This is a genomic window from Barnesiella sp. An22 (assembly GCF_963931395.1).
Lineage (GTDB): Bacteria > Bacteroidota > Bacteroidia > Bacteroidales > Barnesiellaceae > Barnesiella > Barnesiella merdigallinarum.
Genome location: NZ_OZ007014.1, coordinates 1,614,295 through 1,671,965, shown reverse-complemented (window position 1 = coordinate 1,671,965; position 57,671 = coordinate 1,614,295). Strand labels below are relative to the sequence as shown.

The 57,671-nt window shown below is 53.6% G+C and carries 46 protein-coding genes, 1 pseudogene and 1 riboswitch (2 of these 48 only partly in view); of the genes and pseudogenes, 23 read left to right on the top strand and 24 right to left on the bottom strand.

Annotated features, from left to right (window positions below):
* The 13 genes from ABGT88_RS06665 to fabG all read right to left on the bottom strand — a co-directional run.
* Positions 1–620 carry the 5' portion of an outer membrane lipoprotein carrier protein LolA gene (locus ABGT88_RS06665; protein ID WP_298663247.1) on the bottom strand. 28 nt of this gene lie to the left of the window's left edge, so only the first 620 of its 648 coding nucleotides appear in the window; the start codon lies at positions 618–620; its stop codon lies beyond the left edge, outside the window.
* Positions 620–973, bottom strand: a complete 354-nt coding sequence (locus tag ABGT88_RS06660) for an EamA family transporter (RefSeq protein WP_298663246.1) — start codon at positions 971–973, stop codon at positions 620–622. Before ABGT88_RS06660 ends, ABGT88_RS06665 begins: the two co-directional genes overlap by 1 nt.
* Positions 974–978: 5 nt before the next feature.
* Positions 979–2,745 carry a beta-ketoacyl synthase N-terminal-like domain-containing protein gene (locus tag ABGT88_RS06655; RefSeq protein WP_346701137.1) on the bottom strand — a complete coding sequence of 589 codons (1,767 nt, stop codon included), beginning with the start codon at positions 2,743–2,745 and terminating at the stop codon, positions 979–981.
* A 21-nt stretch (positions 2,746–2,766) separates the two neighbouring features.
* Positions 2,767–3,024 (bottom strand): phosphopantetheine-binding protein, encoded by a 258-nt coding sequence (locus ABGT88_RS06650; protein WP_298663244.1) that lies wholly within the window; start codon positions 3,022–3,024, stop codon positions 2,767–2,769.
* 2 nt (positions 3,025–3,026) lie between these two features.
* Positions 3,027–4,784 carry a beta-ketoacyl synthase N-terminal-like domain-containing protein gene (locus tag ABGT88_RS06645; protein WP_346701135.1) on the bottom strand — a complete coding sequence of 586 codons (1,758 nt, stop codon included), beginning with the start codon at positions 4,782–4,784 and terminating at the stop codon, positions 3,027–3,029.
* The gene (locus ABGT88_RS06640; protein WP_298663242.1) at positions 4,769–5,188 is read right to left on the bottom strand and encodes a thioesterase family protein; all 420 of its coding nucleotides are present in this window, start codon (positions 5,186–5,188) and stop codon (positions 4,769–4,771) included. The genes ABGT88_RS06645 and ABGT88_RS06640 overlap by 16 nt, the downstream gene beginning before the upstream one ends.
* Positions 5,185–5,613 (bottom strand): pseudouridylate synthase, encoded by a 429-nt coding sequence (locus tag ABGT88_RS06635; protein ID WP_346701132.1) that lies wholly within the window; start codon positions 5,611–5,613, stop codon positions 5,185–5,187. The genes ABGT88_RS06640 and ABGT88_RS06635 overlap by 4 nt, the downstream gene beginning before the upstream one ends.
* A complete protein-coding gene (locus ABGT88_RS06630; protein ID WP_346701130.1) occupies positions 5,583–6,335 on the bottom strand; it encodes an acyltransferase in 753 nt (250 codons plus the stop codon). Before ABGT88_RS06630 ends, ABGT88_RS06635 begins: the two co-directional genes overlap by 31 nt.
* A gap of 133 nt (positions 6,336–6,468) precedes the next feature.
* A complete protein-coding gene (locus tag ABGT88_RS06625) occupies positions 6,469–6,714 on the bottom strand; it encodes an acyl carrier protein (protein ID WP_298663286.1) in 246 nt (81 codons plus the stop codon).
* A 9-nt stretch (positions 6,715–6,723) separates the two neighbouring features.
* Positions 6,724–7,824 (bottom strand): methyltransferase, encoded by a 1,101-nt coding sequence (locus ABGT88_RS06620; RefSeq protein WP_346701128.1) that lies wholly within the window; start codon positions 7,822–7,824, stop codon positions 6,724–6,726.
* Entirely contained in the window at positions 7,824–8,393 is a 570-nt protein-coding gene (locus ABGT88_RS06615; protein WP_346701126.1) for a hypothetical protein, read from the bottom strand. Before ABGT88_RS06615 ends, ABGT88_RS06620 begins: the two co-directional genes overlap by 1 nt.
* Before the next feature lie 34 nt (positions 8,394–8,427).
* Positions 8,428–9,657 carry a beta-ketoacyl-[acyl-carrier-protein] synthase family protein gene (locus ABGT88_RS06610; RefSeq protein ID WP_346701124.1) on the bottom strand — a complete coding sequence of 410 codons (1,230 nt, stop codon included), beginning with the start codon at positions 9,655–9,657 and terminating at the stop codon, positions 8,428–8,430.
* 3 nt (positions 9,658–9,660) lie between these two features.
* Positions 9,661–10,392 carry a 3-oxoacyl-ACP reductase FabG gene (gene fabG, locus ABGT88_RS06605; RefSeq protein ID WP_346701122.1) on the bottom strand — a complete coding sequence of 244 codons (732 nt, stop codon included), beginning with the start codon at positions 10,390–10,392 and terminating at the stop codon, positions 9,661–9,663.
* Positions 10,393–10,895: 503 nt separating this feature from the next.
* Between fabG and ABGT88_RS06600 the strand changes: the two genes are divergently transcribed.
* On the top strand, positions 10,896–12,143 hold the full coding sequence (locus ABGT88_RS06600; RefSeq protein WP_346701120.1) for an anaerobic sulfatase-maturation protein: 1,248 nt from the start codon (positions 10,896–10,898) through the stop codon (positions 12,141–12,143).
* A gap of 89 nt (positions 12,144–12,232) precedes the next feature.
* Here ABGT88_RS06600 and rlmD read toward each other — a convergent pair whose 3' ends face one another.
* Together rlmD and ABGT88_RS06590 are read right to left on the bottom strand one after the other, a co-directional pair.
* Positions 12,233–13,648 (bottom strand): 23S rRNA (uracil(1939)-C(5))-methyltransferase RlmD, encoded by a 1,416-nt coding sequence (rlmD, locus tag ABGT88_RS06595; RefSeq protein ID WP_258327276.1) that lies wholly within the window; start codon positions 13,646–13,648, stop codon positions 12,233–12,235.
* Between the two features lie 259 nt (positions 13,649–13,907).
* Entirely contained in the window at positions 13,908–14,804 is an 897-nt protein-coding gene (locus ABGT88_RS06590) for an AraC family transcriptional regulator (RefSeq protein ID WP_087407577.1), read from the bottom strand.
* A 291-nt stretch (positions 14,805–15,095) separates the two neighbouring features.
* On the opposite strand from ABGT88_RS06590, the gene ABGT88_RS06585 reads away from it, so the two are divergent.
* The 16 genes and pseudogenes from ABGT88_RS06585 (at position 15,096) to ftsH (ending at position 38,043) form a co-directional block, all read left to right on the top strand.
* Positions 15,096–15,926 carry a carboxymuconolactone decarboxylase family protein gene (locus ABGT88_RS06585; protein WP_087407578.1) on the top strand — a complete coding sequence of 277 codons (831 nt, stop codon included), beginning with the start codon at positions 15,096–15,098 and terminating at the stop codon, positions 15,924–15,926.
* Between the two features lie 27 nt (positions 15,927–15,953).
* Positions 15,954–17,135: an iron-containing alcohol dehydrogenase gene (locus ABGT88_RS06580; protein ID WP_346701115.1), complete on the top strand. Its 1,182-nt coding sequence runs from the start codon at positions 15,954–15,956 to the stop codon at positions 17,133–17,135.
* A 182-nt stretch (positions 17,136–17,317) separates the two neighbouring features.
* Entirely contained in the window at positions 17,318–18,229 is a 912-nt protein-coding gene (locus ABGT88_RS06575) for an AraC family transcriptional regulator (RefSeq protein WP_087407580.1), read from the top strand.
* A 167-nt stretch (positions 18,230–18,396) separates the two neighbouring features.
* Positions 18,397–19,320: a helix-turn-helix transcriptional regulator gene (locus tag ABGT88_RS06570; protein WP_346701113.1), complete on the top strand. Its 924-nt coding sequence runs from the start codon at positions 18,397–18,399 to the stop codon at positions 19,318–19,320.
* Between the two features lie 114 nt (positions 19,321–19,434).
* On the top strand, positions 19,435–20,301 hold the full coding sequence (locus tag ABGT88_RS06565) for a DUF3737 family protein (protein ID WP_346701111.1): 867 nt from the start codon (positions 19,435–19,437) through the stop codon (positions 20,299–20,301).
* 4 nt (positions 20,302–20,305) lie between these two features.
* Positions 20,306–21,481, top strand: a complete 1,176-nt coding sequence (locus ABGT88_RS06560) for a MalY/PatB family protein (protein WP_346701109.1) — start codon at positions 20,306–20,308, stop codon at positions 21,479–21,481.
* Positions 21,482–21,494: 13 nt separating this feature from the next.
* A pseudogene (locus ABGT88_RS06555) lies at positions 21,495–22,433 on the top strand (EamA family transporter).
* A complete protein-coding gene (locus tag ABGT88_RS06550; RefSeq protein ID WP_346701107.1) occupies positions 22,420–23,664 on the top strand; it encodes a DUF418 domain-containing protein in 1,245 nt (414 codons plus the stop codon). Before ABGT88_RS06555 ends, ABGT88_RS06550 begins: the two are co-directional and overlap by 14 nt.
* A 249-nt stretch (positions 23,665–23,913) precedes the next feature.
* Positions 23,914–26,628: a pyruvate, phosphate dikinase gene (gene ppdK, locus ABGT88_RS06545; protein ID WP_087407586.1), complete on the top strand. Its 2,715-nt coding sequence runs from the start codon at positions 23,914–23,916 to the stop codon at positions 26,626–26,628.
* Between the two features lie 382 nt (positions 26,629–27,010).
* Positions 27,011–28,387 carry an alkaline phosphatase gene (locus tag ABGT88_RS06540; protein WP_346701101.1) on the top strand — a complete coding sequence of 459 codons (1,377 nt, stop codon included), beginning with the start codon at positions 27,011–27,013 and terminating at the stop codon, positions 28,385–28,387.
* Between the two features lie 91 nt (positions 28,388–28,478).
* A riboswitch (cobalamin riboswitch) is annotated at positions 28,479–28,684 on the top strand.
* A 140-nt stretch (positions 28,685–28,824) separates the two neighbouring features.
* Complete coding sequence (locus ABGT88_RS06535; protein ID WP_298663661.1) at positions 28,825–29,916, top strand: hypothetical protein; 1,092 nt, start codon at positions 28,825–28,827, stop codon at positions 29,914–29,916.
* 556 nt (positions 29,917–30,472) lie between these two features.
* The gene (locus ABGT88_RS06530; protein ID WP_258326936.1) at positions 30,473–31,240 is read left to right on the top strand and encodes a threonine/serine exporter ThrE family protein; all 768 of its coding nucleotides are present in this window, start codon (positions 30,473–30,475) and stop codon (positions 31,238–31,240) included.
* Positions 31,237–31,758 carry a threonine/serine exporter family protein gene (locus tag ABGT88_RS06525; RefSeq protein ID WP_298663659.1) on the top strand — a complete coding sequence of 174 codons (522 nt, stop codon included), beginning with the start codon at positions 31,237–31,239 and terminating at the stop codon, positions 31,756–31,758. Before ABGT88_RS06530 ends, ABGT88_RS06525 begins: the two co-directional genes overlap by 4 nt.
* Positions 31,759–31,927: 169 nt before the next feature.
* Complete coding sequence (locus ABGT88_RS06520) at positions 31,928–33,493, top strand: sulfatase (protein WP_346701098.1); 1,566 nt, start codon at positions 31,928–31,930, stop codon at positions 33,491–33,493.
* A 43-nt stretch (positions 33,494–33,536) separates the two neighbouring features.
* Complete coding sequence (locus ABGT88_RS06515) at positions 33,537–35,813, top strand: outer membrane beta-barrel family protein (RefSeq protein WP_346701096.1); 2,277 nt, start codon at positions 33,537–33,539, stop codon at positions 35,811–35,813.
* A 373-nt stretch (positions 35,814–36,186) separates the two neighbouring features.
* Complete coding sequence (ftsH, locus tag ABGT88_RS06510) at positions 36,187–38,043, top strand: ATP-dependent zinc metalloprotease FtsH (protein WP_258326940.1); 1,857 nt, start codon at positions 36,187–36,189, stop codon at positions 38,041–38,043.
* Between the two features lie 81 nt (positions 38,044–38,124).
* On the opposite strand, the gene ABGT88_RS06505 is transcribed toward ftsH, so the two are convergent.
* On the bottom strand, positions 38,125–38,961 hold the full coding sequence (locus ABGT88_RS06505) for an AraC family transcriptional regulator (protein WP_346701094.1): 837 nt from the start codon (positions 38,959–38,961) through the stop codon (positions 38,125–38,127).
* Between the two features lie 132 nt (positions 38,962–39,093).
* Here ABGT88_RS06505 and ABGT88_RS06500 point away from each other — a divergent pair, with 132 nt between their 5' ends.
* The 4 genes from ABGT88_RS06500 to cysK all read left to right on the top strand — a co-directional run bounded on the left by ABGT88_RS06500 (position 39,094) and on the right by cysK (position 43,588).
* Positions 39,094–39,669: an HdeD family acid-resistance protein gene (locus ABGT88_RS06500; protein WP_158096821.1), complete on the top strand. Its 576-nt coding sequence runs from the start codon at positions 39,094–39,096 to the stop codon at positions 39,667–39,669.
* 185 nt (positions 39,670–39,854) lie between these two features.
* Complete coding sequence (locus tag ABGT88_RS06495) at positions 39,855–41,432, top strand: arylsulfatase (RefSeq protein WP_258326942.1); 1,578 nt, start codon at positions 39,855–39,857, stop codon at positions 41,430–41,432.
* Positions 41,433–41,744: 312 nt separating this feature from the next.
* Positions 41,745–42,593: a deoxyribonuclease IV gene (gene nfo, locus ABGT88_RS06490; protein ID WP_087407598.1), complete on the top strand. Its 849-nt coding sequence runs from the start codon at positions 41,745–41,747 to the stop codon at positions 42,591–42,593.
* A 47-nt stretch (positions 42,594–42,640) separates the two neighbouring features.
* Entirely contained in the window at positions 42,641–43,588 is a 948-nt protein-coding gene (gene cysK, locus ABGT88_RS06485) for a cysteine synthase A (protein ID WP_087407599.1), read from the top strand.
* A 141-nt stretch (positions 43,589–43,729) separates the two neighbouring features.
* Here cysK and ABGT88_RS06480 read toward each other — a convergent pair whose 3' ends face one another.
* The 5 genes from ABGT88_RS06480 to ABGT88_RS06460 all read right to left on the bottom strand — a co-directional run bounded on the left by ABGT88_RS06480 (position 43,730) and on the right by ABGT88_RS06460 (position 51,645).
* Positions 43,730–46,411 carry a 4-alpha-glucanotransferase gene (locus tag ABGT88_RS06480; protein ID WP_346701091.1) on the bottom strand — a complete coding sequence of 894 codons (2,682 nt, stop codon included), beginning with the start codon at positions 46,409–46,411 and terminating at the stop codon, positions 43,730–43,732.
* A 97-nt stretch (positions 46,412–46,508) separates the two neighbouring features.
* Positions 46,509–47,357, bottom strand: a complete 849-nt coding sequence (locus ABGT88_RS06475; protein ID WP_346701089.1) for an AraC family transcriptional regulator — start codon at positions 47,355–47,357, stop codon at positions 46,509–46,511.
* Positions 47,358–47,377: 20 nt separating this feature from the next.
* Positions 47,378–48,262 carry an antibiotic biosynthesis monooxygenase gene (locus ABGT88_RS06470; RefSeq protein ID WP_346701087.1) on the bottom strand — a complete coding sequence of 295 codons (885 nt, stop codon included), beginning with the start codon at positions 48,260–48,262 and terminating at the stop codon, positions 47,378–47,380.
* 4 nt (positions 48,263–48,266) lie between these two features.
* Positions 48,267–48,830 (bottom strand): flavin reductase family protein, encoded by a 564-nt coding sequence (locus tag ABGT88_RS06465; protein ID WP_087407603.1) that lies wholly within the window; start codon positions 48,828–48,830, stop codon positions 48,267–48,269.
* 283 nt (positions 48,831–49,113) lie between these two features.
* Positions 49,114–51,645, bottom strand: a complete 2,532-nt coding sequence (locus ABGT88_RS06460) for an adenosylcobalamin-dependent ribonucleoside-diphosphate reductase (protein WP_087407604.1) — start codon at positions 51,643–51,645, stop codon at positions 49,114–49,116.
* A gap of 407 nt (positions 51,646–52,052) precedes the next feature.
* On the opposite strand from ABGT88_RS06460, the gene ABGT88_RS06455 reads away from it, so the two are divergent.
* Positions 52,053–52,802, top strand: a complete 750-nt coding sequence (locus tag ABGT88_RS06455) for a nitroreductase family protein (RefSeq protein WP_346701084.1) — start codon at positions 52,053–52,055, stop codon at positions 52,800–52,802.
* A 100-nt stretch (positions 52,803–52,902) separates the two neighbouring features.
* Here ABGT88_RS06455 and dnaA read toward each other — a convergent pair whose 3' ends face one another.
* The 3 genes from dnaA to ABGT88_RS06440 form a co-directional block, all read right to left on the bottom strand.
* Complete coding sequence (gene dnaA / locus ABGT88_RS06450; protein WP_087407606.1) at positions 52,903–54,303, bottom strand: chromosomal replication initiator protein DnaA; 1,401 nt, start codon at positions 54,301–54,303, stop codon at positions 52,903–52,905.
* A 348-nt stretch (positions 54,304–54,651) separates the two neighbouring features.
* Positions 54,652–55,536, bottom strand: coding sequence for an MlaD family protein (locus ABGT88_RS06445; protein WP_087407607.1), 885 nt, complete (start codon positions 55,534–55,536; stop codon positions 54,652–54,654).
* A 34-nt stretch (positions 55,537–55,570) separates the two neighbouring features.
* Positions 55,571–56,731: an N-acetylmuramoyl-L-alanine amidase gene (locus tag ABGT88_RS06440; RefSeq protein ID WP_087407608.1), complete on the bottom strand. Its 1,161-nt coding sequence runs from the start codon at positions 56,729–56,731 to the stop codon at positions 55,571–55,573.
* A gap of 248 nt (positions 56,732–56,979) precedes the next feature.
* On the opposite strand from ABGT88_RS06440, the gene ABGT88_RS06435 reads away from it, so the two are divergent.
* On the top strand, positions 56,980–57,671 hold the 5' portion of the coding sequence (locus ABGT88_RS06435; protein WP_346701081.1) for a DUF2268 domain-containing putative Zn-dependent protease. Its footprint extends 322 nt past the window's final position; the window shows 692 of its 1,014 coding nt (coding positions 1–692); the start codon lies at positions 56,980–56,982; its stop codon lies beyond the right edge, outside the window.

The following is a 57,671-nucleotide window of genomic DNA, read 5'->3' as shown; positions in this document are numbered from 1 at the left end:
ATCGCTACATTTTTCTCTATCTTCGTTAATGTAATCCGGGTGGTATCTCCGCTCTTCTCGATGAGTTCGACCCTACTTACCATTTTTATCTTCGGATCGATATATAATTGAATGCAACTAAAGAACTGAGACAAGGCTTTCTGCCTGGGCGTAAGACGTGCCATCCATACCCCGTCAACCAGATACATGACCACGCTGAAATCTTCGGTATTGGACAAACTCTTGCCCGTCACGCTATTCATCATAATACGGGCAATCTGCTGAAACAATTTGCTCGACCTCACCGAGATAACATCCGTTTGCGTACTCGATTTCAATATCACAGAATCTCTATTCAAGATAAACGTATAGGTATAAGGCGATATATATTCCCAACGCAGGAATTTACCATTCTTGTAATACATCTTACCCTGAGAAACCATTTCGGTTTTCAACAGAGACAGATTCTTAACCTGCTTGAAATCGCAACGCAACGAAGTCATCTTACTCGCCGTTGCACATACCTCGTCAATCATTTTCTTGCTTTCGGCCGCACCTACAGCCCGCTGTGCCGACAAGCAGGCCGGGAAGCCGACAAACAATGCCAATAAAAAGATTTGTCTTATCGCTAATTTCATCATTACCTAAGTATTAACAGACATCCGCCAACAATCAATGCACACCCGATCCACCGATGTACCGGAATAGTCTCATGAAAGAACAGTATGGCGAAAAACATGGCTATCACATAACTGAGACTGACCATCGGGTATGCCATACTTAATGGGAAATTCTTCAAAATATACATCCATAGCAGAGATGCAGCCCCGAAACATAATCCGCAGGCGGCAAACTGCCAGTTACCAAACACCGACCACCAGAACTCCCGGTTCCAGCCGAATGGCAACATTTTCTGCAACGAAAACTTCAGCAGCACCTGCCCCGAAGTCAGCAAAACAGATTGCAGAAGAGAGTAAACTAAAAGTCTCCACATGGCATTTATCGTTTTCGTATCACTATGGCAACAGAGCTTACACCCACAGGTACATCCTCTCCTCGCAACCGCAGAATCATGTCGTGCAAGGCCGGAGTAACCTCATTGTGATACCCGATGAGAGCATAATCGATCTGACCTTCCTGCATCAACATTTCAACATCTTGCATGCAACGATCCAATACCTGTTGTTCGCCCAATTGTGTATAGGTTATATTATATCCATGGCAATGGGTATGAATGGCCAAGGTACCTGCAATCGTATTGTGCGTGCTTTGCATAAACTGTGTAGGGCTTAGCTCTTGCTCTCCATCGCGACAGAGTTGCATCAGGAATTTCTCGCTGTTCTCCAGCATGCCATACGAGGTACCCACGACAATGGCATCGGGGCACTCAAGGTTTGCCTCACGCAATGCAGAGAGCGATGTAATCAAAGCCGCTTTTTGCAATTTGCCCAAACGGCGGGCCTCCATGGGTTTAACGAACTCTTTGATTCTATCCGACATATCGGGGGTAAAGCGTACCGTCGCCAATACCTCCATCGACACTGGCCCGGGAGTACATCCCGATTTCGCTTCATCTCCACAGCCGATTTTCGAAAGAATCAATGACGAATCATTTCCTCCAAAGCCAAAGCTGTTACACATCACGTGGTTCAACACAACATCGGTTTCGCCCAGACTGGGTGTAATACCTTCGGGCATTTGATTCTTCCAACCCAAGTTGGCCGGGACAAAGCCATCGAGCAGAGCCAGTAAACAGATGACCATCTCAATACCGCCCGAGGCCGAAGTCGTATGACCGGTAAAAGACTTCGTACTCGAAATCCGAGGCATGGTCTGAGAAAAGAGACGCTTCAAAGCCCGGCTTTCGCTTAAATCGTTATTGGGCGTACCCGTCCCGTGAGCATTGATATAATCGATCTTATCGGAAGCAAGTCCGGCCATTGTCAAAGCGTCGGTCATGGCCAGATAAGCACCCTCACCATCGGCCGAAGATGCCGTTTGATGAAAAGCATCGCATCGATTGCCATACCCCGACAAGACTGCCAAGGCTTTAGCTCCCCGACGTTGAACCGAATCCGCACTCTCGAGAACCATAAATGCGGCTCCTTCGCCCAAATTCAACCCTTTACGTGTATCATCAAACGGGCGGCAACGATCGATATCTAAAATCATCAGCGAGTTAAACCCGTTCAGATGGAACAGGCTGAGGGCCTCGCAACCTCCCACGATTACAATCTCGGCTCTACTGGTCTTTATCAGATTTGCTCCCACAATAAAGGCATTGGCGGCCGACGAACAGGCTGTCGAAATAGTAGCCGTACGCTGTTGCGGAATGCCGAAATAGTCTGCCATAAACTGTGTGGTAGATCCTGCATCGTGCGAAGATAACAGATTGAGGTTGTCGTCATGTTCCAACATGTCCAGGAAATGGAGTTCCGTACGATCCATTCCGCCCACGGTTGTACCCGATAGCAAAAACGCCTCATCCAAAGGTACCCCGGCCTGCTTTACCGCCTCTTGAATAGCGACGATTCCCAACAGTGCGGTCCGATTATACGGGGAATCCGAAGAGATGCCAAGCATCGCGAGCAACTCCTCGTCAGAGAGGTTCACTTCTCCACAAGGCAACTCCCGATGCACCGATTGCAATATCCGGATCTCTCCAATGCCCGACCGTCCATCCAGCAAAGCTTGCTTTACCTCGGCTTTATTGTTTCCTATCGCCGAGATAATGCCAGCACCCGTTATGTACACTGCATTTTCCATTCAACCCTTCTCTAATAAGAATCATTTCGTACGATGAGCCGCTATATACTCGGCCATCGTATTGATCGATTTAAAAATAGCTTTTCCCTGTGTAGGGTCGCTAAGTTTTATGCCATACTTCTTTTCCATCAACACAATCAGTTCAAGCGCATCAATCGAGTCAAGACCGAGCCCATCCCCAAAAAGAGGGGCATCGTTGTCTATGTCATCGACCGTAATATCTTCCAAATTTAATGCCTCTATGATTTGTTGTTTCAGACTTTGAATAAGTTCTTCCATAATTATTTTCTTATAATTGATATATTAGCTTCAAATTCATCTGTATTTGCAATTTCAATCCAACCGCCTATCACACTTGCCGTACCCGGTGATGAGAGCACCTGCTCCATCAAGCGGTTTACCGCCTGAGGTGAATCCTGCGACAAATATAAGGTTTCGCCATGGTATTGATTGCGGATGGCAATCTCGCCCGTCAATATATTGGGTAACGTATAAATGAAAGCCGAGGGACTCGGGAAATAATCGTCGGCATGCTGAATAGTCTGCTGATAAAGCCGATCGGCACACAATGAAGCGCTTCGTCCGACAAAGACTACCGCCCGATCGTCGCATCCCGAAAATCGCGCAACACCTTCGGTTTTGGCCTCAGCCTCCAACAATAGCTCCGATGCGATAAATCCCAATTTACACAACGGATCCATTTTATAAAATTTCGGATAATCACCGACGCAGGTATGGTACAAATCTTTCAACATCGACATGCCAGCACTTGTCACAGCCAATTGAACCCCATCGACAACGACTTCCCGCGGTGTGATTTTTACCGTATGGGTTATATCGAAACTGGTCCGATGTGCAGCCTGATGTTTCGGAGAGACCTCCTCCCCTTTCTCAAAAATCAGGGCCGCATTACAACCGCCAAAACCGGCCATCATTTTCAGAAATGCCCTGCCATCAGTCTGTCTATGCCGGTTCGAGACATTGATCTTTCGACTTACGCCCAACGCGTCGAACCCCTTCGTGGCAAGAATGGTATGGTCGTCGACAGCCTCCATCGAAATCAAGGTCTCAAGTACCCCCGAAGCTCCCAACGTGTGACCGAAATATCCCTTCAATCCATTCGCCGGAAGAGAGCTCAATCCCATGCGATCAAGAGCCACGGCCTCCATCTCATCATTAAACAAGGTTGCCGTACCATGTAGATTTACGAATGCAAGTTCCGACAACTTTTGCCCGGACAACACCTGCTTTAATGCGGCACAAGCCCCTTCGGCTGTTTTGGACGGGGTCGAGGTATGAAACGCATCGTTCCGAACCGCGCTACACGTTATATGCCAGTTCTCTCGAGCCTCTTCCGAACCCTCTGCAACACATCCATATACGATACAGGCAGCTGCCTCGCCCAAATTCAAACCGGTACGGTCTTCATCAAAAGGTCTGCAACAGCTGTCCGAAAGGGCCTTCAACGACTGGAATCCGCTCACAATAAAGGGAGACAACACATCGGCACCTATTACTACCACATAACGATACAGTCCCGACTCCAACGCCCGAACAGCTTCAATCTGAGCACTCAGTCCAGAGATGCAGGCATTGCATACCACCAACGGTGTATTGGGATTATGAAACCACCGGGTTATCTGTTTTGCGGTTTCTGTCAACAGCACACGAGAAGGAGAGTATGCCCCTCTCCATTGCTCGTCCAATATGCCGATATTCCCTTTCGTTGTGGAAAGAATAAACAATACCTCCTTATCGGCAGATCGAATCGGGACTCTCTGCAACGCACGAGAAGCCGCAAGAATCGCCATCCGCTCAAATTTCGTATACTCCCCTGTAATATTCGACTCGGCACATGCCGCATCAATGACATCATCGTCTATCATAGATGCCACAAAAGGCTCGGGTAGATTCCATTTCCCCGCATAGGTGCAAAGCCTGGTCTGCCCTTCCTTTACGCACTTGTAATTGGCCTGCGTACCCATTGCAAGTGGAGACACTATATAGTCTGACAATTTGACAATCATTCCTCGATCCATTGTTTTTTCCACTCTTCAAAAAACGGAGGGGCAAACCACATCAACCGGTAATTCATATCGGTAAAAACCTGTACCGAATACCCCGTAGCAATAAGCGTTCCATCTGCCGAATCGTGAATTTCATAATCAAATACGATTTTTGCAGCATCCGTCGGACAATATGTAATGGTGATAATCGGACGCATCCCATAGATAAGTGGTTTCTTGTATTGAAAATTCAATTCAACAAGAGGAGCGAAATAGCCATTCTTAAATATATCCATATACCCCAAACCGTATTTTTTGCCAAATGCCTCGCGAGCATCCTCGAAATAGAGGGGATACGAACCGTGCCAAACCACATCCATCGAATCGACTTCGCTAAAACGAATGTTTATATCTATGGTTTCTGTAAGTTTTTTCATTGTATGGCTATTTTCATTTCAGCATTTACGATAATCTCTTCTCCAACCCGGGTCTCAGCCGAGACCAATGTCATGCCGAAAACCTCTTCCTGAACATGAATAGTCGTATCGAGCGTCTCGCCCACGGCAGGGCAGCGCAATATATGCAGGTTACTTATGGCTCCTATAAAACCTATTTTTACAGGTAACCCGCTGATCAGATTGAAATATCCGAGCCTTGCCGCACACGTCTGTGCTATGTTCTCGATCAATCCGGTCGCCAACATCCTGCCCTTCTCCACAAAAATATTATGAGAAGAGACCAAGAGTCTGGTACTTGTTACCGCCTCGTCGTAATGAGTCAACCGATCTATCATGATAAAGGGATGACGCTGAGGCAGAATATCCTGAGGGTCTACGTCCAGAAATCGTAAAAGTTGAACCATTGTGTCGGGTATTGTTTAACTATATTCTCCAATTCCGTAGCGAAACTTTGGCAGAGCGACTGTTTATCAGTTCCAGACAATCTGCGTACATAGATTTTATAAGACTTGACACCTGTCTTCATAACAAAGATGGACAATACCGGAATACGGCGCTGTTCAGCCATAGCAAAAGGCCCCATGGGAAATTGGGCGACAGCTCCCAAAAACGTGCAGGATATGCTCCGTGGCGACCCAAAGATTCGATCGCCGGGCATACTTACTATATTTCCCTCTCGCAAGGCTTCATTCAAAGCAAATACATGCGACATATCCCGACGCACAGGCACCATCTTCACTCCATGCTGCGCAAACATTTGAGCCCGCGACGCCATGACGGTTTCGGTCTCTCCTCCAAATACAAGAGCATGCAACACCTTGTGCCGAGGCTTTAACGAATATCCCGCCAACTCGTAGTTTCCAATATGCGAACTCAACTGCAAAAAACTCTCTTCTGCACTTTCCAGCTTGTCGAACAGGTTTTGTCCCTCTACCTCAAAATGAAACTGATGCCCGGCATAGGCAGCAAAACGATCGACAATAACTTGTCCAAAGCGAAAATGGTTAGCATATACATAACCAAATGCCTTCAGCGGATTTTTATGAAATCTATGACGATATAACCGATAACTCGCTATGTATCCTTTATGACGGAACAACATATAGAAAGGGACTATCCAACCCATACACCAATACGGAATCAGTAAGGTTGTATGACGGAACCAACGTATCAATGTTTTCTGCATCCACGGGGTCCCGTCGGTTGTTCCACTCCAATTTTTATGCTCTAATTCCGACATATCCGATACCACGAGTCAATCAACCATTGACTCTACGCTCTATATAATCACAGAATTTACTAAATGTATCGACTCCTTGCATCTCTTCCGGCTTAATCTTGAAACCGAATCGCTTGTCTACGATTACTACAATATCTACAAAATCGAGAGAATCGATGCCCATATCCTCTTTCAATTTGGCATCGGGCAAAATTTTATCCTCGTCAATCTCCAATTCTTCAATAAGGAAATTACGCACTTCCTCTTCAATCTCTGTTCTTGTCATATAAATCAATTATTTAAGTTTACACACTAAAATGCTATGGCCATGGCCGAGACCATCATAAATATGCTCGACCCGGAGCCCGGCCTTCTCGATACACGACTGCAAATCTTCGGTATTATACATCTTGCTATTGCCATTAGCCATAGCTGCAAAATACAACGAGGTCATGGTCAAAGCCAATGCCGCCGGTACATATTTCTGCCGATCCCACAGAGTCTCCATAATATATACTCTTGTCTCGGCTGTCATCACTTCTCGGGCCCGGTTCAGAATGCTTACAATCTCGTCCATACTGAAGCAATCCAGAAACTGGCTCATCCAAATAGCATCGACCTCTCTGTCCGACGGGAAATGCTGGCTTTCATCCAGAAGATTTATACCATAACCGTCAATACGATCGGCTCCCGGGTTGCCCAGAACTTGAACCTGCATCATCTCGATTTGTTGAGGAAGGTCCAAAATGGTAACCCTTACCTCTTTGTCATAATCGACACAACGCAATGCCCACCGGCCTGTATTACCTCCCACATCGAACAACCGACGAGGCTTATAGGTACCGAAGACAATACTCAGGGCCTCGTCGAACGAGTGGTCGCTATAAAAATGGTCAAAGGCAAACCAACACTTCTGCACCTTCTCGGGCAAAGAGGACAGGCCTTCATAGATAGTAGGCCATTGTCCAAAATGAGACAGGCCTTCGGGCTTTCCCTGAAGAAAAGAATCTTCCAACCGGAACCACCCTTCGTAATTGACATCTTGGTTAAAATCTATATCGACACGAGTGGCCGGGTCTATCAACAAAAACCATCCTGTCTTGGCCAACTTGTAACGATCCGTATCCATATCGGCCAAAACAAGCCCTATACCGAGCGATGCTTCCAACAAGCATTTCACAGCATAGTCGCTTAAACCGGTACGCTCACATATCTCTTCACGGGTCAACCCGACCTCACTATCACGCAACATCTCCAAGACACCATATTTCAACATAATACGTGACACCTGAAATACAGCCGGGCCCCAAGCTATAAGCTGTGCCTTGAATTGGGCTTCGTGAGCCGAAAGCCGCTCGCTTGTATATGCTTTAGATAAAGTCGGTGAAAGTTTCATTATTGTATTGCATCAAGAAGTCCATCGGCAAGGTACCGATATACACTGATTACCCGAGCTCTAAATATAGGGCCCATCAATCCCTTTACACGTTCAAATTCAAACGTACAAACCTCTTCGCCGGTTGCATTGTCAATCAGGTGCATGGTCCCGTTTATCAAGGCGCCTCCCGATTTACGGTTGAATCCCCATACCACACCACCGCCATTTCCGACATTCATCAAAGATACATCGACCTTCAGTGTATATTGGGCATACTCCGATTGGCTGGCCATGGTAAGTTTAGTCTTACTGATCTTTTTCTCGTTAAAATAGGTAATAAAACTGGCATGTCCCCGGTCTACATCGTCTACAAACTTGTCATACTCGGCCTGGCTTTTATTACCATAGTATACGTCGGCTGTCTGATTTGTCCGATCGATCTTTGTCGTATGGTCATCAATGATGACGTTGGCAACGACTTCTTGTTGGAAAACAGAAACATCACCTTTGACCAATCTCACCGGATTTGCCGCATTCAGGGAAACAACACCCAGAACCAATACCAGCGCAAAAACAATTCTCTTCATAGTCAATTCGTTTTTTTTAGTTACACTTTATTCTCTATTCTCTTATAGCCCGAATAACAAGAGCACTGTTCGTCCCTCCAAAGCCGAAGCTATTGCTTAAAATAACATCCAACGGAGTATTGACCGTCTTTACGGCCAAATTCAATTTCTCGGCATATTCATCAGGGTGCTCCAAATTGATATTGGGTGCCACAAAATTATTTCGCATCATGATTATCGAATAGACGATTTCGCTTGCTCCTGCCATCCAACATTCATGCCCGGTCATCGACTTGGTGGAACTGATCAACGCATGAGTACCTTCAAACAATCGGGTCAATGCCTTGGCTTCGTACATGTCGCCCTGCGGGGTCGACGTGGCATGTGCATTGATATAATCGATGTCGTCGGGGGTAACTCCGGCATCCTTCATAGCTCGCGACATGGCTATTTCGCAACCTTCGTCACTCGGCTGTGAAATACCCACTCCATTACTGGAAAATCCATAGCCCACAACCTCGCACAAGATATTTGCCCCTCGGGCTTTTGCATGCTCATACTCCTCGAGTACAAGTGCGGCCGCGCCTCCACTCGGTATCAATCCATCTCGATCCTTATCGAACGGACGACTGGCCTTGGCAGGCTCATCCATACGGACAGAAAAGGCACGGAGAGCATCAAACGAAGCCATCGAATAATAATTTGTCTCTTGCGCACCACCACACAACACGACATCCTGCAAGCCTTGTTTTATCAGCATATAACCCATGCCTATCGAATGGCTACCACTGGCACATGCCGCACTGATGGTGAAATTGATTCCTCGCAAATGAAAAATAGTACAGAGGTTCATATTCACCGTAGAATTCATCGACTGAAAAACCAAGCCATAACCCAGCATCTCGGTATCGTGCTTTTCGTCCATAATTCTAGCCGACTCTACCACAGGCTTGGCCGACGAATCATTTCCGAAAATACAGCCCACCTCGTTTTGCTGCAGATACTCGCTATCTATCTGTGCCATATCAAACGCCTGGCGACTGGCCATGAAAGCATACTCCGCTTCTTCCGACATTCCTGCGCGAATATGTCGGTCGAGATCTTTCTTGGTAATTACGGGCTTCGCTACGATTCCCATCAGCCCCGAGCGATAGCCATAGCTCAAACGGTCCTGATCCAGTCCGATTCCCGATTTTCCTTGATAAAGCGATTCTTTGACAGTCTCTATATCTGTACCCAGGCATGACCAAATACCCATGCCGGTTATTACAACTCTTCTTTCCATCTTTTACGTATATAATCCTCCATTGATTGAAATGACATCACCCGTAATGTAGCTTGCTTCATCTGACAAGAGGAAACAGACCAACGAAGCAACCTCTTCAGGCTTTCCAAATCGACGCATCGGCACCAGATTTTTCAGCTGATCTTCCGGAAGATCTTTGGTCATATCGGTCTCAATAAAGCCGGGAGCAACGGCATTAACCGTCACATTACGTACAGCCACTTCCTGAGCCAATGCTTTTGTCGCTCCAATAAGAGCTGCTTTGGCTGCACTGTAATTGGTCTGCCCCGCCATACCTTTCAGGCCCGATAAAGAAGCGATATTTACGATTCTTCCACCACGCTTGCGCATCATCATTTGAGGTAAAAGCCGTTGTGTAACATAAAAAAAACCATTCAGACTGACATCAATTACCCGACGCCAATCCTGCTCGGGCATCATAAACATCATGTTATCTTTCCGGATGCCCGCGTTGTTTACCAAATAGGCTATGTAATCGTCGGGATGCTGCGCCTCCCATTGGTCTATAGCCTTATCTACGTCGGCCTTGTTGCTGACATCAAAAGAGACAAGTTCGGCCGACACACCTTCGGCCTCAACCAACGATTTTACATGCTCGGCAGACTCCTTGCTCGTCTGGTAATTGATAATTACAGGTATTCCCTTTTTGGCCAATCCCAAACAAATAGCACGGCCTATGCCTCGGGACCCGCCTGTCACTAGTGCATATTTCATTTACTTCTCTTTCTTGTTAAAAACTCCCCTGCCGAGGGGAGACAATTATCCAAATACAAAGATATGCAAAATATATCAAACTTCGTAAAAATATTCTGCTGATAATTGATTGGACCGGACAGAATACACAACGGCTCCCAAGGTCATAGTCCGATAGTATTTTGATTTACAACAGATACAACTCAACCCATCTTATGATAGATTTGTCTTAAATTTTCCTCATTCAACATACGGCTATCGGAGTTCTCTCGTCAAGTATATTTTAACACGATTTACACCTCATAATACCTAATACGGAATAAGACAGGAGACGACTCGATAGAAAAAAATATTCGAAACCAGTTTCTATATTTTATTCTCCTCTCACCTTTCACTATCTTTGGATAAGACAGGATGCGGTTCGGCAAAGTCAAAATTGAAAACTACGTTTTCTTTTGCCTCTGCGCTCACCTTTCACTATCTTTGCTACACGAAGATAAGAAAAACGTCACAGAGACTCGATTATGGAAAAGACACTCTATACCCCATTCGACCGAATCATGTATATCATGGCCAAGCCGGTGGGATCGATTTGCAACCTGGCTTGTACCTATTGCTACTACACCGAAAAGGCTAAGCTCTACCACGATACGCCTCGCCATATCATGAGCGAGAGTTTGCTCGAGAAGTTTATCAAGGAGTATATCGAGAGCCAGGCGAGCGACCATATCCTCTTCACCTGGCATGGCGGCGAGACGCTGATGCGCCCGCTCGACTTCTACCAAAAGGTGGTGAAGCTGCAGGCGCAGTATGGTCGGGGCCGTGTCATCGAGAACAGCATACAGACCAACGGCACGCTGCTGACCGACAGTTGGTGCCGCTTCTTCAAAGAGAACAACTGGCTGGTGGGGGTGAGTATCGACGGCCCGCAGGAGTTTCACGACGAATACCGCCTTACGAAACAGGGACGGCCTACTTTCGTGAAGGTGATGCAGGGTATCAACCTGCTCAACAAGCACGGGGTGGAGTGGAACGCCCTGGCCGTGGTCAACGACTTCAACGCCGATTATCCGCTCGACTTCTATCACTTTTTCAAGGATATTCACTGCAAGTATATCCAGTTTACCCCTATCGTCGAGCGCATCAATCCGCACGCCGACGGTCGCCATCTGGCGGCTCCCGACGAGGAGACGCGCGACGGGGTGACCGACTTCTCGGTCTCGCCCGAACAGTGGGGCGAATTTCTCTGCACCCTCTTCGACGAATGGGTGCGCAACGACGTGGGCGAGTACTTCGTGCAGCTGTTCGATGCCACGCTGGCCAATTGGGCGGGGGTGATGCCGGGCATCTGCTCCATGGCCGAAACTTGCGGCCATGCCGGCGTGATGGAGTTTAATGGCGACGTGTACAGTTGCGACCACTTCGTCTTCCCCGAATACAAGCTGGGGAATATCTACTCCAAGTCGCTCATCGAGATGATGAACAGCCCGCAACAGATTGCCTTCGGGCAGAACAAGCGCGACGGCCTGCCGGCCCAGTGCAAAGCGTGCGACTACCTGTTTGCCTGCCACGGCGAGTGTCCCAAAAACCGGTTTGCCCGCACCGCTACCGGTGAGCCGGGGCTGAACTACCTGTGTGCCGGGTATCACCGCTTTTTCGAGCATGTGGCTCCCTACATGGATTTTATGAAACACGAGCTCGACAACAAGCGGCCGCCAGCCAACGTGATGCAGTGGATTCGCGAAAACGAGAAGAACGAAAAGCGATGCTAACGCTCCTGCCATAACGACAAGCCCCGAAGTGCTGAAGACCAGACTCTGGGGCTTGTTCTATTTTCTTGATTCTGTTTCGCGATACTCTCCTACTCTTCCTTGCGCTCCAGCAACACCACATTCTCTACATGGTGAGTGTGGGGGAACATGTCGACCGGCTGCACGCGCGCCACGCGATACTTGGCATCGAGCAGCGACAGGTCGCGCGCCTGCGTGGCGGGGTTGCAACTGACATAGACGATGCGACGCGGCTCGGCAAAGAGGATGGTCTTGATCACGTCGTCGTGCATGCCGGCGCGAGGCGGGTCGGTGATGATGACATCGGGGCGACCGTGTTCACCGATAAACTCTTCGGTAAGAATATCTTTCATATCGCCGGCATAGAACAGCGTGTTGTCGAGGCCGTTGATACGGGCATTCTCCTTGGCATCCTCGATAGCCTCGGGCACATACTCGATGCCGATGACCTTGCGCGACTGCCGGGCCACGAAGTTGGCAATGGTGCCCGTGCCGGTGTAGAGGTCGTAGACCAGTTCGTCGCCGGTGAGGCCGGCAAACTCGCGGGCCACCTTGTAGAGTTCGTAGGCCTGCTCCGAGTTGGTCTGGTAGAACGACTTGGGGCCAATCTTGAAGCGCAGCCCCTCCATGCTCTCCCAGATGTAGTCGCGCCCGCGATAGAGATGCACCTCCTGGTCGGTGATGGTATCGTTGGGTTTCTGGTTGACGATATAGAGGAGCGAGGTAATCTGGGGGAACTCGTCGGCCACGTGCTGCATCATCGCCTCTATACGCTCCCGGTCGGGCTCGAAGAAGACGACGATAAGCATGATTTCGCCCGTCGAGGCGGTGCGCACGATGATATTGCGCATGAGTCCCGTCTGCTCTCGCAGGTCGAAGAAGGGGTAATTGTGGTCGATGGCAAACTGCCGTATCGAGAGGCGTATGCGGTTGGAGATGTCGTCCTGGAGCCAGCACTTCTTGATGTCGAGCACCTTGTCGAACATGCCCGGTATGTGGAACCCCAACGCATTGCGGCTGTCGAACTCCTGAGCCGACTGCAACTGCTCGTAGGTGAGCCACGACCGATTCGAGAACGAGAACTCGAGCTTGTTGCGGTAGAACTGCTGCTTGGCCGACCCCTTCGTGGGCAACACCTCGGGCAAGGGAATCTTGCCGATGCGGGTGAGGTTGTCCTCGACCTGCTGCCGTTTGAACTGCAACTGGAAGTCGTAGGTCACATGCTGCCACTTGCAGCCGCCGCACACCCCGAAGTGTTCGCAAAAAGGCTGCACCCGCAGCGGCGAATAGCTGTGAAATTTCACGATACGCGCCTCGGCGTAGCTGTGCTTCTTGCGCGTCACCTGTAAATCGACTACATCGCCCGGAGCGGCAAAGGGTACAAACACCACCAGGTCGTTCACTCGTGCCAAAGCCTTTCCTTCGGCAGCCACACCGGTTATCTCAATCTGCTCCAGCAAGGGGAGCTCTTTCTTCTTTCGTGCCAAAACAAATAAGTATAAGAATAATAATGGTGCAAAGATAGTGAAAGGTGAGAGTAGAGGCAAAAGAAAACGCAGTTTTCAATTTTGACTCTGCCGAACCGCATCCTGTCTTATCCAAAGATAGTGAAAGGTGAGCGACAAGCAAAGAGGCTTGCATTATTTGCTTGGCCGAACCGCATCCTGTCTTCTGAAAAGATAGCGAAAGGTGAACGCAGAGGCAAAGGAAAACGCACCCTTTTCAGCTGACCATGCACAGGGGTTATTACTCGCGCAGACGGAACTCGTTGGGGGTGCAACCCACCACCCGCTTGAACATGCGGCTCATGTGCTGGGGATACTGGAACCCCAGGCTGTATGCAATCTCGCTCATCGACTTCGAGGTTGAGAGCAGCAGCTCCTTGGCACGGGCAATCAGTTTCTTCTGGATGTGTTCCGATACGGTCATTCCCGTCTGTTTCCGAATCATATCGCCGAAGTAGTTGGGCGACAGATATACCTGTTCGGCAAAATACTTCACGGTAGGCAGCCCTATCTCCTGCGGAGCCTTGCTGTCGAAATACTCGTCGAGCAAGCGCTCGAAGCGCACGATAATATCTTTGTTGGGGAGTTCGCGGGTAGTAAACTGCCGCTCATAGAAACGCATGCAGTAGTCGAGCAACAGCCCTATGTTGGCCGTAATGAGCCGACGGCTGTGTTTGTCGATATTGTGCCGCAACTCGGCATCGATCTTCTGCAGGCAATCCATGATGGTATCGCGCTCGCTCTCGGAGAGGTGCAGCGCCTCGCGCGTCTCGTACGAGAAGAACGAATACTTCTTAATCTCCTGCCCCAGCATGGTGCCCCGAATGAAATCGGGATGGAAGAGCAACCCGTGAGCCTTGGGACGAGCATCCTTCGCCATATCTACCTCGGCCACCTGACCGGGAGCAAAGCAGACAATTGTACCCTCGCCATAATCGTAGGGCTGACGGCCGTAGGTAATATCGCCACATTTCGTCTCTTTCAAGAACAGCGCATATACGCCATAACTGATTTTAAGGTGTTCGGGCCATTGAGTAGCTTGCGACAAGTCGATTACCGCCACCATCGGGTGCAAGGTTTCCAAGCCAAAAATCTTGTTATACTGATCTACACTATCCAATTTGATCCACTCTTCCATAACACAAAATTTAATCGTTACGGCAAATATACTATTATAATTCGATATATCCTCGACTCGGCCGTCGTATCCATGATTCGGGTACAACTATCCGTAATCGGTATACAAGATTTTGTCCGAAAAGCTCCTAACTCTCTTTCTATTACAAATATAGCATTGCACGTCAAGTAAAGCCAACCGCCAAAATCCACATTTCGGGTAGAAACATCCGTAAATCGTATACAGAAATTCAGGTACACCCCTGCTAATTTTGTACCGGAAAAAAATCGAAACCATAAAAACAGATAAGGTATGAAAAAAAGAGTAATCTTTGCGCTTGTCGCACTATGGGTATTTAATAATGGTATAACAATTATGGCACAAGAAAACACAAAACAAACGGCTGGCCGCGACCAGCTCGGGGAGTTTGCCCCCAAATTCGCGGAACTTAACGACGACGTACTCTTCGGCGAGGTCTGGAGCCGCACCGACCGTCTGGGACTGCGCGACCGCAGCCTGGTTACCATCACCTCGCTCATCAGCCAGGGTATTACCGACAGCTCGCTCACGTACCACCTGCAAACGGCCCGGAAGAACGGAATCACCCGCACCGAGATAGCCGAAATCATCACCCACATCAGCTTCTATGCCGGATGGCCGAAGGCTTGGGCCGCTTTCCGTCTGGCCAAAGAGGTATGGGCCGACGACACGACCGGCGAGGATGCCAAAGCCGCATTCCAGAAAGAGATGATTTTCCCCATCGGCGAGCCCAACACGGCCTATGCCCGATATTTCGTCGGGAACAGCTACCTCGCCCCCATCTCGCGCGAACAGGTGATTGTGTCGAACGTCACCTTCGAGCCCGGCTGCCGCAACAACTGGCACATCCACCGGGCCACCAGCGGCGGCGGTCAGATGCTTATCGGCGTAGCCGGCCGCGGTTGGTATCAGGAGGAGGGTAAACCGGCCGTAGAGATTCGGCCCGGCACGGTTATCCACATCCCGGCCAACGTCAAACACTGGCACGGAGCAGCCGCCGACAGCTGGTTTGCCCACCTGGCTTTTGAAATCCCGGGCGAGTCGGCCTCGAACGAATGGCTCGAGCCCGTCACCGACGACGAATATAACAAACTGAACCAATAAACCTAACCCCAAAAACCTAACCCTACAATGGAAACCAGACTGAAATACAACATGTTTGTTCCTACCCGCGTCATGTTCGGGGCAGGAGCACTGAATAAACTGGGCGACCAACCCATGCCCGGTAAAAAGGCACTGATCATCATCTCGAACGGTAAATCGACCCGGGCCAACGGATACCTGGCCCGCACCGAAGAACAGCTGAAACGGGCCGGTATCGAAACCGCCCTCTTCGACGGCGTAGCCCCCAACCCCACAGTGGCCAACGTCGATGCCGGAGCACAGGCTGCCCGCGACAACGGGTGCGACTTTCTGGTAGCTCTGGGCGGCGGCAGCGTGATGGATTGCGCCAAAGCCATCGCCGTGATGGCTACCAACGACGGCGTGCTGTGGGACTACGTAGCCGTAGGCTCGGGCAAAGGACATCCCATCGCCCACACCCCGCTGCCCATCGTCGCCATCACCACGACGGCCGGTACCGGGTCGGAGACCGACAACGCCGGAGTCATCACCAAAGAGGATACGTTCGAAAAGGCCTTCATCGGCGACCCCTCTCTGTATCCCCACCTGGCTATCGTTGACCCGGAACTGATGCTGAGCGTGCCGGCCGGATTCACTGCCTTCCAGGGATTCGATGCCCTCTTCCACAGTATCGAAGGCTACATAGCCAAAGGGGCCAACCTGATGAGCGACATGTATGCCTTGACCGCCATCGAGAATCTGGCCCAATACCTGCCCCGCGCCGTGAAAGACGGCAACGACCTCGAGGCCCGCACCCACGTGGCCTTTGCCAACACACTGTCGGGGGTAGTGATGTGCTTGACCCTCCTCACCAGCGAGCACGGTATGGAGCACGCCCTCTCGGCCTACCACCCCAACCTGCCGCACGGTGCCGGCCTCATCATGATCAGCCGGGCCTACTATGCCTACTTCGTGCGCAACCACGCTTGCGACGAGCGCTTCATCCGCATGGCCCGCGCCCTGGGCATGCCCGAGGCCGACAAGCCCGAAGACTTCCTGACGGCCCTCACCCGCCTGCAAGAGGCTTGCGGCGTGGCCGACCTGAAGATGTCGGACTACGGCATCACACGCGACGAGGCCGAGAAGTTCATGCGCAACGCCCGCGAGGTCATGGGCATCATGTTTACCAGCGACCGCATTGCCATGAGCGATGCCGACATCGTAGCCATCTACGAGGAGTCCTGGCGATAACGACCCATCGTTTCTTTTGAATACAGGGACTGTACCCGAACTCGATACACGAGGGGTGGGTACAGTCCCGCTTTTTTTTACCGGAAGAAGACGTCACGGCCAAGTCAAAGTTGAAAACTGCGTTTTCCTTTGCCTCTGCGCTCACCTTTCGCTACTTTTGTAACCGAATAAACGAATCGGCTATGAATCACAACGAGAAATTCGGCATATATACCGACCAAACGGAGAAACAGATCTCTTTGCTGAAATACTCCAAGAGTTCGTGTGGCGTGGACTTCCTGCTCAACACGGCCGAGAGTAGCGAGAAACGGGGCTGGTTCGATGCCGACAAACGATACAAGACCGATTTCTTCGAGTTCTATTTCTTCCGGCAGGCCGAGGGCTACCTGTTCCTGACGGGCGAAAAGATAGAACTGCACCCCGGCATGGTGCTGATTATCTCGCCTTTTCAGTGGCAAGAGTGGCATGTCGACCTCGACAAGCTGGACTATACCTTCCTGATATTTCAAGAGGAGTTTATCAACAACTTCCTCTCCGACAAATACTTCATGTACCGCTTGCTGTACTGCTACCAGCACGACTACCCTACCCACTTCGACCTGGAGGTGACGGCCATGGCTCCCTACCTCGACCTGCTCTCGAAGATGAAGCACGAGCTGCACGAACCCGTTGCCGACAGCTACCACATGATCGTGGCCTACCTCTATCAGTTTCTGTTGCTCCTCAACCGGCTGTATGCCGGGTTATTCGGCCTGCCGTTCGATGCACCGCTCAACAACTATGCCTACCAGTACAAAGAGCTGCTCGAAAAACACATCGCCGAGATGACTCACGTGAGCGACTACGCCGATGCGATGAACATCAGCCGCATATCGCTCAACAAGGCGGTCAAACGCGAGTTCGGGCTGTCGGCCGTCCACCTGCTGAAACAGCGTCTGCTGCAAGAGGTGAAGAACGAATTGCTCTTCTCGGGCCGCTCGGTGAAAGAGATTGCCTTCAGACTGCACTTCTCGGAACCGAACCACCTGATGCGATTTTTCAAACAGATGACCGGGCAGACCATTGGCGAGTTCTTGGCCTCGCGATTATCATAACAGACCTGTATCGACCTCATCGCAGCAAATCCGTAATCTGGGTACATAATGCGAGGATTTGTATACCGCACACCCTCTTTGCAAGCTCTACTTTTGTATCGTGATTCCTGTCGGCCCCGGAAGTCACCGGGCACTCAGGGAGACCATGAGGCTGCAAGGCTGTTGAGATGATGAAACCACTGACTGTAAAAACGATTGCCCGATGCAACCAGCTGTTGTCGACCCAAACGTCCAACCCGCTGGTGAGTGTCATTCGGTTGTCCGAGACAACCGACCGGCCCGACCTGTTTCAATTCGGGTTCTATACTGTATGGCTGAAAGCGTGGTGCGGCTGTTGTCCGTCGACTCTCGGATGGCTGGCGTGCGATTTCAGCGACGGGATACTCTTTGCCCTGCAGCCGGGACGCCCCATGGCTCGGGAGCTGTGGCAATGCGATGCCGGTAAGGCCGAAGGACGACTGCTCTGCTTTCACGCATCGGTCTTAGACCCGCTGCGGGCGAAAGGTGATGGTCATTATACCTTTTTCAACTACAATACCGATGAGTGCCTGCACCTCTCTCGACGGGAGCGACTCCTCCTGGAGCGGGAGATAGACGAAATCGAGGAAGAATTGAACTGGGGCATCGACGAATACAGCTACACGATTCTGGCCGAAAGAATCAAGTTACTGCTCGACTACATTACCCGCTTCTACCACCGCCAGTTTATCTTGCGGCACGATGCCAACCTGCGGCTGGTCGAATGGACCGACCGGTATGTCGACGACTTTTTCAGGTCGGGCCGGGCCCGCTGCCATCCGTTGCCCACCACGGCCACGCTGGCCAGCCAACTCGGTTGCTCGCCCGACTACCTCAACGACATGTTGTGCCACGAAACCGGCAAATGTACCGCCGACTACATCAGGCTGAAACAGATTGCCCGGGCCGAACAGCTATTGAAACAGGATACCCGAAGTGTAACCGACATAGCTCGAGAACTTGGCTTCCCCACGGGGCAGGCCTTCTGTACCCTGTTCAAGAAACTCAAAGGGCAGACACCCGAAGATTTCAGGCTCTGCCCGGGCTCAGGACCTTTGAACCTCAACAACTGATTCATCGTAAAAACAGGAGAGACAAATTACCGAGATGAATATCGGGATTCAACATCCCCACAGTTGGAGAACCCGTAATCTTAGCGACTAAACAACTCTAAAAACATATAACCTATGAAACGCATCCAAAATACCGAATTCGGTGGCGAGCGCCCGTTGTTCGCTTCGCACGATTTACAACTCGACCATGTCACCATCCACGCCGGTGAATCGGCTCTGAAAGAGTGCAGCCACATCGAGGCCGAAAACTGCCGCTTCGAAGGCAAGTATCCGTTCTGGCATGTCGACGGATTTACCATAAAGAACTGTCTGTTCACCGAGGGGGCCCGCGCCGCCCTGTGGTACTCGCGCAATCTGGAGATGACCGACACCCGGGTCGAAGCCCCCAAGATGTTTCGCGAGATGGAGGGCATCAAGCTCGAGAACGTGGAGATACCCGATGCGCAGGAGACGCTGTGGCACTGCAACAACGTGCACCTGAAAAACGTACGGGTAGACCATGCCGACTACCTGTTCATGCACAGCGGGAATATCGAAATCGAAGACTACGTGCAGAACGGTAACTACTCGTTCCAATACTGCAGGAATGTGGTTATCCGCAACGCGGTCATCAACTCGAAGGATGCCTTCTGGAATACCGAAAACGTGACCGTCTACGACTCGGAGATAAACGGCGAGTATCTGGGCTGGCACTCCCACCACCTGCGTCTGGTCAACTGCAAAATATCGGGTACCCAACCGCTGTGCTATGCCCACGACCTGGTGATGGAAAACTGCACCATGGCCCCCGACTGCGACCTGGCCTTCGAATACAGCAGCGTGCAGGCGACCCTGAACGGAGCCATCCGCAGCGTGAAGAACCCCCGCACGGGCAGCATCACGGCCGACCGCTTCGACGAGATTATCCTGGACGAGAACATCAAGGCTCCCGGCGACTGCAAACTCACGGCCCGGGAGACGACAGCCGATTCCAACCTGTAAGCCTATGTACTACGATTTCGATGAAATAATACCTCGGCGGAATACCCGGTCGTACAAGTGGGACAGCACGGACGACGACCGGGTGCTCCCCCTCTGGGTGGCCGACATGGACTTCCGCACGGCACAGCCCGTTGTCGATGCCCTGGCCCGACGCGTGCAACACGGCATATTCGGGTATGTGCGTGTGCCCGACGAATACTATGCGGCAGTGACCGGGTGGTTCGCCCGTCGCCACGGCTGGCACATCGAGCGCGAGTGGATTGTCTACACCTCGGGGGTAGTCCCGGCCCTCTCGGTCATCATCAAGGCACTGACCCGTCCGGGCGACGGCGTGGTGGTGCAGACCCCGGTATACAACTGCTTCTTCTCTTCGATTCGCAACAACGGTTGCCGCGTGGTGACCAACCCGCTCCTGTACGAGGCGAATACCTACCGCATCGACTTCGACGACCTGGAGCGCAAGACGGCCGACCCGAGCGTCAAGCTCATGCTCCTCTGCAATCCCCATAACCCGGCTGGCCGGGTGTGGAGCCGCGATGAGTTGCGCCGCATCGGCGAGATATGCCGGCGCAACGGCGTAAAGGTAGTCGCCGACGAAATTCACTGCGAACTGGCATACCCGGGTCACACCTATACCCCCTTCGCATCCATCGACGAGAGCCTCCTGCAAAACTCCATCACCTGCCTGTCGCCCAGCAAAGCCTTCAACCTGGCCGGCCTGCAGATTGCCAACATCGTCTCGTGCGACGAAGCGGTGCGCCAGGCCATCGACCGGGCCATCAACATCAACGAGGTGTGCGACGTCAACCCCTTCGGCATCGAGGCTACCATAGCCGCCTACAACGAGGGCGAAGAGTGGCTGACCCAGTTGCTCGACTACCTGAAGGTCAACTACGACTTCATGTGCCGGTTTTTCCGCACCTTCCTGCCCCAGATTCCCGTCACGAAACTCGAGGGCACCTATCTGGTGTGGACCGACTGCCGGGCCCTGCGCCTCGACTCGGACACGCTGCAGGCCCGCCTGCTGGAGCAAGCCGGACTGTGGCTCAACAGCGGCACGATGTATGGCGCCGAGGGCGAAGGGTTCGTGCGCTGGAATATCGCCTGCCCCCGCTCGGTACTGCACGAAGCCCTGATGCGCTTCCGCTCGTTTGTCGAATCGTTGTCTGCAAACCGTTAACCACATGAGACGCATGACACATACACGACACGGAGCGGCCGTTGTGCTGGCCTACTTCCTCATCTATGTAGTATGGGGCTCGACCTACTACTTCATCGGTGTGGCTCTGCACGACATCCCCACCTTTCTGCTGGGGGCCCTGCGCTTCTCGGCAGCGGGGCTCCTGCTGCTGGCGCTCTGTGGCTGGCGGGGCGAGCGGGTGATGCGCCCGCAGCTCATCAGGCGGTCGGCCGTGAGCGGTATCGTGCTGCTGTTTGTCGACATGGCCGTCATCATGCTGGCCCAACGCTACGTGAGCAGCAGCCTCGTGGCGATTGTCGCCTCGTCGACAGCCATCTGGATCATGCTGCTCGACGTGCCCATGTGGAAAAGAAACTTTCGCAGCCTACGCACGATTGCAGGCCTGCTGGCCGGATTTGCCGGCGTGGGGCTGCTCTACCTGGAACAGCTGGCTGCCGACTCCCACACCGCCATGCACCACGAGTACGGCATCCTGATTCTGGTGGCCGGCTGCATATCGTGGGCACTCGGCACACTCTACGCCAAATACCGGTCGGCTGAAGCCGAGGCGGTAAACGCCTTTGCGGGGGCGGCGTGGCAGATGATTTTTGCCAGCATCCTGTTCTGGCTCTGTGCCTGAGCTGCTGGCGACACGACGCGGGTCGACTGGGCAGCGGTCTCGACCGGCTCGTGGCTGTCGTTGCTCTACCTCATACTCTTCGGCTCGCTGCTGGCTTACACCGCCTATGTGTGGCTGCTGAAGGTGCGGCCCGCCACCGAGGTGGCCACCCACGCCTATGTCAACCCGGTGGTGGCGGTGGTCATCGGGGTATATATCGGCCACGAAGAGGTGAGCCTGCTGCAACTGGCCGGACTGGCCATTATCCTCGCCAGCGTGATACTGGTCGAAATGCGAACTCCACAATCTCCGAAACGACATGACAAACAATAACCTCTCCCCCATACGTTCGTCCGAACGGTATGTGATACTCGACGCCCTGCGCGGCTTCGCCATCCTGGGCATCGCACTGGCCAACTTTCCCGAGTTTTCGCTCTACACCTTCCTCCCGGCCGACGATGCGGCCCAGTTGCCCGCCTCGGGTGGCGACCGCGGCCTTCGCTACCTGCTCTATCTCCTGGTCGACGGCAAATTCTACACCCTCTTCTCCCTGCTGTTCGGCATCGGCTTTTCCATCATCCTGAGCAACGTGACCCGCAAGGGCGGGAATGCCCTGCGCGTGTTTTACCGGCGTATGGTCCTGCTGGCTCTCATCGGCGGGCTGCACCTGATATTTCTCTGGAGCGGCGACATCCTACTGCTCTATGCGCTGCTGGGCATGCTGCTCCCGCTGTTTCGCCACCTCTCCGACCGCCGGCTGCTGGCCGCGGCTCTGGCACTGCTCTTCATCCCCGTGTGCATCGATACCGTGTGCGAACTTACCCACACCAACCCCTCGGCCCGGGTGGTGGAACTGCAGCAGATGTATTGTGCCCGGTTCGGCATCACCGATGCCAACTTTGCCTATTGGCTGCACGACGCCACCGGCTACAACGAGGTGTTTCAATTCCTGATTCAGGGAGCCCTGGTGCGGATGCAGGAGTTTATCGACGGCAACCGCTACTTCAAGGTACTGGGGCTCTTTCTCATAGGCTACTACATCGGGCGGCAACGACTCTATGCCCGACTGGAAGAGAATAAGCCGTGGCTGAAACGGCTCTTTGCCGGTGGTCTGATGGTCGGACTCCCCCTCTCGCTGCTCTACGCCTGGAGTTCGATGAACGCCCATCCCTGGGGGCTCTCCATCCACAGCCTGCTCTACTTCGTGAGCGTCTATCCCATGGCATTTGCCTACGCCTCGGGGTTTGGTCTGCTCTATCTCGCACGCCCCCGTCTGAAGGCATTCACCTGGCTGGCCGCACCGGGACGCATGGCCTTGAGCAACTACATAGGGCAGTCGCTGGCGGGCATGTTCATCTTCTACGGCATCGGGCTGGGACTGGGCTCCACCATCAGTCTGGCCACGACCGAGCTGATTGTACTGGTCGTGTTTGTCGTGCAGCAGGCCTTCAGCCGCATGTGGCTGAACACCTTCCGGTTCGGGCCGCTCGAGTGGATCTGGCGCATGCTCACCTATGGCCACTGGATAGCCTGCCGCAAACCCCGGTCGGGCGTGGAACCTTAGAAGCTCCACGCTATCCGAATGAGCCAGACTGTTAAAAAACAGGATATACCGCATCGATTCCACCCCTCGGACCTTCTGCCCGAGACCGTAATACAAATAAAAAATACATAGCGTTAAAATTTGTAGCAAAATATTTTTGTTGTTTGCGCGAATCCTATATTTTTGCATAATGTTTTATGCCGGTTTACCAATCGGGTCATGAAGCCGGACACGAAAACAATTATATAAATATCATATACTTATTTATCTATGAAAAGAGTTTATACTTTTGGCAACGGTAAAGCAGAAGGCCGTGCCGACATGAAAAACCTGCTGGGAGGCAAAGGCGCCAACTTGGCAGAGATGAATCTCATCGGTGTTCCTGTACCCCCGGGATTCACCATCACCACCGAGGTTTGTACAACATATACTCAACAAGGGCGTGAAGCCGTCGTTAAGGAGATCCAAAACGACGTAGAGCAAGCCATCGCCCACATCGAAAGCCTCACCGGCACGAAGTTCGGCGACGCCACCAACCCGCTGTTGGTATCGGTTCGTTCGGGTGCCCGCGTCTCCATGCCGGGTATGATGGATACCGTGCTCAACCTGGGTATGAACGACGAGGCCGTAGAAGCCATCGCCAAGAAATCGGGCAATCCCCGTTTCGCTTGGGACTCGTACCGTCGTTTCGTACAGATGTATGGCGACGTGGTATTGGGCATGAAACCCAAGACCAAAGAAGACATCGACCCCTTCGAAGAGGTGATGGACAAGGTGAAAGAGGCCAAAGGCATCAAGAGCGACACCGAGCTGCAGGTCGAAGACCTCAAAGAGCTGGTTCGCCTCTTCAAAGCCGCTGTCAAGGAAAACACCGGCAAAGACTTCCCCACCTCGCCCTGGGAGCAACTGTGGGGTGCCATCTGCGCCGTATTCGATAGCTGGATGAACGAACGCGCCATCCTCTACCGCCGCATGAACCAGATCCCCGAAGAGTGGGGTACGGCCGTGAACGTACAGGCCATGGTATTCGGCAACATGGGCAACACGTCGGCTACCGGTGTAGCCTTCACCCGCGACGCCGCTACCGGCGAAGACATCTTCAACGGCGAATACCTCATCAACGCACAAGGCGAGGATGTGGTTGCCGGTGTACGCACACCCCAGCAAATCACCCTCGAAGGCTCTCGCCGCTGGGCTGCCCTGCAAGGCATCAGCGAAGAGGAGCGTGCCAGCAAATACCCCTCGCTCGAGGAGTCGATGCCCGAGTGCGCCAAAGACCTCATCGAGACCCAACAGAAACTCGAAGACTACTTCAAGGATATGCAAGACCTCGAGTTTACCATCCAGGATGGCAAACTGTGGTTGCTCCAAACCCGTAACGGCAAACGCACCGGTGCCGCCATGGTAAAAATCGCCATGGACATGCTGCGTGCCGGCATCATCGACGAGAAGACCGCTCTGAAACGCATGGAAGCTCAGAAGCTCGACGAGCTGCTGCACCCTGTATTCGACAAAGACGCCGTAAAACGCGTGAAAGTCGTGGCTAAAGGTCTGCCCGCATCGCCGGGTGCCGCTACCGGCCAAATCGTATTCTTTGCCGACGATGCCGAAGCCTGGGCCGAGAAACGTAAAAAAGTGATTATGGTCCGTATCGAAACCTCGCCCGAAGACCTGCGCGGTATGAACGTGGCTCAAGGTATCCTCACCGCCCGCGGTGGTATGACCTCGCACGCTGCCGTTGTGGCCCGCGGTATGGGTAAATGCTGCGTATCGGGTGCCGGCGAAATCAAGGTCGACTACAAGGCCCGCACCGTAGAGATGGCCGGCAAGGTATACAAAGAGGGCGACTGGATTTCGTTGAACGGTTCGACCGGCGAAGTATACGACGGACAAGTTCCCACCGTCGATGCCGACATGAGCGGCGACTTTGCTGCCATCATGAACCTGGCCGACAAATATACCAAAGTAGACGTTCGCACCAACGCCGATACGCCGCGCGATGCAGCCGTAGCCCGCAAGTTCGGTGCCCGCGGTATCGGTCTGTGCCGTACCGAGCACATGTTCTTCGAAGGCGACCGCATCAAAGCCATGCGCGAAATGATTCTTTCGAAAGATGAAGAAGGCCGTCGCCACGCCCTCGACAAACTGTTGCCCATGCAACGCGGCGACTTCGAAGGCATCTTCGAAGCCATGGACGGTCTGGGCGTAACGATCCGTCTGCTCGATCCCCCCTTGCACGAGTTCGTACCCCATCAACTCGCTACGCAGAAAGAACTGGCCGAAGAGATGGGCATGAGCATCGAAGAGGTAAAACTCGCCTGCGACTCGCTGGCCGAGTTCAACCCCATGCTGGGACACCGTGGCTGCCGTCTGGGTTGCACCTATCCCGAAATCACCGAGATGCAGGCCCGCGCCATCATCGAGGCCGCCCTCAACGTGAAAGCCCGCGGTATCGACGTTCACCCCGAAATCATGGTACCTCTCGTAGGTGTGGTTGAGGAGTTGAGAATGCAGGCCGATGTCATCAACCGCGTAGCCGCTCAGGTATTCGAAGAGCGCGGCGATACGGTAGCCTACAAGGTAGGTACGATGATCGAGGTACCCCGTGCCGCCGTTACGGCCGACCAGATTGCCGAGGTAGCCGACTTCTTCTCGTTCGGTACGAACGACCTCACGCAGATGACCTTCGGTTACTCGCGCGACGATGCCGGCAAGTTCCTCAAGATCTACAAAGAGAAAGGTATCCTCAAAACCGACCCGTTCGAAGTGCTCGACCAGAAAGGCGTGGGCCAACTCGTTCGCATGGGTGTAGAGAAAGGCCGTTCGACCAAACCGACCCTCAAGGTAGGTATCTGCGGTGAGCACGGTGGCGAACCCTCGTCGGTTAAGTTCTGCGCCAAACTGGGCATGAACTACGTATCGTGCAGCCCCTACCGCGTGCCCATCGCCCGCGTAGCTGCCGCCCAAGCTGCCATCGAAGATTAAGCGATTGCAAATTCTATTCCTTAATAAAAGAGCCATGCCGGTATAGGCATGGCTCTTTCTGTATTCGACAGCCCCGCCCCCGATAACTTCTGGATACCGCGTCGCAGCGCGGTATGACAAGGATGTCACCCCGCCCCCCCGATGCGGGGTCCACTGAACAAGGAACAAAGGGTAATTCCCGACGAACTGGACTCCGCGTCGAGTGCGGAATGACACGAGCTACCAACGACACTTGAATGCCACGGCAGGTACAAGAATTTGAAACACCATTGTCACAGAGATTTCACAGAATCGGCCAAGCGGGAGACGGGGGCTTTCGCTACTTTTGCTGGAGTGAAACGGGCGGGGGCATCTGCAACCTCCACCCATAAACGCGACAGGTATGACAAGAAGATGGTTTCCCCTGCTCTTGGGGCTGGCGATGGCCACCGTGTGGGCGGCACAGGCTGCCGGGCCCAAGTATGTGTTTTACATCATCGGCGACGGCATGGGTGTGAACGAGGTGAATGCTACCGAACTCTTTTATGGCGAGCTGGCCGGCCGGCAAGGACCGGAGCGGCTGCTCTTCTCGCAATTCCCCCACTCGGCTTTCGTGAATACCGGCTCGGCCAGCAGCGACATTACCGACTCGGCTGCGGCGGGCACGGCTCTGGCTTGCGGAGTGAAGACCCGGAACAAGATGGTGGGGGTCGATGCCGACAGTGTACCGGTATACAGCATAGCGGTGAAGGCTCAACAGCAGGGGGCAGCTGTGGGTATCGTGACCAGCAGCGAAATCGACGATGCCACGCCGGGGGCCTTCTATGCCCACCAGGTGAACCGCAACAACCGCTACGAGGTGGGGCTCGACCTGCTGGCGACGGGGTTCGACTTCTACGCCGGCAACCGATTCAAGCAACCGTCGCTCCCCGGCAGGGAATCGCTCTACGACCTGCTGCCCAAGCGGGGATATGTGCTGGCTACCAGTGTAGACGATTACCAACGCAAGGCCCAGAAGGCCGGGAAGATGGTGCTGTTTCCCGAGCGAAGCATCACCTATGCCATAGACCGCCAGCCCGGCGACATGCGGCTGGCCGACCTCACCCGCTGCGCCGTGGATTTCCTGTCGCGCAACGAGCGGGGCTTCTTCCTGATGATCGAGGGGGCTCAGATCGATTGGGCGGGACACACGCGCGACGGGGCTACCGACCTGCGCGAGGTGAAAGACCTGGAGGAGTCGGTACAGATTGCCTGTGACTTTTACCGGGCTCACCCCGACGAAACCCTTATCATTGTTACGGCCGACCACGAAACGGGTGGTGTGGTACTGGGCACGGGCGAATATGCCCTCAACCTGCAGGCGCTCCAGTACCAGACGATGAGCGGCTCGACCTTCACCCGGCAGATTGCCGACTGGCGACGGGCTGGAGAACCGGTTTCGTGGGAGAGGGTGAAAACGGCTCTGTCGCAGGCCTTCGGCTTCTGGTCGCACCTCACCCTTACGGCCGAACAGGAGGCCCGCCTCAAACGGGTATACGAGGAGACCTTGCTCAACCCCTCGGACACATTGGTACAGTCGCTCTACGAGGCCAACGAACCGATGACCGAAACGGCCAAACAAATCATCAACGAGATAGCCCGCATCGCCTGGACCTGCGGCTCGCACACGGCCGGCTATGTGCCCCTCTATGCCATAGGAGCGGGTGCCGAAAAGTTTGGCGGAACCATCGACAACACCGATATTCCCCGAATCGTTTCCGAGATTTTCGGATATAAATAAATAGCTAATCTTCAGAGTAATACAAAAGACACAGTCTCTTTTGTGTAAGATTTTTTTAGAAAAACATTGTGAAATTAGGACAAAGGATATAACTTTGCCCCCCGTAATCGGTTTGCCCCGTCCGAATCGGCCGAGGCAATGAAAAGGGAATCGGGTGCAAATCCCGAACAGGCCCGCTGCTGTGAGTTTCGTATGAGTTTTCAGACAAATACTGCAATGCCACTAATCCAGACTCGATTGGGAAGGCGTCTGAGAGGGAGACAAGTCAGAAGACCTGCCGATTGCGTAGAAACAACTGTTGCCGGCTCCGTGGACCGAGCCGCCGGTCGAAAGAAAATTTTTCGGAAAAAAGAGATTTTTTGCTTGAGCAATAGGAGTAGGCGTCGCGTGGGCGACTCTATTCCGCCATTCAGTATTTAACTAAAAAAGAAAAGATTATGGCAAGAAAAATTCCTTTTAGTGTAGATATAACGGGGAGCTTCGTATACTCCGAGCCCCTCGTCGAAGCCCGCAAACTGTATCACGACGGGGTGTGGAGTTCGGCCAAGCTGCACGAAATCGAAGATAAAGAGATTTATCGCATTGTCGAGAAGTGCAAAGAGATAGGGCTGAAGTGTGTAACCGACGGCGACTACAAGTCGACCAACTATCTCGACTTTTTCCACCACCTGGAGAATATCACGAAACAGGAACCGGCTCAACCCGAAGAGGTGAAGGAGTCGGTTATCTCGGGCAAAATCGGATTTGACAACGCCTACCCCTCCACGCCGAAGGTGACCCAGCGCTTCACCTACCTGACGGGTATCATCGGGGGCGACATGTATGCCAAGGTGCTGCTCCCCTCGCCTGCTACGCTGCTGGCCGAGCTGCTCCGCCCCGAGAACCGCTACAATACCGGGCGCTACTACCCCGATATGGATTTGCTCGTGCACGACATCGCCCAAACTTACCAGACGGTCATCAACGAGTTTTACGACATGGGGTGCCGATTCCTGCAACTGAGCGACTACGCCTGGAACCTGGCCGGCAACAGCGACCTCGAGCAGGTGGCCCAGGCCGCACACATCGACCTGCTTTCGCTGGTGGCTACCTCGGCCAAACTCACCGAGGCTTGTCTGGCTCAGAAACCCGACGACATGTGCATCTCGCTGCAGTTCCACGAGAAGTGGTGGCGCGTGGGCGACAAGGAGAAGACGGCCGAGCTGCTGCTCTCGACCCGGGCCGATGCCATTGCACTCGACTTCGGCGACCGCGAAAACGAGAACATCGACCTCTCCATGCTCAACTACTGCCAGGGCAAAGAGGTGATTCTGGGATTGATTTCGACCTCGAGCCTGCAACCCATATCGACCAGCAGCATCACGCTGCACATCGAGAATGCAGCTCGTCTGCTCCCGCTCGAGTCGCTCCACCTGAGCAGCCAGGGCGACTTCCGCGACAACGAGGGCAACAGCATCGTCTCGGAACAGATGATGTGGAGCAAAATCGTAACGATGAAAAATATTGCGAAGAGCGTTTGGGGCGAATAAATCGTTCGCCTGAACGACTACTCCCGACCTGTGAGCCGATAGTCGATGCGGTCAACATGCACCGGCTATCGGTTCTCTCTTTCCAATCTCTATCTTGAAAGAAGAGAATGGGCGGCCCGGGCACCGTCAAATGTCGAAAACTTCGTTTTCCATTTGCCACTGCTCTCGCCTTTCACTATCTTTCCAGAAGAAAGGAGGCGGCTCGGCTCTGTCAAATGTCGAAAACTTCGTTTTCCATTTGCCACTGCTCTCGCCTTTCACTATCTTTCCAGAAGAAAGGAGGCGGCTCGGCTCTGTCAAATGTCGAAAACTTCGTTTTCCATTTGCCACTGCTCTCGCCTTTCACTATCTTTCCAGAAGAAAGGAGGCGGCTCGGCTCTGTCAAATGTCGAAAACTTCGTTTTCCATTTGCCACTGCTCTCGCCTTTCACTATCTTTCCAGAAGAAAGGAGGCGGCTCGGCTCTGTCAAATGTCGAAAACTTCGTTTTCCATTTGCCACTGCTCTCGCCTTTCACTATCTTTGCACGCTGAAACATTGGTCAATACTACAATAAGGTGAACAACGTACACGAAGAACTGAAATCGGTATCGCAATTCCTCACGGAATATGCAACCTGTTTGATGGCATCGGGCGTACATACCTCGCGTATCGTGCGCAACACGGCCCGTATAGCCGAGTCGTTTGGGTTCGAAGCCCACATGACACTCTTTCACAAAACCATCAGCATGACCTTGCGAAGCAAGGACAACGCCCACGTATACAGCACGGTGAGTACCGCGAAATCGGGGGCAATCAATTTTGAATTCAACTCCGAATTGAGCGCCCTCAGCTGGGAAGCCTACGACAACCACCTCCCGCTCGACACGCTGTGGGAGAAATTCCACGCCATCACGAGCAAACCTCGCATGAACCCGTGGACGGTGTGGATTCTGGTAGGCTTTGCCAATGCCTCGTTCTGCCGGCTCTTCAACGGCGACTGGATAGCGGTAGCCGCCGTATTTGTGGCTACGCTCGTGGGATTCCGCATCAAACAGATATTGCACTTCAACCACTATTTCGTATTCACCATATCGGCATTTGTCGCATCGCTCATCGCCTCGATTACCATGTGGCAGCACTGGGGCACCACCCCCGACATCGCTATCGGTGCCAGCGTGCTCTACCTCATACCGGGCGTCCCCTTGATTAACGGGATTATCGATATTATCGAAGGTCATGTGCTGGCCGGCACCGCCCGACTCATCAACGCCCTGCTGTTGATTGTCTGCATCGCCTTCGGTATGGGTATCACTCTTTTAATGATGGGAGGGAAACTGTTATGATCGACTGGCAAATATTAGGCTCGGTCATTGCCGACGCCATCGGAGCTGCCATTGCAGCCATAGGCTTCGCCGTTATCTCCAACCCGCCCCGCCGGGCCATTCTGTATGCAGCATTACTGGCGGCCGTAGGTCACAGCATCCGGTTCGTACTGCTGAAATATGCAGGCCTCGACCTGGCTTCGGCCTCGTTTATCGCTGCCTTCTCGATAGGTATGCTCAGCCTGGTTGCGGGATACCGCATCTTCTGCCCGGCCACAGTGCTGTACATACCGGCCCTGCTCCCGATGATTCCCGGTATGTATGCCTACCGCACGGTGTTCTCGCTCATCAAGTTCCTGCAAAGCAGCGGAAACGACAACGAGGCCATACACTACCTGCTCGAGATTTTCAAGAACGGTATCACCACAGCTTCGGTAATCTTCTCGCTGGGCGTAGGTGCCACCATACCCATATTCATATTTTACAAACGGGCCTTCAGCATGACCCGGGCAGCCAACCGCCCGCAGCGGAAAGCCTGACCCGCCCGATACGACACGATACAAATGCCCGCTCCCCCTTCGGTCCACCGCTCGAGGAGTGGGCATTAACATGTTTTATGGAGCGAGAGTCCTGAATAATCGAGATTTTCGTTATCATTGTAATCATTTTCGGTCTTCCCGAGAAAACTCATATAATACCAAGCACAACATGAAAAAGAATTTTTCCCTGAAAAGCACCCTGCTGCTGGCTTCGCTTGCCGGCACCGGTCTCATACAAGCACAACAACAGCCCAACATCGTTCTGTTTCTGGTCGACGATATGGGCTGGCAAGATACATCGGTTCCGTTTTACTCCGAGTCAACTCCCCTGAACAACCGCTACCGTACCCCCAACATGGAGCGGTTGGCCCACATGGGGGTGAAGTTTACCGAGGCTTACGCCTGTGCCATCTCGTCGCCCACGCGGTGCAGCCTGATGTCGGGCATGAATGTGGCCCGTCACCGGGTGACCAACTGGACCCTGAACTACGACCAGAAGACCGACGCCTCGAGCGACGTGATTCAACTGCCCGAGTGGAACTACAACGGCATACAACCGGCACACACGACCCTGACCGCCGACCTGAAAAACTCGACCCGTATCACCTCGTTCCCCCAGATTCTGCACCAGAACGGCTACTACACGATACACTGCGGCAAGGCGCACTTCGGCGCCAAGGGTACATCGGGGGCCGACCCCTCGACCATGGGTTTCGACGTGAACATCGGCGGCGGGGCCAACGGGGCACCGGGCAGCTATCTGGGCACGCGTAACTTCGGCCAAGGCTCGCCCTTCGAAGTGTTGGGCCTGGAGAAATACCACGGGCAGAATATATTCCTCACCGAAGCACTCACACGCGAAGCCATCGAGGCCCTGAAACAGCCGATAAGCCGGCAGCAACCTTTCTACCTCTACATGTCGCACTATGCCGTGCACTCGCCCTACGACGACGATGCCCGATTCAGCGACTACTACCGCAACCGCTACGATATCCAACTCGATGCCCCCCTCAACGAAAACGAGGCCCGATATGCCGCACTGGTCGAGGGCATGGACAAGAGCCTGGGCGACCTGCTCGACTTTCTCGAAAGCCAGCCCGAGGTGGCAGCCAATACCATCGTCCTCTTCATGTCGGACAACGGCGGACAGGGGCTGAACAACGTACGCCAGGGCCGTGAAAACCGCGACCAGAACTACCCGGCACGTGCCGGCAAGGGGTCGGCCTTCATGGGTGGCGTGCGCGAGCCGATGATGGTCTACTGGCCCGGCGTGACCAAGGCCGGCAGCGTGTGCGACCAACGGGTAATGATCGAGGACTTCTTCCCCACGATTCTCGAGATGGCCGGTGTGAAGGAGTACTCGACCGTACAGACGACCGACGGCGTGAGCTTTGCCGACGTGTTGCGCAACCCTTCGACCCGTCACGAGCGCAGCATCGTGTGGCACTTCCCCAACCTGTGGGGCGAAACCCAGAATACCGAGGAGGGCTACGGAGCCTACTCGTCGATTCTGAAAGGCGACTATCACCTCATCTACCATTGGGAAACGCAGCAACGCCGCCTCTACAACGTGCGTGCAGATATAGGCGAGCAGCACGACCTGGCTCTCGAGCAACCCGCGATTGCCGAAGCTCTGGCCCGGGAACTGACCGACTACCTGAAATCGACCGACGCCCAACGCCCGACCTACATCGCTACGGGCGAAGCCTGCCCCTACCCCGACGGCTCGAAATAAATCACTTGGTGACATGTGATTACATACGATACAATAGGACATTATGAATCTCATAAAGACAACATTCTGCCTGATTATTCTCATTTGCAGTTCAATCCCTGTCTGGAGTCAAACAACAGGAAAAATAGTAGATACCGACCGGCAGCCGGTGGAGGGTGCAACCGTCGTCATGCAGCTGCCCGATTCGACCTACCTGGGCGCAGCCATCTCTGCAGCCGACGGTACATTCAGCCTTGAACCCATGGCAGACCGCTATCTGCTCATCGTCCAGCATCTGTTTTATCAGTCCCAGGTGGTAAAGGGTCAGACGCGTGACGCCGGCATCATCGTACTGGAGCCGAAAGAGCATAGCCTGGCCGAAGTGGTTGTCGAGGGAGAACGCCCTTTGGTAACCGTGGAACAGGGTAAACTGAGTTATGATATTTCGGCCATCTCAAAAAAGCATATCGTCAACAATGCTTACGAGGCTATCTGCAAGCTGCCGGGAGTACAGGACCGGAGCGGCAAGCTCTCACTGATCGGGGCAAAAGATGTGACGGTAATCCTCAACGGCAAGGCCAGTACCCTGACCCAGGAACAGCTGATTGAAATGTTGAAGAATACCTCTGCCTCGCAGGTTCAGACGGCCGAAGTGATGTATAACACGCCGCCCGAATATCATGTGCGCGGTGCCGCCATCAATATCGTGACGGCCAAGGCTGCCGACAATACGCTCCAAAGCGAACTCTCGGCGACTTACAGCAACCAGTATTTCGGCAGTTACAGCGGCAATGTAAACTTTCTGTTGACAAAAGGCAAGTCGTCGCTGAATGTCTCATACAACCCCGGCTATTCGCACATCATGACCGTGATGGATCTGGCCTCCATGCACCAGTATGACGGGCAAGTATATGACATCACGCAGCGGCAGAAAATCAACACGAAGGGGTGGAAGCATAACATCTATGCCGAGTATGGCTATCAGATAAACGAGGATAATGCGCTGAGTGTGGGATACAACGGTGCCCTGTCGGGCAACGGCAAGGGGACCATCGATGTGAACGGGAATTTTCAGAACAGCCACAACGACAAGGTGCAGGACAGCTGGCTGCACAATGTCTTTGCCCGCTACTCCTCGAGCTTCGGGCTGGATCTCGGCGTGGACTATACGGACTATTCGATGAACGACTACAACCACCTGGAGAGCGAACTGACAGGCCATACGCGCCAACTGCTTGACTATACTTCGGACCAGAAGATACGCAAGGTCTCGGTATATGCCGACCAGAGCCACAGCCTGGCCAACGACTGGACCTTGAAGTACGGTGTCCGATATGACTATACCGACAACCGAAACAGTCAGCTCTTCAATCAGACGGAAGGAAAGGACAATGTGGACAACTCCTCCTCGCGCCTTTACGAGCAGATAGCCAACTTGTATGCCGGCTTCGACAAGGAGTTTGCAAACGGTTTGTACCTTTCGCTCTCGGCAACCGGCGAATATTACTCCATCGGGAACTATCACAAGTGGTCGCTCTATCCGCAGGCCAGTCTCAGCTATTCACCGTCGGAAAAGCACACCTTCATGCTGGGCGTTTCGTCGGAAAAGGAGTACCCCACTTATTGGGACATGCAGACCAGCACCACCTACATGAATGCCTACGAAGAGATTCAGACTATCGAAGGGCTGCGACCTGCCAATGTGTATAGCGTGAATGCCAACTACCTCTTCCTGCAGAAGTATATGCTGTCGCTGTTTTATGAGCGCATCGACGATTATTTCACGATGGAGATGTATCAGGCGAAAGACCGTCTGGCTCTTGTGTACCGCACGCAAAACTGGAACTACTACCAGTCCTTCGGCATGAGTGCCAACATTCCGTTCAGCATCGGGAACTGGCTCTCCTCGCAGGTAAATGCCACCGTGGTCAATGACCGCAACCGCTGTGACCACTTCTGGGATATTCCCTTCGACCGGAACAAATGGGCCTGCATGCTGTCCATGCAGAACCATTTCTCGGTAGGGTCCCAACTGGGTTTCGACTTGGACGCGATGTACCGCTCAAGCATGATTTCCGGTATCAGCGATACGAAACCGGTCTTTACGGTCAATGTGGGTGCCCAATGGAACTTCCTGAAGGATAAAGCCAGTCTGAGCCTGAACTGCTCCGACCTGTTCGATACCATGCGCATGAAGGTGAAAAACCGCTATGCCGGGCAACACATCGACTTGAATATGGGACAATACAGCCGCACGGTTTCCGTAAAACTGGTGTACCGCTTTGGCGGAAGTATCACCAAGGAAAAGAGAGAGGTGGACTCTTCTCGTTTCGGACATTAGCGGTATCTATAACAGTCTGGCCCAATATCCGGTATCTGTGTAATTCCATGAATTTGTGGAGCCCGCAATTCCATCACACCGTCGGGTTCGACATTGACCCCACTACCCGTCAATCGCGAAAACGGGGTTACCTTTTCGATGCGGGTAAGAACACAATCGACAAACGACTCGCTGCTAATACGGGCGAGGCCTGCCCCTACCCCGACGTCTCGAAACAAGGCAACGACTCCTCGCGGTTCTTTTTCCATACAGTTCCCAATCATGCAAGTGGGGCAACCATCTGCATTGAGGAAATATTGCACACTTTTTCAGACTATTCGATAACGAATAATGGAACAAAAATAACGACTTTCGCACCCAAGAAAAGCATCGTATGAAAAAAGAACAAAATCACCCCCCCAAACGGGTCAATCCCTACACCGGTTTTTTAGGGAGTATTTTAATCCTCTTACTGCTGAACGGATTGATTATGCCCAGTCTGTCGGGAAACCGAATTGTCACAACCGACTACGGCACTTTTGTCGAAAAAGTAGACAGCGGTCTGGTAAAAGAGGTCGCTATCAAGAGCAATCAAATCTACTTCATAACTCAAGAAAAAGACAAAGAGATAACCTACCAAACCGGCGAAGCCAACGACCCCCAACTGGTAGACCGACTGCTGCATGCCAGCAGTCCCAACGACAACGGCAAAATAGAATTTACCCAAATCGTTCCTCGCGAAAACTCACCCCTGCTCGATTTCCTGTTGATGTGGATTCTGCCGGGTCTGCTCTTCTATATTCTCTGGAGACAAATCGGAAAGAGTCTCCAGAACCGGATGAAATCGGGTGGTAACTTCATGTCATTCGGTAATAGCGGTGCCAAAATCTATGCCGAGTCGGACATCAAGACCACCTTTGCCGATGTGGCCGGACAGGAGGAGGCCAAGGAGATGTTGGCCGAAATCGTAGACTTTCTGCACAACCCCGGGAAATATGCCGAGATTGGAGCCACCCTGCCCAAGGGAGCCCTGCTGGTAGGCCCTCCGGGAACCGGCAAAACCCTTATCGCCCGAGCCGTAGCCGGCGAGGCCAAGGTGCCCTTCTTCGCCATATCGGGTTCGGAGTTTGTACAGATGTTCGTCGGTATGGGTGCAGCCAAGGTGCGCGACCTCTTCAAACAGGCCGGTGAGAAAGCCCCCTGCATCATCTTCATCGACGAAATCGATGCCATAGGCAAACGCCGCGACACCGGACTGGGCGGCAACGACGAACGGGAACAGACCCTGAACCAGCTGCTCACCGAAATGGATGGCTTCGACGGCCGCAAAGGTGTGGTGATACTGGCCGCCACCAACCGCCCCGACAGCTTGGACAAAGCGTTGCTGCGACCGGGCCGGTTCGACCGTCGGGTACAGATGGAACTCCCCGATCTGGAGGGACGGAAAGCCATTCTCGAGGTTCATTTGAAAAAAGTACGCCACGGCAATATCGACGTCGACCTGGTGGCCCGTGCCACCGCCGGCTCGTCGGGTGCCGAACTGGCCAACATCGTAAACGAAGCCGCCCTGCGGGCCGTACGCATGGGACGCAAGCAAATTACCACGGCCGACCTGGAAGAGAGTGTCGAAACCGTCATTGCCGGTGCTCAAAAGAAAAACAAAATCCTGTCGGACGACGAGAAGAAGATTGTCGCCTATCACGAAATAGGGCACGCTCTGGTGGCCGCCTTGCAGACCCACTCGGCCCCGATACACAAAATCACCATTATCCCCCGTACCTCGGGTGCTTTGGGCTACACCATGCAGGTCGACCGCGGGGAGCAGTCGCTCTTAAGCCGCGAAGACCTCTTCAACCGCATCGTCACCCTCACGGGCGGACGCTCGGCCGAGGAGGTGATGTTCGGTATCGTCACTACCGGAGCCTCGAACGACATCGAACAGGCCACCAAACTGGCCCGTGCCATGGTGACCCGCTACGGCATGAGCGACCGCTACGACATGATGGAACTCGAAACGACCAGCAACGCTTATCTGGGCGGAGACAACTCGCTCATCTGTTCGCCCAGCACGGCCGCCGACATAGACAAAGAGGTATTGCACCTCATCACCTCAGCTCACGAGAAAGCCAAGGAGATGATCAAGAGCCACACCGAAATCATGCACCGGGCCGCAGCCTACCTGACCGAACGGGAGACTATCACCGGCGACGAGTTCATGAAGATTGTCGAAGAGTGCACCGCCAAAGATTAAAAGACAGACTGTTATTGCGTTTCATATTCGACCGGGCGAAACCGTATGGAGATTTTTCTCCGAATCGGTTTCGCCTTTTCTTTATTCCTCCTTCATACGACGGTAGCGCAACGGAGAGACGCCGATATGAGTCCTGAAAAACCGGACAAAGGAAGAAGCATTAGGGAAATGCAACTTTTCAGAAATCTGCTGTACCGTCAAATCGGTAGCCCGTAACGCCCGCTTGGCTTCGAAAAGCACAGCCTCGTTAATCCACGTCTGTACCGAATAGTGGGTAATCGACTTTACAGCCCCCGACAGGTATTTGGGGGTTACGCACAATTCACTGGCATAGAACGCAACGGTACGTTCACGCTCGAAGTGTTGCAGCAGCAAATCGAAAAAACGCCTCGTGATAGACTCGGCCCGCGAGCATGACAGATTGTCGACCCTCGCCGAATTTTCAAATGTCGATGCCACAATCAACAGCAACGACAGGACCAACGAAGTTCTAATCTTTTCCGACATCCCTGCTCCATCGTTATACCGCTCGATCATTGCATAGAGCTCGACCAGGTCTTTTACCTTCTCGTCGCTCAGCGATACGTAGGGCCACGAATTTATATTCTTCAGCCAATCAAAATCGGGGGTCACAGGGATATGACGGACAAAATCGAGCGAAATAAACAGGACCTTCGCCTCGAAATCGGGCGAATAATGCAACACCGAGAATATCTGCTTCGGCGTAACGACCAACAGATCTTTGGTCGAAACCTCATACTCACTGTAATTGAGCCGTATCTTCATCGACCCGCTGGTGCAAAGGTTAAATATGAAACCCTCGGAGATAAACGACTGTCCCTGAAAATCGCGTCCAAGCACCTCGGTCAACTCCTTAAATGCAAATTCGCCCTCGTGATTCAATATTCTTTCGTCCATACCGACCGCCCAGTTTCTAAATTTCTACGACAAAAATAAGAAATAATGCACATTTTTAGAACTACAATGATAATAAGAATGCAACCTATCCCGTCTATCTTTATCGCCGTTAATTCTAAAAAACAAAGTCCTATGTTAAATGAAATGCGTTTACATCAAAAGCCCTTCAAATACTGGTGGATATCCCTGCTGGCAGGTATACTGAGTATTGTCGGTGGTATCCTTTGTTTTTCCACCCCTATCGATTCGCTGGCCGTACTCACCCTCTTTTTCGTTGCCATCCTTATTGTCGGGGGTATCTTCAATATTGCATCGGCCTTTACAAACCGTAAATGGAACGACTATTGGGGTTGGGACCTGGCCCGCGGTATCATAGAACTCTTACTGGGAGTATGGCTCTACATGCTGCCTCTGGTACTTGTGACAACCACTATCGTCTACGTATTCGGATTCTGGATGCTGTTCCACTCGATTATCGGCATCTGCGAGTCGTGCGAACTTGCCCGCCTGCCTATAAAAGGTTGGGGGTGGCTGCTGGCCTGCAACATACTGAGCCTGATCTGCTCGTTCCTCTTCCTCACCACCCCTATCTTTGGCGGACTGTTTATTCTCGTCTACATCGGGGTATCGTTCATTCTGTATGGAATATTCCGTATCGTATTGGCATTTAAGATGCACAGCTTCAATCGCGCCCTGCAAGAAGAATAGGCTCTCTATCATCCTTTGAATATGCCGTTATGCAACAACGGCTCTCTACGAAAGAGGTTATGACGATACGAAACTCATCGTCATAGCCTCTTTTTGTACAAAAAAGATAGCCGACATTCGTCGATGCAATGAGAAAATTGTACTATCTTTAGTACCTGTTTTACTCACACCTCATAAAATTGTATATGAAACGTCTGCTTTTCGTTCCTCTTGTGCTGGGCCCGGCCAGCTTTTCTGTCACTGCCCAGGAGACAACCGCCCCCAATATCGTATTGATCATGTGCGACGATATGGGATTTTCCGATTTAGGTTGTTACGGGAGCGAAATACAAACACCGCACATAGACAGCCTCGCCAGCCAAGGCATGCGTTTCAGCCAATTTAAGAACACGGGGCGAAGCTGCCCCTCTCGGGCCTCGCTTCTGACGGGCCGCTATCAACATCAGGCCGGCATGGGATGGATGACAGCCGTCGACGAACATCGTCCCGGATACAGAGGTCAGATCTCGAAAGAGTATCCTACCATAGCCGAGGTGATGAAAGCCAACGGCTACGGCACATACATGAGCGGCAAATGGCATGTGACGGTCGACGGAGCCTTCGATGCCCCCAACGGCAGCTATCCCGTGCAACGCGGATTCGACCGCTATTACGGTTGCCTCTCGGGAGGAGGCAGTTACTACTCTCCCACGCCGGTATATAACGACTTGACTCCAGTTACCGACTTCCCCGACGACTATTACTATACCACAGCCATATCAGACTCGGCTACCAGCTTTATCCGCCAGCATCCAGCCCAGATTCCCATGTTTCTGTATGTTGCCTACTATGCACCGCACCTCCCCTTGCAAGCTCCGGCCGACCGGGTAGAGAAGTGTATGGAGCGCTACCGAGCAGGCTACGATGTTTTGCGCCGGCAGCGATTCGAGAAACAAAAGGCCATGGGGCTCGTTCCATCGGATATGGAGTTGCCGGAATACGACCGAGAGTTCGGCGGTAAACGCCCCTCCTGGGAGGAGCTGAGCGAGGATCAACGCCGACAATGGATACAGGATATGGCCACCTATGCAGCCATGATTGAAATCATGGACGACGGTATAGGCCAGATTGTCGAAGCGTTCCGTGAAAAAGGGACCCTGGAAAATACCGTATTCCTGTTCCTTAGCGACAACGGTGCGACCCTGGAGGGCGGCTATCTGGGACAGCTGATGGCCGATCTCTCCAACACGCCTTACCGCAGTTACAAGCAATGGTGCTATCAGGGAGGGACAAGTACCCCCTTTATTTTCACGTTTGGCGATACCGACAAGAATCCCGTAAAGGGTGGCATCTGTCGACAACCGGCTCACATCATCGACCTTCTGCCTACCTGTATGGATTTGGCCTCGGCCATCTATCCCAGCCGACAATTCGACCATGCCCAACTGCCGGGTATCAGCCTGCTGCCGGCTATCGAGGGAAAAGAGATACAACCGCGCACCCTGTTTTTCGAACATCAAAGTTCATGTGCCGTCATATCGGGACATTGGAAACTGGTACGAAACAACCGGAACGAACCTTGGGAGTTGATTGATCTCGATGCCGATCCGTTCGAACAACACAACCTCTCCACCCGTTTCCCCGAAAAGGTAAAGTCGCTGGAAAACGAATGGAATCGTTGGGCCGAAACACACCTGGTCCTCCCCCTGGAGGATAAACCGTGGCACGAACGCATCGACTTCTACAAAAATCTAAATGACGACCAAAGCGGTCGCGAAGAGTAGACTCCAGTTGGCTGCTCCGAATGGTCTCCTTCTTTTTCGGGGAGAGGCGGCTCGGCACTGTCAAAGTTGAAAACTGTGTTTTCCTTTGCCTCTGCTCTCGCCTTTCACTATATTTCCAGAATACAGGAGGCGGCTCGGCACTGTCAAAGTTGAAAACTGTGTTTTCCTTTGCCTCTGCCCTCGCCTTTCACTATATTTCCAGAATACAGGAGGCGGCTCGGCACTGTCAAAGTTGAAAACTGTGTTTTCCTTTGTCTCTGCTCTCGCCTTTCACTATATTTGTACAGATAAAAAAACGAAACAGACAACGATATGAAATACATTGGAGCTCATGTAAGTGCTTCGGGTGGCGTGGAGAACGCCCCGGTAAACGCACACACCATCGGAGCGAAGGCTTTCGCTCTCTTTACCAAGAATCAACGGCAATGGCAGTCGGCACCCTTGTCGGAGAAGAGTATACAACAGTTCCGCGAGAACTGCGCACAATATGGTTTTGCCCCCGAACACATCCTGCCTCACGACAGCTACCTCATCAACCTGGGACACCCGCAGGCCGAGGGGCTGGAGAAGAGCCGGAAGGCTTTTCTCGACGAGATGCAGCGCTGCGAACAGTTGGGGCTGAAGCTGCTGAACTTCCACCCGGGCAGCCACCTGAAGGAGATTTCGATCGACGAGTGCCTCTCGCGCATCGCCGAGTCGATAAACCTGACGCTCGAAAAGACGCAGGGGGTAACGGCCGTCATCGAGAATACGGCCGGACAGGGCAGCAACGTGGGGTTCCGCTTCGAACATCTGGCTGCCATCATCGACCAGGTGGAGGACAAGAGCCGCGTGGGGGTGTGCATCGACTCGTGCCACGCCTTTGCCGGCGGCTACGACCTGGCTACACCCGAGGGGTATGAGCAGACGTGGAAAGAGTTTGACCGGATAATCGGATTCAACTATCTGCGGGGCATGCACCTGAACGATGCCAAGAAGGGATTGAACTCGCGCGTCGACCGCCACGACAGTCTGGGGGCCGGCGTGCTGGGCATCGGCTTCTTCGAGCGGCTGATGCAGGACCCGCGTTTCGACAACATCCCCCTCATTCTCGAGACGCCCGACGAGAGCCTCTGGCCGCAGGAGATTGCCCGTCTTTACGAACTGGCTGCCGCCCGATAACGTGCAGCCCCCTATCTGATTGTAGAACTACAAAAACGACTTGAACAATGAAAAAGATAGCTAAAAGTCTGACCGACCTGATTGGGAACACTCCGCTGCTGGAGCTCTCGAACTACAACCGCACACACGGGTTGGAGGCTACGGTCATTGCCAAACTGGAGTATTTCAACCCGGCCGGCAGCGTGAAAGACCGGGTAGCCCTCTCGATGATCAACGATGCTGAACAGCGGGGCATACTGAAACCGCATGCCACCCTCATCGAACCCACGAGCGGCAACACCGGCGTGGGGCTGGCCTTCGTGGCTGCGGCCCGGGGGTACCACCTCATCCTCACCATGCCCGAGACCATGAGCCTCGAGCGTCGCAATCTGCTCAAAGCCCTGGGGGCCGAACTGGTACTCACCCCGGGAGCCGAAGGGATGACGGGTGCCATCAAGAAGGCACAGGAGCTGAACGAGCGCATCGAGGGCAGCGTGATTCTGCAACAGTTCGAAAACCCCGCCAACCCGGCTGCCCACGTAAAGACGACGGCCGAAGAGATATGGCGCGATACCGACGGCGAGGTGGACATATTCGTGGCTGGCGTAGGCACCGGCGGCACGGTGAGCGGCGTGGGCCGGGGGCTGAAGAGCCACAACCCGGCCATCCGCATCGTGGGGGTAGAGCCGGCCGGCTCGCCTGTTCTGTCGGGCGGTAAACCCGGGCCGCACAAGCTGCAAGGCATCGGTGCCGGATTCGTGCCCAAGACCTACGACGCTTCGGTAGTCGACGAGGTTATCGCCGTGACCGACGACGACGCCATCCGCACCAGCCGCGAGCTCACCTCGACCGAGGGGATGCTGGTGGGTATCTCGTCGGGGGCTGCCGCATGGGCCGCTACCCAACTGGCCCAACGCCCCGAGAACCGAGGCAAGAAGATTGTGGTGCTGCTGCCCGACACGGGCGAACGCTACCTCTCGACCGTACTCTACGACTTCGAGGGGTACAAGCTCTAATCCCGGCGGTTGTCCGGGGCAACCCGGGCTACCCATAAGAACATAAGAAACAGAGAGGCCATGGCGCACTCGATTACCGAGCATTGCCATGGCCTTTTCTTATCTCTTTCCTGTATCGTTGCGCAAGCGCTCTGCCCCGGGCTATCTCCCGCTACGGGCAATCATCTCCTGCAAACGGGTGTTGAATACCCCCTCGGCCAAAAGTTGCTCGAGCGAGAGATGCATGCGGTAACGCCAATAGTAGTGCGGGCATGCGGGTATGTTGATGCGCTCCTCGTCGGGGTTCTTGCGGCGCAGGCGGCCATCGATCGAGAGCCAGTCCTGCAAGGGCAGAATAGCCAGCATCGAGGGAGCCGAGAGCGTCAGCTCGACCATGCGCTCGCAAATCCAAGGCTCGCAGGTAGCGGGTGCCTGGCCCGACTCGCCCAGCACCTCGTTGAAGTAGCGCTGCGTGCGCGCAGGATCCTCCTGCCACCACCCTCTGATGCCCGACATGTCGTGTGTCGAGGTGGTACATACCGACCGCACGGGATAGCAGCTCACGTCGCCAAACTCGCAGTTCCACTCCTTGGGCATGCGCTGTATCTCGAGCGAGAGAATCTGCAACTGCTTCATCACCTCGGGCACACAGCCGGGTATCATACCCAGGTCTTCGCCGCAAACCAGCATATCGGTCGAGGCTACGAGCACGGGCAGTTTGCGCAGGGCTTCGGCTTTCCAGAAATCGTTGTGACGCCAGTAAAAGAAATCTTCGTAAAGGCGGTCGAAGCAGGCCTTCTGCTCATCGTCGAGAGCCTGGTAGGCCTGGGTGCGGTTGCCCATAATGCGGGGGTGATAGTATCCCGGCTGGTCGGGGTCTTCGAGGAAGAGCACCTCGTCGAGCAGCTTCAACAGGCCATCGCGAATCAGTACGTTCATCTCGTCGTCGGCCCCCGAAAAATAGTCGACCACCTTGCGCTGGGTATCCATCATCACATTCAGGTCCCAGCGGCCGTTCCCCTTGTCGACCAGGAAGCGCGTCTTCACCTCGTCGGTATAGGCCCCGAAGATGTCGTGCAACGACTCTTCCCGCACATAGGGGACCGTCTGCCACGAAGCATCGAACCGGAATCCCTTCTGCGCCAGCTCGTCGGGCGAGAGCGGCATGGCCGAGTGGAAGTGGCCCAGCAGACCGTGAACGGCATCGAGCGGAATCTCCCAGATGCGGAAGAAACCCAGGATGTGGTCGATGCGGTAGGCATCGAAATAGCGCGACATGTGACGCAAGCGGGCTTTCCACCAGGCATAGCCGTCGCGCGCCATCACCTCCCAGTCGTAGGTGGGGAATCCCCAGTTCTGCCCCTCGATCGAGAAGTCGTCGGGGGGAGCACCCGCCTGACAATTCATGCGGAAGAGATCGGGGTTGACCCACGCGTCGACACTGGTGCGGCTGATGCCGATGGGGATGTCGCCCTTCAGCACCACTCCGGCCCGGTGAGCATAGTCGCGCACCTCGGAGAGCTGCAGGTGCAGGTGATACTGTATGTAGTAGTAGAGGGCAACCGAACGGTACCACGGGCTCCACACGGCACAGTAGTCGGCAATCATCGACTCGTCGTAGCTGGCAAACTCGCCCCAACGGGTGAAGTTGGCCGTCTTGAAACGGTCGCGCAAGCTGCTGAAGGCGGCATAGGGCTGCAACCAGAACTTGTTCTCCTTGAAAAACTGCTTGAACCCCTCGCTCGACAGGGTGTCGTCGCCCTGCTCGTCGAAGAGCAGGTTCAGGTACTCCATCTTGGCGCGGTTCACCCGCTCGTAGTCGACATCGGGCTGCATGTTCAGCTCCCGCTGCAAGGCGTCGAACTGGGCCTGCCGGGCCTCATCGCTCAACCGGCCCACCTCCGAGAGGCGCAGATACTGCGGGTGCAGGGCAAAAGTCGAATTGGCATTATAGGGATAGGAGTCGCACCAACTACCCGTCAGGGTGGTATCGTTGACCGGGAGCAGCTGGATAAACGATTGCCCCGTGCGCAGCGCCCAGTCGACCAGATATTTCAGGTCGAGGAACTCGCCCGTGCCGAAACCGTAGTCGGTACGCAACGAAAATACCGGGATGGCCGTACCGGCCCCTTTCCAGAGACGTTCGGGCCCGTTGAAGAGCAACCCCGACACAACGACTGCCGTCGAAGGCGAGAGCTCCGAATCGGTATATACCCTGTTCGCACCCGTCTCCCACGCCACGACTTCGCGCTGCTGCGTGCGCACCACCACAAACTTGTATTCAAAGGAGGGGCCCAGTTGAGCCGCATCGAGGGTAAGATGCCATTCGGGAAAGTCGGTATCGTCGAGCGCCGGAGCCTGGCTCGGCTCCCAGTTGCCCAGAGCCGGCACACTGCCCACCAGAAGCAGCTGCTCGTCGGGGCGCAGTTGCGGAGCGAAGATTTTGAAAGTCACCGTACCGGCCGCCGGCACCCCGGGTTGCGGCTGGGGATGCTGACGGAAAAAGATGCCCTGGGTAAATGCCGAAGAGTAGAACGGCAGGTCGGCAGGAGTGTCGCGCCAGCGGTCGAGCAACCGATATTCGGTGGCCTTCTGCCCCGGCACGAAGCGGTGCGGACGGTTCCACTCCCGGCGCACCGAGTCGCCCGACTTGACCAGATAGCGATACTCAAAGGCGTCTATCGTCGCGGGCACCTCGATGGTGTAGCTCCACAGGTCGCCGCCGCGGCAATCCATCACCACGGCCCGGCTCTCGTCGCCCGAGCCCAGTTGCTCGGTCTCGCCCGAAAGCATGAGCGACTCGCCCCAACGGGTGTGGTAGTATATCTCAAATGTTATTTTCATGACAATCCTCTTTGTTAAAAATTGGAGTCATAAAGATAGAAAACTTTATACAGAAACCGATACCCGTCGTCCCCCTTTTTCGCGAAAAGTTTTTGATTTAAAATGAATCTTCCCGATTCTGTTTCAGGCAATGCAGGGGCGAATAGCCATACTGCTTCTTGAAGGCTTGTGAGAAGTGCGACCGGTTCTTGAAGCCGACCCGATAACAGACATCCTGTGCCGACACGCCCCCTTCGAGGAGCAGCCGCCGGGCCTCCTCGAGCCGCCGCTCCGTAATCCAGCGTTGCGGCGACAGGGTGCTGATTTTGGCAAAATCGCGCTTGAAGGTGGCCAGGCTCCGCCCGGTATAGGAGGCAAACTCGTCCAGCGTAAGGTCTTCGGTATAGTTGCTCTCCATGAAATCCATCAGGTCTATCTTCCACGCCTCGTTGAAGTCGAACAAGGTCGGATAGAAACGGTCGTCTGTGGCGAGCAGGCACATCACGGCCTCGTGCACCTTCAGCCGCAACCACTCGTCGGCAGGCGTTTCACCGCTATCGGTATAGGGCAGAAACGAGTCGAAGAGGCTCTTCAAGGCAACCGTCCGGGGCAGCACATTCACCGTCTTTCCTATCGGGCCGAGGCCATGCAGCCGCTTGCAGGTGGCAGCCACCCGGTTGTAATACTCCTTCAGCTCCTTGCGAGGCAGAGAGAAATTGATACCCCGGTAGGGATGCCCGTCGAGCGGCACCTTGGTGACGTTGACCGAGCAGTCGCGACGGACAAACACGAAGTTGTCGGCCATGACCTCGTCGGTCGTCTCCCGCCCCTCGATAACCAGCTTGCCGGAGCGCACGAAAATAATGGAGTGTGCAGGCATGCGATGCTCCAGGTGCATGTCGTGGGGGATGCTGCAACTCAGCAGGATATTGCCGTAGTTAATCAGATGGTCTATCGTTTCGTTCATGTAGCAAAGATAATACAGAGTTACTTTACACGCTGCATCTTGCGAAATATTTCGGGCATGGCAGCCGGGTTCATCGGTATCATGTCGACCAGGTCGAGTGTCTTGACCATGTGCAGCGTACCCTGCTTGTAGGTCTGGAAATGGGCGGTACCGATGTGATGGCGATAGGCCTCGGGGCTGGAATATATCTCGAGGATGCGCACCTGGCAGGAGTCGCGTTGCTGAATCATGGGGAATATGGCTATTACTCCCGGCTCTTCGCGAACCGAGGTAGCCCCCACCTCCAACGCCGCCTCGAGATAGGCATCCCGGTATTGGGGATAGATCTCTATCTCGGAGATGCGCACCAGCATGGCGGTATCGACCTCGGCCTCGACAACCGACGAACGCTCGGCCAATGCAGCACCCGCCTCGCCCACCGACGGCAACGCGAAGAGCCGGGCGGCATTCTCGTGCAAGAAGAGATCGGCATAGGCCGACAGCTCCCCATCGGCCCCCAGTGTATCGAGGGCATAGATGGCCTCGGCCACGGCCGACTCCACATCGGGCAGAGGGAGGGCGGCACAAAAGCGGAAGCGATCGGGATGGGCCGCTTTCAGCTGGGCACCATATTCGTTACAGGCCCGTATCACCTGCCGGCACTCCTCGCTGTCGCCGAAACTGGGTTGCGGAGCCGGCATCGACAACACCGTGCAGGCAATGCCGGCACTGTCCATAAACGACAAGTGCGAATCGACATCCCAGGCAGGGAGCGGGAACCCCTCTTCCAGCTCGGCATGATGCCGGGCAAGCACCTGCCGATAATCGGGCAGAATGTTGTGGCTATGCACATCGACTACCTGTCGGGCATGGCCGGTGAAATTGCCAATCATAAGGAGAATCACAAGATACAACCACCGTTTCATAGGCCTATGCTTGACTCGCTTCATACTGTTTTCCGGCTTCGGTACAGAGCCCTATGACACTGCCCGTGCGCAGATACTGATAGGTAGGAAACTCGAACAGCACCGGTTTGAGCCGATTGTAGTCGATTTTATCCCGGTCGTTGAGTATGCTCTCATCGGCATAGGTGTGGGCGATGCTGCAAATAAAGTTTTCGAAACCGTTGCACACATACACATCCTCGACCCGACACTCCATGGTCAAGGGCGATTCGTTCACCATAGGTGTCCCCTCCTCGCCTGCCGTCGACTCGAACAGGGTGCTTTTGTCCTGCTTGTGCCCCGACACGATACCGCAGTAATCGGCTTTCGGCAGCCACTCTTCGGTAACGATATTGACCGACAGCCGGCCACTCTCCTTAATGCCCCGGTTGATGTAGTGCGAGGCATGCAGACTGACAAGCAGCCTGTCGTGAGCCACAATGCCTACATGGGCTACCAGAGTCCACGTGGCTTTTCCCTCTACCTGGGCACCCACCACAACCGCAGGGGTGGGATAAAGTGCCATTGAATTTCCGATATTCTTTTTCATAACGATAAATATATGTTGGTTTTCTGTTGCAAAACTACAGCAGCGAAATTAAAAGTACGTTAGTTTACGGCTCATTTATCGTTATCGAAAAGCTCAATACTACCGTTGCCGAGCTATACAACAACCGTAACTCCCCGAACACGGTCGGTATCCTGCCCTACTCCCGACCGACATCTCCATCCCCCACACCCGGAGAAAGAGCTTCCTCGGGAAAAAACAACCGGGGCGGACCCTTTGCAGAATCCGCCCCGGAGCTTTCATTTCTTATCGTAGGTAACCAAAATTATCCGCAACGCGAAGTACCGCACGAAGTGCAGATGAGGCATCCCTCCTGATAGATGAGGGTCTCGTTACCGCAATTCGGACAGGTCTGCCCACTGGCTTTGGTACCGTTGGGCAGGTATTTCTTCAGAGCGCGCTCTACACCGTTCTTCCAGCTGTTGATCGACTGGCTGTCGAGTTCGAGGCTCGATACCAGCTTGAGCACTTGCGGGATGGGCATGCCGTAGCGAAGTACTCCCGAGATGAGTTTGGCATAGTTCCAATACTCGGGGTTGAACTTGTCGGAGAGTCCCTCGATGGTGGTCTTGTAACCGCGCTTGTTGGAGAACTGGAAGTCGTAACGCTTCGTACCGTCGGGGTTTACGGCCTTCACAATCTTACCCTTCACTACATTCTTGGGGCAGAAGATACCGTCGTCGTCGTCGGCAAGACCGGTGAAGATTTCGTAAGGCTTGCCATCTTTCAGACCCACGAAGGCAATCCACTTCTCCTTGTTGTTCTGGAAGCGAACCACATCGGCCTCGAGCTCGATGGGGCGTACCAGCGTTTCGGCTTGTGCGGGAACCACGGGTTTCTTCTCTTCCTTCTTGGCCGAGATGAGCACACCCGAGCGAGAGCCGTCGCGATAGACCGTACAGCCTTTGCAACCCGAGCGCCAAGCCTCGACATAGAGCTGACCCACCATCTCTTCGCTCACGTCGGAGGGAAGGTTGATGGTAACGCTAATCGAGTGGTCGACCCACTTCTGGATGCGGCCCTGCATGCGCACCTTCTGCAACCAGTCGATGTCGTTGGCCGTAGCCTTGTAGTAAGGCGAGCGAGCCACCAGGGCATCGACCTCCTCCTGGCTATAATTCTTTTTCACTTCGATGCCGTTTACCTGCATCCAGGTGATGAATTTATGGTGATAAACCACATACTCTTCAAAGGCATCGCCCGTCTCGTCGACATAGTCGATATGTACGGCAGGATCGTTGGGGTTCACCTTGCGGCGACGGCGATAAACCGGCATGAATACCGGCTCGATGCCCGAGGTGGTCTGGGTCATCAGACTCGTAGTGCCCGTGGGTGCAATGGTGAGGCAGGCAATGTTGCGACGCCCGTACTTGCACATGTCGGCATAGAGCTCTTCATCTTCGTGTTTCAACCGTTTGATGAAGGGGTTGTTGGTCTCGCGGTCGGCATCGAAAATCGAGAAGGCGCCACGCTCCTTGGCCATCGTCACCGACGAACGGTAAGCGGCCAGTGCCAAAGCCCGATGCACCTTTTCGGAGAAGTCGGTAGCCTCTTCGGTTCCGTAGCGGAAACCCATGGCGGCAATCATATCGCCCTCGGCCGTGGTGCCCACACCGGTACGGCGGCCTTGCAGGGTACGTTTCTGTATCTTGTACCACAGGTTGAGCTCGGTGCTCTTCACCTCGTCGGTCTCGGGGTCGGCCTTGATTTTCTCGATAATCTTGTCGATCTTCTCCATCTCAAGGTCGATAATATCGTCCATGATGCGCTGTGCCAGCATCACATGTTTACGGAAGAGGTCGAAGTCGAAATAGGCCTCCGGGGTAAACGGATTGACTACATAGGAGTAGAGGTTGATGGCCAACAGACGGCAGCTGTCGTAGGGACAGAGGGGAATCTCGCCGCAAGGGTTGGTCGATACGGTCTTGAAGCCCAGGTCGGCATAGCAGTCGGGTACCGACTCTCTGATGATGGTATCCCAAAAGAGTACGCCGGGTTCGGCCGATTTCCAGGCATTGTGCACAATCTTTTTCCAAAGGGCTTGCGCGTCGATCTCCTTCGTCACCTTGGGATCGGGCGAGTCGATGGGGAACTGTTGGATGTAGGGCTTGCCTTCGATAGCAGCCTCCATAAAGTCGTCGTGAATCTTCACCGACACGTTGGCACCCGTCACACGTCCCTCGACCATCTTGGCGTCGATGAACGACTCGGAGTCGGGGTGTTTGATCGATACCGAAAGCATCAGCGCACCGCGACGGCCATCCTGAGCCACCTCGCGGGTCGAGTTGGAGTAACGCTCCATAAAGGGTACCAGCCCCGTAGAGGTGAGGGCCGAGTTCTTGACGGGCGAACCTTTGGGGCGGATGTGCGACAGGTCGTGACCTACACCACCGCGACGTTTCATCAGTTGCACCTGCTCTTCGTCGATTTTGATAATGCCGCCGTACGAGTCGGGGGCACCATCGAGCCCAATCACAAAACAGTTGGAGAGCGACCCCACCTGATAGTTGTTACCAATGCCACTCATGGGGCTTCCCTGCGGCACGATGTAGCGGAACGATCTCATCAAATCGAACAGCTCTTGCGACGAAAGCGGGTTAGGATACCGTTGCTCGATACGAGCAATCTCATTGGCGATACGCCAGTGCATATCGTCGGGAGTCTTTTCATAGATATTCCCATACGAATCTTTCAGAGCATATTTGTTTACCCACACACGGGCAGCCAGCTCATCTCCCTTGAAATACTCCAACGACGCCTGATAAGCCTCGTCATAAGTATAAATAGTTGGTTCCACGAGACAAATATTTTTTCTATTATGTTAATTAGTTAATTTTTAGACAAAGGTTTTTCAGCAGAAAGATTTACGGTGCAAGTTTATAAAAAACATTCTACATACACAAATAATATCATTTTTAAATATCAACAATTTATAAAGTTTCCCGATTTAAAACAAAACTGTATTGACAATCAGATATTTAAAATTTTGACCATAACAAAAAGTTTTCCGTTTTTGAAAATCAGACAAACACATCCAAGAAACACAAGAAAAAATCGACATTAGTAACAAAGTACAATTATTTCTATTTGCAAGTATCCATGAAGAAAATCCACAGACAATCGACACCACGGCCATACCGCCGTTGTCAAATATTTTCATTACCTTTGCTACTACGAACTTATCACTTCAAATCCCCATTACCTATGATAAAGAGTTTGAAAGAGAGAAGAACGATACGGCAATATCTCGACAAGGAGATAGATGACCGTCTGCTCAACGAACTTCTCGAAACGGCATTTCGTGCCCCCACAACGGGCAACATGCAGGTGTACAGCGTCGTCGTTACCCGTACTCGGGAGAACAAAGAGCGACTGGCTCCGGCCCACTTCAACCAACCTACCGTCACCCACGCGCCGGTGGTGCTGACCTTCTGCGCCGACTTTAACCGGTTTGTAAAATGGTGCGAGCTGAACCATGCACAACCGGGCTACGACAACTTCCAGTCGTTCGTTACGGCAGCCATCGACGCCCTGCTCGTGACTCAGCAGTTCTGCACCGCAGCCGAGCTTTCGGGTCTGGGCTGCTGCTATCTGGGCACTACCACCTACAACGCTCCCCAGATTGCCGAAGCCCTGCAACTGCCCCGTCTGGTGATCCCCATTACTACCCTCACCGTAGGTTATCCGGCCGACATGCCCGCCCAGGTAGACCGCCTGCCCCTCGAGGCGATTGTTCACCACGAGAGCTACCGCGACTACACGCCCGAGGATATACAGCGCCTCTATGCCGAAAAAGAGAGTCTGCCCGAGAACCGGCAATTCGTAGCCGAGAACCACAAGGAGACTCTGGCTCAGGTATTCACCGACGTGCGCTACACGCGCGAGAACAACGAACTGTTCTCCAAAATCTTCCTCGACTTCATCGTGAAACAGGGCTTCAAAATGCCCGAATAAGAGACGGAGAGAGTTCAACACCCTCCCCTGCAACGATACGAAAGAGGCCCGAAACAACAGCGTTCCGGGCCTCTTTCGTTATTCTGTATTCCTATGGAGGTTATCCTTGTATCCGTTGCTCAATCTCCTCGAGATCGCTCCGCAACTTCTTGTCCACCCCTATCTGTTCGGTGATGGTCTTGCAGGCGTGCAGCACGGTAGCGTGGTCTTTCTTGCCCAGCACGTCGCCGATACCGGCCAGCGAAAGGCTGGTGTATTTCTTGGCCAGGTACATGGACATCTGACGGGCCACAACCACCTCTCTCTTGCGCGTGCGCTCGAGCAGGCGCGAGGTATCCAAGCCGTAATAGCCGCAAACCGCCTCTTTGATGGTATCGATGGTAATCTGCTTCTGCACCATCTTCACGCTGGCAGCCAGCACCTGATCGGCCATTTCGATGGAAATCTCCTTCTTCAAGACGCTCGAACGTACCATGAGCGAAACGATAACCCCCTCGAGGTCGCGCACGTTGTCGGTCACGTTGCGGGCGATGTAGTCGATTACCGACTCGTCGATGGTCAAGCCGTCGCGGTGTACCTTGCTCATGAGAATATCGTAGCGCAACTTGTAGTCGGGACGCTCCACCTCGGCTGTCAAACCCCATTTGAAGCGGGTCAACAGACGCGAAACCATGCCCACCAGCTCGACCGGCGGACGGTCGCAGGTGAGTACCAGTTGCTTGTTGCTCTGATGCAGATGGTTAAAGATGTGGAAGAAGGTATTCTGGGTCTGGGTCTTCCCGGCAAACTCCTGAATATCGTCCATCAACAGTACGTCGATGCTTTGATAGAAGCCGATAAAGTCGTTCACGCGATTGTTGCGCACGGCATCGGTATACTGCACCAGAAAGTCGTGAGCCGACAGGTAGAGCACCCGTTTGGCCGGCATGTTTTCTTTGATGCGCAAACCTATGGCCTGAATCAAGTGGGTCTTTCCCACCCCCGACTCACCGAAGAGAAACAAGGGGTTGAAGGTATTGCGACCGGGATTCTCGGCAATCGATTCGGCAGCCGCACGCGCCAACATGTTGCTTGCCCCCTGATAATAACTTTCAAAAGTGTAAATCGGGTTCAGACGGGGGTCGAGCTCATCGTATACGCGTTGTTTGAACGGGTCCAAAAGGTCGGGCATCGCCTGCTGCATTTTCTTGACAGCGGTCGACTTGGTCGTAGCAGAGAGGTCGACCGTAGCCTCGGGCTGACGGACAATCTGCACACGATACACCAACTTGACGTTTGCCCCATAGATGCGAGGCAAAACCTTTTTCAGCAGGTTGAGGTAGTGCTCCTCGATCTGCTCTATCACGAAATGTGAAGGGACAAGCAAAGTCAACACATTATCGCCATCAACACCCAACGAAGTAATCGGCTTGAACAGACTCTCAAACGCCTCGGGGGCTATGTTGTCTTTGATAATTGTTAGACATTGGTCCCACAACTGAACATGTTGTTCTGAACCCATTTTATGTAAATCTTCTATCAAAAAACTTTTGCGTGTACAAAATTCAAATTATTTTTCCGCAAAAACAAATCGCAAAATATTTGCTTTTTACATTTCAGTTACAAACGGTTGATTTCAAAGTTCTTATAAAATATCGTCTCTCGAGATATTTTTTCCGTTTTCACAATCTATCATCACTTTATCTTTCAAGCGATTACAAACCTTCATATGTTTTTCGGCACATTTCCAGCACCTCTCTCCCATCGGGTAAACACACCCCTATAAGGGTAGCTTTGGGAATATTACAAAAAAATTGCAGATTCTTCCTTATTTATATCGATTCTAAATAAGGAAAATCTGTTACTCTTCTCAGAACAGCGAGAAGTGTACATATCGCTTGGGATTAAGCCGCAAGTCGATCATGAGCGAATCGACACTGCCCAGCACACCATTGGCCCGATCGTAAAGCCCCCGGTCGTTCAACAACAGCCCCAGACTGTTGTCGGGCGAGGTAAGCCGCGAGGTGATTTGCTGCAGATTGTAACTGGTCTTCTGCACCGATGCCATGGTCGACTGCAACGGCAGCGCATTGAGGGTATCGGAGAATTGGTTGATCTGCGCCGTAATGCCCTGCACGTTGTCGAGTATCACGGGGACATCGTTTTGCATCATGCCCGAGAGTTGTACCGACGAGCGTTCCAGATTGGCCGTAATGCGATCGAGCCGTTTTACCGACGAGACCAGAGCCGGATCGTTGACCAGGGTTTGCAACCCCGACAAGATGCTGTCGAGTTTGGGCAACAACACGACAACCTGGGGCAGCAGCTCGCTCTGGAGGCTCTGCATCAGCCCCGACTTCACTTCGCCCTGCAGCAAGGCTCCGTGCTCGTAGTATTCGCTCACGTGGGGATTCAGGTCGATTACCACCGACGAGGTTCCCAACATATCGGTCTCGAGGTAGACCCGGCTGTCGACCGGAATCTTCAGTTTCTTATCGAGATTCAACAGTACCTTGATGGTCTGATTCGTGTCGTAGTCGTACACAATCTCCTGCACGAGCCCCACCTTGTAGCCGTCGATCATCACCGGGGCCGACTGGGCCAACCCGCCCACGCTGGGGAACTGCACATAATAGTAATTAGAGGGTTTCATCACGTTGATGCCCTTCAAATAGTTGATGCCTACATACAGAATGAGGATGCTAATCAGCACCGAGAGGGCAATCTTTGCTTCTTTTCCAAACCACTTTTTCATATTATTCTTTTTAGTTGGGCTATCGTCTTGTTTCTCACTTTACACGCTTTCCGTCACGGAACTGGATGATAAAGGCATCGCGAAACAACGATTTCACCTTTTTATATTGTTGCTGTATACCATTTCGATCGGTCGATTTCCCATAGGTGTATTTATACATGCTCCCCTCTTTGTAGCATTCGACAGGCGAGAGGCCTTTGAACTCCTTGGAGTTGGCCGGCAACTTGCGGGGGAGCGCCATAAACTGCACCTTGTAATAGGTAACACCCGAGGCGTCGTCTTGTTCGGCCTTGCCGGTTTGAGTTTTGGCGGGGGCCGGTTTCTCTACTTCGGCAGGTGCAGGAGCCGGAGCAGGAGCCGGAGTCGACGAGGTGACCGCAGGGGCCGAACCCTTGCGCGAGTTTTGCTTGCGATCGTAATCCGATTTGTATTTGACAAAGGCATTGTAAATGGCCTGGGCCATCTTGGTCTGCCCGCTCTCCGAGGTGAGGAACCGCTCTTGCGTGGGGTTGCAGATGAAGTCGAGCTCGACCAGAACCGCCGGCATGCCGGTCTTGGCCAGCACCCAGAATCCGGCCTGCCGCACCCCGCGGTCCACACGGTTGGCTACCGATACAAACTCGTGCTGTATGTCCGAGGCAAAGTTGATGCTCTGCTCCATATGCTTGTACTGCATGAATTCAAAGATAATGTACGACTCGGTCGAGTTGGGGTCGAACCCTTCGTAACGGGTAGAGAAATCGTTCTCGAGATAGATAACCGAGTTCTCACGCTTGGCCACCTCGAGGTTCTCTTTGCTGCGGTGCAGACCCAGTGTCCAGGTAGAGGCACCGGCCACGGTCTTGCGGTTGGGCGATTTCTTGTCGATCGAGTTGGTGTGTATCGAGATGAAGAGGTCGCCCTCCACCCGGTTGGCCTTATCGGCCCGCTCCTGCAAGGTGAGGTAGACATCCTTGTCGCGGGTATAGACCACCTTCACCCCCGGCACATTGTTGGCCACCATGCGCCCCAGCTTCAGGGCTACCCCCAGATTGATATCCTTCTCCTTGGCCTTGTTGCCAAGGGCACCCGCGTCGCGCCCTCCGTGACCGGCATCGATGACCAGCACGAAGTCTTTGGCCGAAACGACCGAGAGCCCGAGCACAAATGCAAAAAGGAGGGAGAGCACCCGCGTAAAGCAATATGAATGTTTCATAAACCAGTATCTGCTATCATTAACACAAGACCCGGCCCCGCCGGAATCCTGACAAATTGCCAAACAGGCGGCGTACCATCCGAGCCTATTTCGCAGTTTCAAATGCAAAGGTATAAATAAAGCTCGAAAAAGATGTCAATTTCAAGGAGATTTATTGCCTTATACTCAAATCGTAAAACTGGATTCGCACCGATGGCTTTCTCGAAAGAAAAAAGTATTTTTGCAAAAGCGAGACAAAAAGCGTGTATATGATACGACACCTGAAACAAAACAGCTATGCCATGGCGATATGCCTGCTGACGGCGGCCTTCATCGCCTGCAACGGAAAGGCTTCGGAGGCCCGGAGCTCCGTAACCCGACACCCCGTGACCATCGAACGGTTCGACCGCGAACTCCCGGCCTATGTGCAACAGACCGACACCGCCGCGGCGGCCGGCTTCAGGGAGAAATACGCCCCCTTCTTCTCCGTCTACTGCCGGCAGATTCTGGGGCTGGGCGACGCCCCCGACTTCCGCGAGGGGCTGAACCTGTTTCTCACCCACGAAGCCATTGCCCAACTCTATGCCGATACCGAGTCGCACTTCGCCAGCGACACCGCCTGGATTGCCGCCCTGCAACAGGGCTTCGACCGGTACAGCGAGCTCTTTCCGCAGGCACCGCGTCCCCGCCTGCTCACCCATGTGTCGGGGCTGAACCAGTCGATTGTTACGGTCGACTCGCTGCTCTCCATCTCGCTCGACTGCTACCTGGGGGCCGACTACCCGCTCTACGAACAACGCTATTATATATATGAACGGGGGCTGCACGAGAGCGGCCGCATAGCCTACGACGCTCTGGAGGTGTGGCTGCGCACCCGCTACCCCTACGAATCGAAACGCAATGCTCTGCTCGACCGCATGGTCTACGAGGGAAAGATTCTCTATGCCCTCGCCTCGATATT

Bases quoted from the DNA above. Each gene is read 5' to 3' on its own strand.
- ABGT88_RS06660 (WP_298663246.1), bottom strand. From the start codon at position 973: ATGTGGAGACTTTTAGTTTACTCTCTTCTGCAATCTGTTTTGCTGACT.
- ABGT88_RS06655 (WP_346701137.1), bottom strand. From the start codon at position 2,745: ATGGAAAATGCAGTGTACATAACGGGTGCTGGCATTATCTCGGCGATA.
- ABGT88_RS06650 (WP_298663244.1), bottom strand. From the start codon at position 3,024: ATGGAAGAACTTATTCAAAGTCTGAAACAACAAATCATAGAGGCATTA.
- ABGT88_RS06645 (WP_346701135.1), bottom strand. From the start codon at position 4,784: ATGGATCGAGGAATGATTGTCAAATTGTCAGACTATATAGTGTCTCCA.
- ABGT88_RS06640 (WP_298663242.1), bottom strand. From the start codon at position 5,188: ATGAAAAAACTTACAGAAACCATAGATATAAACATTCGTTTTAGCGAA.
- ABGT88_RS06635 (WP_346701132.1), bottom strand. From the start codon at position 5,613: ATGGTTCAACTTTTACGATTTCTGGACGTAGACCCTCAGGATATTCTG.
- ABGT88_RS06630 (WP_346701130.1), bottom strand. From the start codon at position 6,335: ATGGGTTGGATAGTCCCTTTCTATATGTTGTTCCGTCATAAAGGATAC.
- ABGT88_RS06625 (WP_298663286.1), bottom strand. From the start codon at position 6,714: ATGACAAGAACAGAGATTGAAGAGGAAGTGCGTAATTTCCTTATTGAA.
- ABGT88_RS06620 (WP_346701128.1), bottom strand. From the start codon at position 7,824: ATGAAACTTTCACCGACTTTATCTAAAGCATATACAAGCGAGCGGCTT.
- ABGT88_RS06615 (WP_346701126.1), bottom strand. From the start codon at position 8,393: ATGAAGAGAATTGTTTTTGCGCTGGTATTGGTTCTGGGTGTTGTTTCC.
- ABGT88_RS06610 (WP_346701124.1), bottom strand. From the start codon at position 9,657: ATGGAAAGAAGAGTTGTAATAACCGGCATGGGTATTTGGTCATGCCTG.
- fabG (WP_346701122.1), bottom strand. From the start codon at position 10,392: ATGAAATATGCACTAGTGACAGGCGGGTCCCGAGGCATAGGCCGTGCT.
- ABGT88_RS06600 (WP_346701120.1), top strand. From the start codon at position 10,896: ATGGAAAAGACACTCTATACCCCATTCGACCGAATCATGTATATCATG.
- ABGT88_RS06590 (WP_087407577.1), bottom strand. From the start codon at position 14,804: ATGGAAGAGTGGATCAAATTGGATAGTGTAGATCAGTATAACAAGATT.
- ABGT88_RS06585 (WP_087407578.1), top strand. From the start codon at position 15,096: ATGAAAAAAAGAGTAATCTTTGCGCTTGTCGCACTATGGGTATTTAAT.
- ABGT88_RS06580 (WP_346701115.1), top strand. From the start codon at position 15,954: ATGGAAACCAGACTGAAATACAACATGTTTGTTCCTACCCGCGTCATG.
- ABGT88_RS06575 (WP_087407580.1), top strand. From the start codon at position 17,318: ATGAATCACAACGAGAAATTCGGCATATATACCGACCAAACGGAGAAA.
- ABGT88_RS06570 (WP_346701113.1), top strand. From the start codon at position 18,397: ATGATGAAACCACTGACTGTAAAAACGATTGCCCGATGCAACCAGCTG.
- ABGT88_RS06565 (WP_346701111.1), top strand. From the start codon at position 19,435: ATGAAACGCATCCAAAATACCGAATTCGGTGGCGAGCGCCCGTTGTTC.
- ABGT88_RS06560 (WP_346701109.1), top strand. From the start codon at position 20,306: ATGTACTACGATTTCGATGAAATAATACCTCGGCGGAATACCCGGTCG.
- ABGT88_RS06550 (WP_346701107.1), top strand. From the start codon at position 22,420: ATGACAAACAATAACCTCTCCCCCATACGTTCGTCCGAACGGTATGTG.
- ppdK (WP_087407586.1), top strand. From the start codon at position 23,914: ATGAAAAGAGTTTATACTTTTGGCAACGGTAAAGCAGAAGGCCGTGCC.
- ABGT88_RS06540 (WP_346701101.1), top strand. From the start codon at position 27,011: ATGACAAGAAGATGGTTTCCCCTGCTCTTGGGGCTGGCGATGGCCACC.
- ABGT88_RS06535 (WP_298663661.1), top strand. From the start codon at position 28,825: ATGGCAAGAAAAATTCCTTTTAGTGTAGATATAACGGGGAGCTTCGTA.
- ABGT88_RS06525 (WP_298663659.1), top strand. From the start codon at position 31,237: ATGATCGACTGGCAAATATTAGGCTCGGTCATTGCCGACGCCATCGGA.
- ABGT88_RS06520 (WP_346701098.1), top strand. From the start codon at position 31,928: ATGAAAAAGAATTTTTCCCTGAAAAGCACCCTGCTGCTGGCTTCGCTT.
- ABGT88_RS06515 (WP_346701096.1), top strand. From the start codon at position 33,537: ATGAATCTCATAAAGACAACATTCTGCCTGATTATTCTCATTTGCAGT.
- ftsH (WP_258326940.1), top strand. From the start codon at position 36,187: ATGAAAAAAGAACAAAATCACCCCCCCAAACGGGTCAATCCCTACACC.
- ABGT88_RS06505 (WP_346701094.1), bottom strand. From the start codon at position 38,961: ATGGACGAAAGAATATTGAATCACGAGGGCGAATTTGCATTTAAGGAG.
- ABGT88_RS06500 (WP_158096821.1), top strand. From the start codon at position 39,094: ATGTTAAATGAAATGCGTTTACATCAAAAGCCCTTCAAATACTGGTGG.
- ABGT88_RS06495 (WP_258326942.1), top strand. From the start codon at position 39,855: ATGAAACGTCTGCTTTTCGTTCCTCTTGTGCTGGGCCCGGCCAGCTTT.
- nfo (WP_087407598.1), top strand. From the start codon at position 41,745: ATGAAATACATTGGAGCTCATGTAAGTGCTTCGGGTGGCGTGGAGAAC.
- cysK (WP_087407599.1), top strand. From the start codon at position 42,641: ATGAAAAAGATAGCTAAAAGTCTGACCGACCTGATTGGGAACACTCCG.
- ABGT88_RS06480 (WP_346701091.1), bottom strand. From the start codon at position 46,411: ATGAAAATAACATTTGAGATATACTACCACACCCGTTGGGGCGAGTCG.
- ABGT88_RS06475 (WP_346701089.1), bottom strand. From the start codon at position 47,357: ATGAACGAAACGATAGACCATCTGATTAACTACGGCAATATCCTGCTG.
- ABGT88_RS06470 (WP_346701087.1), bottom strand. From the start codon at position 48,262: ATGAAACGGTGGTTGTATCTTGTGATTCTCCTTATGATTGGCAATTTC.
- ABGT88_RS06465 (WP_087407603.1), bottom strand. From the start codon at position 48,830: ATGAAAAAGAATATCGGAAATTCAATGGCACTTTATCCCACCCCTGCG.
- ABGT88_RS06455 (WP_346701084.1), top strand. From the start codon at position 52,053: ATGATAAAGAGTTTGAAAGAGAGAAGAACGATACGGCAATATCTCGAC.
- dnaA (WP_087407606.1), bottom strand. From the start codon at position 54,303: ATGGGTTCAGAACAACATGTTCAGTTGTGGGACCAATGTCTAACAATT.
- ABGT88_RS06445 (WP_087407607.1), bottom strand. From the start codon at position 55,536: ATGAAAAAGTGGTTTGGAAAAGAAGCAAAGATTGCCCTCTCGGTGCTG.
- ABGT88_RS06440 (WP_087407608.1), bottom strand. From the start codon at position 56,731: ATGAAACATTCATATTGCTTTACGCGGGTGCTCTCCCTCCTTTTTGCA.